Genomic DNA, 57,671 nt, shown 5'->3' on the forward strand with positions numbered 1-57,671 from the left:
GTCGCTTGACGAACCATCGCGCGCACCTCTACATGGAAGGTGTGCTTATTATTACACTATTGAATTAGAAATGGAATAACCTGCGATATTCGTCATCATCAAGATAGTGCTTTCGGTATCGGCTGAACGCGGGCAATTCGATAAAAGTCAGTTTCATTGAATATACGCAAGTTACGTATGGTGAGCAAGGCACACGCGCGAATGAGTTGGCGTGTACGGCTCAGTAAGGTAAGGCAGTGCGTTGTTCGAAAGCGCATTTGCAATGATTTTTGACCGACGGCAGCAATTAAATGGATGCGGAGTGATCGAACTGATGTCCCTCGACACATTTCGCGCTGTCGCTCGCCCACCCCGTCACCCATTTGCAACAGACGAAACGAAACCGGAGCCCGGTGCGACTTTTCCCGTTTTTGGGTTACATTCTTCGGCCAGCCTCCTAGAAAGGCCGCAACGTTCCCATCATGTCCAAACCGCCGAAAATTCCCGAGTCTGTCCTCGTTGTCATTCATACGCCCGAACTTGACGTGCTTGTCATTGAGCGCTTCGACCGGCCGGGTTTCTGGCAGTCCGTGACGGGTTCAATAGATCACATCGACGAACCGCTGGTCCTGACGGCGGCGCGCGAAGTCGCGGAGGAAACAGGGATCGTGGTCGGCAGCGCGGCCGTACCGGAGCGCTCGCTGATCGACTGGCATCACCAGATTGAATACGACATCTATCCCGAATGGCGGCATCGGTATGCCGAAGGCGTCGTGCGCAACGTCGAACACCAGTTCAGCCTGCTCGTCCCGCATTGCATGGAGGTGACGCTCGCGCCGCGCGAGCACACCGCTTTTCTCTGGCTGCCCTTTCGTGAGGCGGCGGCGAAGTGTTTTTCATCGTCGAATCGTGAGGCGATCCTGCAATTGCCCGAGCGTCTCGCGGAGCACAACCGGTGATGGGTTTCGGCACGCCCAAACGGCGGTTCGCCCGACTCAAGCAAGCCCTGTTTCGCGGACGCCGCCCGGCACGGCTGTGCTTCACCATCAACAACACGGTGCGGCTGTTCAAGTCCGGTGTGGAATTTTTCCCGGCGCTGATCGAACGCATCAACGCCGCGCAGCACGACGTCTCGCTTGAAACCTACATCTTCAGCGACGACGACGCTGGCCGTGCCATCTCCACCGCGCTGATGAACGCGGCCCGGCGGGGCGTACACGTGCGCGTGATCACCGACGGCATAGGTACCGAGAAACTTCCGCTCTTCGATGAATGGGCGCAGGCGAACGTCGAACATCGCGTGTACAACCCGCACCTGTTCGGGCAGCTTGGATTTTCGCGGACGCATCGTAAGCTGGCGGTCATCGACCGTCACATTGCGTTCTGCGGCGGCATCAATATTGTCGATGACTTCGACCAGAACGGCGTCCATCTCGAGCACGCGCGCTGGGATTTTGCGCTGGAAGCGCAAGGCCCCGTGGTCAAGGACGTGCGAGAAGCCTTCGACATCCAATGGCAACGGATTCGCCTCGGCGTGAAGCCGCTGGCGCCGCAGCCGGAGAACCAGAAATCTGCGCCGGGCGTTTCGTCGAGGACCCGTCGCAGCGCATTGCGCGCGCGCCTGCGAGCGCGGCGGGGCCTGATTCACGCGGTCGATCGGCCGTGCGTGGCGTTCGTCGCCCGTGACAACCTGCTCAACCGGCGCGCAATCGAAAAGGCGTATCTCGCGGCGATATCACACGCGAAAAAAGAAGTGATGCTCGCGAATCCCTATTTCATGCCGGGGCGCAAGCTGCGCCGCGCGCTGGCCCGCGCGGCGCAGCGTGGCGTGCGGGTCACGCTGGTGATCGGACGAAAGGAATTTGTCGCGCTCGATTACGCCACGCCGTTTTTGTATCGCAATCTTCTTAAGTACGGGGTGCGGATCGCGGAGTACGAGAAAACCATACTGCACGGCAAAGTGGCCGTGGTGGACTCGAACTGGGCTACGGTCGGATCATCGAATCTGGACGCATTGAGCCTTGTGCTGAACAATGAGGCGAACATGGTGCTGGTGAACCATGAACAGGAGATCGTGAAGCTGCGCGACGCGATCCTGGCCGCTTTCCACGACGGCCGGCCGATCACGGTTGAGCAATACGCGGCGCGCCCGGTTGGTGAGCGTCTGCTTAACTGGCTCGCCTACAACGCGTATCGCACGATGATGAAAATGCTCACCATCGGCCGCTACGATTGAGGCGTAAAAAACGCTGCGCGGTCAAACCCGGGCAGCCCCGACTGGCTGTCCGCCCACAAACCGGGACAAACTGAGACTCGTCCGATAGATGTGGTCAGAAGTTAGACCCCGGTTTCTAATAAAAAGCTTGTTTCATGAGCGGCCAGCTATAACAATAGTACGGCCGTTCGATTTTATTTCGATTCAACGAAAACGGTAAAGATCATGCGAAAAGGCGAACAGACGCGAGTCGCGATCCTCGATGCTGCGCTGGACCTGGCGAGCAGGGACGGACTTGAGGGTTTGACGATCGGCTTGCTGGCCGAACGGATGCAAATGAGCAAGAGCGGCGTGTTTGCGCATTTCGGCTCGCGCGAGGACCTTCAGGTGGAAGTGGTCAAGGAATACCACCGGCGCTTTGAAGACGAAGTGTTCTACCCGAGCCTGCGCGAAGCACGCGGTTTGCCGCGCTTGCGTTCAATGCTGGCGCGCTGGATGGAAAAGCGCATCGAGGAAGTGACAACGGGCTGTATCTACATCAGCGGCGCGGTGGAGTATGACGATCGCGCCGACAGTGCGGTCCGCGAGCAACTTGTACACAGCGTGACCACCTGGCGAGCGGCGCTCACGCGTGCGATCAGGCAGGCGCAAGACGAAGGGCATCTGCGGGCGGACACAGATCCGGGGCTGATGCTGTTCGAACTCTATAGCTTCACGCTCGGCCTGCATCATGATGCCCGTTTCCTGCACCTGCCGGACGCGGTGCAACTGACGCGGGACGCGCTGGAAAAGACGATTGTTTCGTATCAAAGCAACGGCCATTAGGCGTCGGGCGGATCAGCAGAGGGCTGCTGTACGGCAGATTCGGCGGCGACCAAGGCCCAAGCTTCCTGGACACTTGGAGAAGAAAAAATGGGACAGTACACAGCGCCGCTACGTGACATGCAGTTTGTCTTGCACGAATTGCTCAATGTGGAAGCCGAGGTCAAGGACATGCCAAAGCATGCCGACCTCGACGCGGACACCATCAATCAGGTTCTCGAAGAGGCCGGCAAGTTTTGCGCCGAGGTGCTTTTTCCGCTGAACCAGATTGGCGACCGCGAAGGGTGCACGTACGAAGGCGATGGCGTCGTGCGCACGCCGGCGGGTTTCAAGGAGGCCTACAGGCAATACGTGGAAGCGGGCTGGCCGGCACTGGGTTGCGATCCGGAATACGGCGGCCAGGGCCTGCCCGCGTTCGTGAACAACGCGCTGTTCGAAATGCTGAACTCGGCTAACCAGGCCTGGACGATGTACCCCGGCTTGTCGCACGGCGCGTATGAATGCGTTCACGCACATGGCGCACCGGAGCTGCAGAAAACCTACTTGCCGAGACTTGTCGACGGCACCTGGACCGGCACCATGTGCCTGACCGAACCGCATTGCGGCACGGACCTGGGAATGCTTCGCACGAAGGCCGAACCGGACAGCGACGGTTCCTACGCCATCAGCGGCACGAAGATCTTCATCTCCAGCGGTGAGCATGATATGGCCGAGAACATCGTGCATCTGGTGTTGGCCCGGTTGCCGGGTGCGCCGAACGGCACGAAGGGCATTTCGCTCTTCATCGTGCCGAAGTTCATTCCGACTGACGCTGGTGCTCCCGGTGAGCGCAACGGCGTGAAGTGCGGTTCCATCGAACACAAGATGGGCATTCACGGTAACTCCACGTGCGTGATCAATCTGGACAACGCGAAGGGCTGGCTTGTCGGTGAACCGAACAAGGGCTTGAACGCCATGTTCGTGATGATGAACGCGGCGCGCCTGGGCGTTGGCATGCAAGGGCTGGGGCTGACGGAAATCGCGTATCAGAACTCGCTGACGTATGCGAAGGAACGCCTGCAAATGCGTTCGCTGACCGGCCCGAAGGCGCCGGAAAAAGCGGCTGATCCGATCATCGTGCATCCGGATGTTCGCCGTATGCTGCTCACGCAAAAGGCCTATGCCGAAGCTGGTCGCGCGTTCACGTATTGGGCTGCGTTGAACATTGACAAGGAACTGTCCCACGCCGATGAATCAGCGCGCAAGGACGCAGCCGATCTCGTCGCGCTGCTCACGCCGGTCATCAAGGCGTTCCTGACGGACAACGCGTTCGAAGGCACCAACATGGGCATGCAGATCTACGGCGGCCATGGCTTTATCTCCGAATGGGGCATGGAGCAATACGTGCGCGACGCCCGCATCAACATGATCTACGAAGGCACGAATTCGATTCAGGCTTTGGACCTGCTTGGCCGCAAGATTCTCGGCGACATGGGCGCGAAGCTGAAGAAATTCGGCAAGCTCGTGACCGACTTCGTGGAACAAGAAGGCGTGAAGCCGGAGATGCAGGAGTTCATCAACCCGCTCGCGGACATTGGCGACAAGGTGCAGAAGCTGACCATGGAAATCGGCATGAAGGCGATGCAGAATCCGGACGAAGTCGGCGCCGCCTCCGTGCCATATCTGCGCACCGTCGGGCATCTGGTGTTCTCGTATTTCTGGGCACGCATGGCACGTATCGCGCTCGATAAGGAAGCCGAAGGCGATCCGTTCTACAAAGCGAAGCTCGCCACCGCGCGGTTCTACTTCGCCAAGCTGTTGCCTGAAACGGCATCGACCATTCGCGCTGCGCGCGCCGGATCGAAGACGCTGATGGACTACGACGAAGCCTTGTTCTAGGCCTCTTTTGCACTGCGCCGCGTTTTAGCCGGTTAAAAAAACGCGGCGCATCGTCTTACCGAATACCTCTCCCGGAGACACAACGTGAGCAATCTGAACATACGCAAGGTGGCCGTGCTCGGCGCCGGCGTGATGGGCGCGCAGATCGCTGCGCACCTGATCAACGCCCAGGTGCCGGTCCTTCTGTTCGACCTGCCGGCTAAAGAAGGCCCGAAGAACGGCATCGCGTTGAAAGCGATCGAGAATCTGAAGAAGCTGTCGCCCGCACCGTTCGGCGTGAAGGACGACGCGCAATACATCCAGCCAGCGAACTACGACGATGACATTGAGAAGCTGAAAGAGTGCGATCTCGTGATCGAAGCGATCGCGGAGCGCATGGACTGGAAGCACGACTTGTACAAGAATGTCTCGCCGCATATTGGCGCGAAGGCGATTTTCGCGACCAATACATCGGGGCTGTCGATCACGGAGTTGTCGAAGGGTTTCTCCGACGAACTCAAGGCGCGTTTCTGCGGCGTCCACTTCTTCAATCCGCCGCGCTACATGCATCTGGTCGAACTGATTCCGACCGATACCACCCAGCCGCAGATTCTCGATCAGCTTGAAACGTTCTTGACGAGCGTGGTGGGCAAGGGTGTCGTGCGCGCGAAGGACACGCCGAATTTCATCGCCAATCGCGTGGGTATTTTCTCGATTCTTGCGGTAGTCGCGGAAGCGGAGAAGTTCGGACTGCGTTTCGACGAAGTCGATGACCTCACGGGCGCGCGTCTCGGCCGTGCTAAATCGGCGACGTTCCGCACGGCCGATGTGGTCGGTCTCGACACCATGGCGCACGTCATCAAGACGATGCAGGACAACCTCCCCGACGATCCTTTCTTCCCGCTGTACGAAACGCCGGCGGTTCTTGGCGGCTTGGTGAAGAACGGCGCGCTGGGCCAGAAATCGGGCGCGGGGTTCTACAAGAAAGAAGGTAAAGCGATCAAGGTGCTGGACCCGAAGACGGGGACATACGTCGATGGCGGCAGCAAGGCGGATGAACTCGTCGGCCGGATCCTGAAACGCCCACCGGCTGAACGTCTGAAGCTGTTGCGCGAATCGGAACACCCGCAGGCGCAATTCCTGTGGTCCATTTTCCGCGACGTGTTCCATTACATCGGCGTGCATCTGGAATCTGTCGCAGACAATGCCCGCGATATCGATCTGGCCATCCGCTGGGGTTTCGGCTGGAACGAAGGTCCGTTCGAAAGCTGGCAAGCGGCTGGCTGGACGCAAGTCGCGAAGTGGGTGCAGGAAGATATCGATGCCGGCAAGGCGTTGTCGAAAGCACCGCTGCCCTCGTGGGTGTTCGACGGTCCTGTTGCCGAGAAGGGCGGCGTGCATACGGCCGAAGGGTCGTGGTCACCTGCTGCGGCCAAATTCATCCCGCGTTCATCGCTTGATGTCTACAAGAAGCAGGTGTTCCGCGCACCGCTGATCGGCGAAGCGGGTGTCGATCCCAAGACCTACGGCAAGACGCTGTTCGAAACCGACGCCGTGCGTGCCTGGGTCGATGATCGCGCGGGCGAAGACGATGTCGTCATCGTGTCGTTCAAAAGCAAGATGAACACGATCGGACCGTCGGTGATCGAAGGCCTGACGAAGGCTATCGAACTCGCGGAAGCCGATTACAAGGGCGTAGTGATCTGGCAAACGTCCGCGCTGAAGCTCGGCAATCCGGGCGGGGCGTTCTCGGCCGGCGCGAACCTTGAAGAAGCCATGCCCGCGTTCATGATGGGCGGCGCGAAGGGTATCGAGCCATTTGTGAAGAACTTCCAGCAAGGCATGTTGCGCGTGAAGTACGCGAGCGTGCCGGTGGTGGCGGCTTTGTCGGGCATCGCGCTCGGTGGCGGTTGCGAGCTCGCGCTGCATTCGGCCAAGCGTGTTGCACACATAGAAAGTTATATGGGGCTGGTGGAAGTGGGCGTGGGTCTCGTGCCCGCAGGCGGCGGATTGAAAGAAGCAGCGTTGCGTGCTGCGAGCGCGGCCAGCGCCGTGAATGCCACCAGCGATCTGCTGAAATTCGTGCAGAAATCGTTTGAAAACGCCGCGATGGCCAAGGTCTCCGCATCGGCATTGGAAGCACGCTCGATGGGGTATTTGAAGGCATCGGACACGATCGTGTTCAACGTGCACGAATTGCTCGATATCGCGAAGAAGGAAGCGCGGGCGCTTTCCGCCGCCGGTTATCGCGCGCCGTTGCGTGCAGGCCAAATTCCCGTGGCGGGACGCTCGGCGATCTCGACCATCAAGGCGTCGCTCGTGAACATGCGCGATGGCCGTTTCATCAGCGACCACGACTTCCTGATTGCGAGCCGTATTGCGGAAGTGGTATGCGGCGGCGATGTGGAAGCAGGCAGTCTCGTCGATGAAGAATGGCTGCTGGCGCTCGAACGTCGCGCGTTTATAGACCTGCTCGGCACCGCCAAGACGCAGGAACGGATCATGGGCATGTTGCAGACCGGCAAGCCGGTTCGTAACTAACGGGCGCGACCGCAAAAGTGCATGGGGCCAGAGTAAAGCGCTAAAGCGCCAACTCTGGCCGACCGCGAAATTGCATGGGGCCAGAGTAAGGCGCTAAAGCGCCAACTCTGGCCGACAACGGAGCCAAAAAATGAGCAAACAAGTGCAGGACGCATATATTGTCGCCGCGAGCCGGACGCCTATCGGCAAGGCGCCGCGCGGCATCTTCAAGAACACGCGGCCGGACGAACTGCTGGTCCACGCGATCCGCTCAGCGGTCGCGCAGGTACCGGGTCTGGATACGAAGCTGATTGAAGACGCGATCATTGGTTGCGCGATTCCCGAAGGCGAGCAAGGCCTGAACGTGGCGCGTATTGGCGCGTTGCTGGCCGGCCTGCCGAACTCGGTGGGCGGCGTGACAGTGAACCGGTTTTGCGCCTCGGGCGTGACGGCGCTGGCGATGGCCGCCGACCGGATTCGCGTCGGTGAATCGGACGTGATGATTGCAGGCGGCTGCGAGTCCATGAGCATGGTGCCCATGATGGGCAACAAGCCGTCGCTGTCGCCGCATATCTTCGATCGCGACGAGAACGTCGGCATTGCTTACGGCATGGGCTTGACCGCCGAACGCGTGGCCGAGCGCTGGAAGATCAGCCGCGAAGCGCAGGATGCGTTCTCGGTGGAGTCGCATCGACGCGCATTGGAAGCGCAGCGTACCGGCGAGTTCAACGATGAAATCGCAGCGTTCACGCTGAACGAACGTTTTCCGGATCTGGCGACAGGCGAGATTCGTGTCAATGCACGCGAGATCAGGAATGACGAAGGCCCGCGCCAGGACACGACGTTGGAAGGGCTCGCGAAGCTGCGTCCCGTCTTCGCTGCAAAGGGTTCGGTCACGGCGGGCAACAGCTCGCAGACCTCCGACGGCGCGGGCGCGTTGATCGTGGTCAGCGAGAAGATCCTGAAGCAATTCAACCTGACGCCGCTCGCGCGTTTCGTGAGCTTCGCGGTGCGTGGCGTGCCGCCGGAAATCATGGGTATCGGGCCGAAGGAAGCCATTCCCGCGGCGTTGAAGGCTGCAGGTCTGACGCAGGATGACATCGACTGGATCGAACTCAACGAAGCGTTTGCAGCGCAATCGCTGGCTGTGATCCAGGACCTGGGACTCGATCCGTCGAAGATCAACCCGCTCGGCGGCGCGATTGCGTTGGGTCATCCGCTGGGCGCAACCGGCGCCATTCGTGCCGCGACGGTCGTGCACGGCTTGCGCCGGCGCAACCTGAAGTACGGCATGGTGACCATGTGCGTGGGCACGGGCATGGGCGCGGCAGGCATTATCGAACGGATGTAAACGGCAAAACCCGGTTATTGCTAAAGCGTAAAACAACGGTTCGTGCACCATCCGGTTCGCGGACCGTTTCTTCATTCAGGAGACGAGAATGGACATCATCACCGAACACGTCGACGGCGTGCTGAGCATCACCATGAACCGCCCGGCTCGCAAGAACGCGCTGACGGCCGCGATGTACCAGGCCATGGCTGACGCTTTCTTCGACGCCGAAAATGATCCCGCCGTGCGTGTGGTGCTGATTCGCGCAGTGGGCGATACGTTCAGCGCAGGCAACGATATCGAAGACTTCATGAAGGCGCCGCCTGCGACGCAGGACGCGCCCGTGTTCCAGTTCCTGCGCCGCATCAGCACCGCGCAGAAGCCGGTGGTGGCGGGGGTGGCGGGCGGGGCCGTGGGCATTGGTACGACGATGCTCCTGCATTGCGACCTGGTCTACGCAGCGTCCACAGCGAAGTTCGCGTTGCCGTTCGTGCAGCTTGGGCTTTGTCCGGAGGCGGCGTCGAGTTTGCTGTTGCCGCGCATTGCGGGCTATCAGCGCGCGGCCGAGAAGCTGCTGCTGGGCGAATCGTTCGATGCCGCCGAGGCGGCGAATATGGGGATTGTGAATCAGGTTCTATCGGCGGAAGAAGTGGGTGATTTCGCATTCGCCCAGGCGAAGAAACTCGCCGCGTTGCCCCCGGCATCGCTGAAGGCTACCAAGGCGTTGATGAAGGGCGCTCAGGCTGGAGAAGTCAGCGCGCAGATGGCGACGGAGGCGGAACACTTTGCGCACATGCTGACCGCGCCGGAAGCGAAGGAAGCGTTCACGGCTTTCTTTGAGAAGCGCAAGCCGGATTTCAGCCGGTTTAATTGAGGATCGGCCAGGATTTATGCCTGGCCCGGAACGGATGAACAAGCCGGCGCTTACGCCGGCTTGTTCATCGGCTGGTTGGCGAGCGCTTAGCTCGCCTTGGCAAATGCCCAGCAGTCGTTAGCTGGAAACTCAACCCAGTGATCGCCGGCGGCGCGCGGTATTTGACCAAACGCACGGAAGCGCATTTCTCCGCGATGGAAGAGATACTCCCATCTATCGCCGAGATACATCGACGTGACCAGCTGCGCTTGTAAGCGATTTGCACCAGGGCCGTCGGCCACTTGTACGCGCTCAAGACGAATCACGGCCTGCGCGGCCTGGCCCGCATGCAGGGCTTCCTTGGCATGCGCTTGCAGTTCGAAACCTTCGCCCGATAGCGTCACGTGATCACCATTGATTGCGGTGACCTTTGCATCAATCCGATTGTTGCTGCCCATGAACTCCGCTGTGTAAAGCGAGCGCGGCGAGCCGTAGAGTTCGGCCGGCGTCCCTTCCTGTTCAATACGTCCGTTGCGCAGCAGCAGGATTCGATCGGACATGGCCATGGCTTCGGTCTGATCGTGGGTCACGCACAACGCTGATAGACCCAGCGACACAATCAACTCTCGCAGCCAGGCGCGTGCTTCTTCACGCAACTTTGCATCGAGATTGGAAAGCGGTTCGTCGAGCAGGATCACGGGCGGGTTATAGACCAGCGCTCGTGCAATGGCTACGCGTTGTTGCTGTCCTCCCGATGACTGGTGAGGGAAACGCTCCGCTAGTTGCCCGAGGCCAAGCTGGTCGAGCGCGCTCTGCATGCGGCGCTTTTGTTCTGAAGAAGAGACCTTGCGCAGCTTCAGTCCATACGCCACGTTCTCCGCCACCGTGCGATGTGGCCACAGCGCATACGACTGGAACACAAGACCAAGCGAGCGCTGTTCGACCGGGCAGTCGATGTTCCTGGTGCTATCGAAGAAGACTTTTTCATCCAGCGCGATGCGGCCATCGGACGGTTGTTCAAGTCCGGCTACCGCTCGCAGCAGCGTCGTCTTGCCGCTTCCGGACGCGCCCAGCAAGCACACGACTTCCCCTGCCTTCAATTCAAACGAAACACCCTTCAGGATCGGATTGGCTCCGTAGCTGAGGAAGAGGTGCTCGACAATGAGTTTATCCACGAAGTTTCACTCCAAAACGCAATGCCACGCCAAGACCGACGCTGACCATTGCAATGTTGATGACTGAGAGTGCTGCGACCTGATCGACTGCGCCCGCTGCCCACATGGAGACAAGCAGCGCGCCGATGACTTCGGTGCCTGGCGAAAGCAGATAAACGGCGGTTGAATATTCGCGCTCGAAAATCATGAAGATCAACAGCCATGCGCTGAGCAGACCAAAACGCACGAGCGGCAGCGTCACATCCAGGCTCACGCGGGTGCGCGTGCCTCCCGCGCTGCGCCCAGCTTCTTCAAGCTCGGGCGCTACTTGCAGCAAGGCGCTTTGAATCAACCGCATGCCGTAGGCGAGCCAGACGACCGTGTATGCGATCCAGATGCTCCACATCGAATTCTTGAGCTCCTTGACGCCCGGAACGAACAGGAAGATCCACAGGAACGCGAGACCGGCAAGCAGGCCCGGTACTGCGCGCGGCAGCAGTACGAGATAGTCGAGAAGCCTGGTGCCCCAGTCGTTATGCCGATGACCCGCGAATGCGACCATCGCATAGAAGGCCACTGCGAGCGCTCCGCCGATCACCCCGATGCCGAGCGTGTTGAAAATCGCACGGACCAGGTTGTCCTGCTCGAAGAGATCGGTGAAGTTCGCGAGCGTGAAGGCATCGACAAGACCGACACCTTCGCCCCAATTCGTGACGAACGAGCGCAGCACGATGCCCGACAGCGGCACGAATACGGTAAGAAAAAGCCACAGGACGACGATCGTCAACGCAATCCAGCGCCATGGCCCAAGCGGTAAAACGGACTGACGATCGGCTTTGCCCTTGACCGTGACGAATTTGTTAGCGTTCCTTAGCAAATGCCGCTGCAGCAATACAAGCGGAAACGTGATCCCGATGATGCACACCGCGACTGCCGCCATCAGGTGATACGACGGCACGCCAAGTTTGTTGGTCAGTTTGTAGAGGTAACTTGCGAGGACAAGATGACCTTCCGGGTCTCCGAGTACGAGCGGTAATCCAAACACCTCGAAACCCAGAAAGAACACCAGTACGCCGGCAAACAGCAGTGCGGGCATGGTCATGGGCAAACTGACGTCCCACGCGACGCGAAAGGGTTTGGCGCCCGCAACGCGCGCCGCCTCCTCGACGTCGGAGCCGAGACTGCGCAGCGCCGCCGACGAGTACAGGTAGACATGCGGCACATGGGTCAGTCCTACGATCAGCGTGATGGCGGACATTGTGTAGATCGACCAGGGTGCCTCTTCGACTCCGAACAAGGTCTTCCACCACACCGAATAAAACCCCACCGGACCCGCGGAGACGACGTAGCCGAAAGCCAGCACCATCGGCGAGATGAAGACTGGCGTGAGCAGCATGGGTTCGATCCAGCGACGGCCGGGCAAATCGGTGCGGACCATCAGGAACGCGAGCACGGCACCGAGCGGGATCGCGATAAACAGCATGCCGCCTGCAATGATCAACGAGTTTTTCAGCGCCAGCCAGAAGTCGGGATCGTTGAAAATGAATTGGAAGGCACCGATGCCGAAGCTTCGATTGGCGTCGAAGAAAGGCGTGTTCAGAAGGCTCTGGAACACGATGAACGATAGTGGCATCAGCACCACTATCGTCAGCACGGCGATCACGGCCCAGCGAAACATCGCGCTCAATCCGCGCCATCCGCCAGCGGGAAGATGAGGGACTTTGCGTTCGCCGTCGGGCATCAGAACCGGCGGCGAAACGGTTGTTCTTGAATCGAGCATGCGTTTCCCCTGCGCGTCAAAAGCGCATCAAGAAAATGGTGGCAGTGGGTATTGCCCACAATCGCCCACGCGAGCGCGCGGGCACAAAGCCGGTTCGGTTTAACGCTTGATGGCCTGCTGCCAGCGCTTCATGAATTCGAGCCGCTTCGCCTGATCCAGATAGACCAGCAATCCTGCGCCAATGGGGATGGGTTTGAGCGAGTCGCCGAGCTGTTGCTGGAGACCGACCATGGAGGTTTCACCGGTGACGTTCCCGGAGATCGAGAACAGATTGGCCTGGTTTGCGATCAAGGTCTGGCCGCGTGTTGAAAGCAGGTAATCGACCCACAATTTCGCTGCGTTGGGATGCTTCGCCTTCTTCGAAATCGTCACGATGCGACTCACCACCAGCGTGTAATCCTTCGGATAAACGTAGCCAATCGAGGGATCTTTCTTCGCCCTTGAGAATGCGTACGATCCGAGAATGTTGTATCCAATCAAATTTTCGCCCGATGAAATTCGCTCCATCATCGCGCCTGTACTCGAGAGCAGTTTGGGCCCGGTTGCGCAGATTGCATCCACAAGCTGCCAGGTCATCTGCGGATTCACGCGTGCGTCCTGCGTGAGCGCATTGAAGCCCACGCCCGCCTTCTCGATGTCGTAGGTGGTGATCTTGCCTTTGTATTTCGCGGACTGGGTCTGCAACAAATTGATCAGCGCAGCGCGCGTCTGCGGCACGTCGCCGGCGGGCACCAGACGCTTGTTGTAGACAATCGCAAGCGGCTCATAGGTCGTGCCGAAAGCCTGCTGCTGGTACTGGGCCCATTGCGGAATGCTGGACGCTTCCGGTGACGCATAGCTTGCCATCAGGCCGTCGTTCACCAGCTTCATCTGGAGATCCATGGCTGAACTCCACAGCACGTCGGCGCTCGCGCTGCTCGCCGCGTTTTCACTGATGTAGCGGTTATACAGTTCAGTGCTGTTCATGTCGTTGTATTCGATCCTGATGCCGTACATGGCCTCAAAATCCTTGAGCAATGAGCGGATCACGGAGGTGTCGGTGGCAGCGTAGATGATGAGCTTGCCTTCTTTCCTGGCGTCGTCGATAACGGTCTGATAGGTGGCCGGATATCCCGGAGGGGCTTGCGCGTGGACCGTTCCCGTGAAGCACACACCAGCGGCCGCCAGTACGCACACTCCTGTTCTCAGTAAGTTCATGTCTTCCTCCACAAATAGTTTGTAGTGTTTATGAATAAGCGGAGGCATCGTAAGTCCTGCGTACTTTCAGGTCGCTTTCATTTGTGTGAGGAATCAATTCACAATCTCCGATTCGGTCTCATGGCTTTCCCTAGTCGCGCGATGCGAGCGTTGCTCGTTCGCATCGCGCGTCGGGGCCTCCCGGCCGACGGCAAATTGCGGCGCGCACGCGGAAAAGGGCATGCAACGTGAGAGATCGATGGGGCTTAACGGCTGTGCGATCAACAAGGAAATGTTGTCGCAGGGGGCGGTGGGATCGAAGACTCCGGCGTGTGTGCATGCCGGAGCCGCGCCGAATGTGCGGCAGGTCGGGACCCGGCGTGGACAGCGGCTATTTCATGACGCCAGGGGATCGACGTCGGGTGTCAGAGAACGGCACGGCTTGGCGGTCAGTTTGCGGCGCCGCCCACGCGGCCATACTCCACAAACCCGTTCTCCCGCGCAAAACTCACCAGCCGCAAGCCGGCTTTCTCGGCGATGGAAATAGCCAGCGATGTAGGCGCGGAGATGGTGACAAGCATGGGCACACCGACCCGCGCCGACTTGCGCACGAGTTCATAGCTTGCCCGGCTTGAAAGGAAGACGAAACCTTGCGTGGTGTCCACGCGTTGCAGCACCAGATGCCCGATGAGTTTATCGAGCGCGTTATGGCGGCCCACGTCCTCGAACGCATATTTGACCGCGCCGCTTTCGTCGCACCAGGCGGCTGCGTGCAATCCGCCCGTCAGCTTCGACAACTGCTGATGCGCGGGCAATTCATGTGCGGCATGGGCGATGGCGTTGTCCGCAAGACGGCCCAGGAAGCCGGTGTCGGGCACGCGTTCAGGCTGCAGATCCAGCAAGTCGATACTCTCGATCCCGCACACCCCGCAGCCCGTGCGCCCGGCCAGCGCCCGGCGCTTCTGCTTCAGCGCGACAAACGCCTGCTGCACTACCTGCAGATGCACTTCGGCGTGCGGTAATGTGTCGCCGGCGGGGGTATCGCGGAAAAATACCTCGATGTCGTGAATGTCGCTGCCGCGCTCCACAATGCCCTCGGTCACCGAAAAGCCCACCGCGAACGCTTCCAGGTCGCGCGGCGTGCACATCATGACCGCGTGCGAAATGCCGTTGTAGACGAGCGCGACGGGCCATTCCTGGCCGACGTCGTCGTCGGCGTCGCGTGTTTCGCCTAGCCGGTGACGCCGCACCGGGCGCTGTACGTAGCCGGGTTGATCATCGGTGTCTGTGTCATTCATTGCATGCTCACTTGCTGATTGCTTTCGATGTCGCGTTTTAGCCGCTTCCCATCAGCTTTTACGAGATAAATTCGGGCATAACGCTTGCTGCTTTATGGGGCAACAGACACACTACAAGCCGTTCAAGGCCCTACGATAACCTACCGCGGCCTCACCTGCTTTCCTTGTCCATTACGCCAACGAGGCACCTGCCATGGCACTTTACGACGCTCCGCTCCTGTTCGGATTCGAACAGGAGTCGACGGAGAATCTGAGCTTCATTCCGCTCGTCGTCCGCTTTAACCTGGACCGCTTCGGCCAGCGCATTTCGCTTGAGCAGTGGAGAAGACTGCCACACGGCGACCGGGAACTGCTCGCGCGCTTTCCTGTTGAAGACGACGCTGCTATCGAACCAAATTTTGACCAGGCGCTCGCCGAGATGCTGCGAACGCATGCCGACGCAAAGCCCGAGACCTTCACGCCCGATCGCGATCCAATCTGGGCGCATACCGACGTCGTGCCGGAAACCGTGATTCGCCAGAGCAGTTTATGCGGGATCGGCTTGCCCAGTCTTGGGCGATGGTCGGAGCTGTCGCGGTTCCAACGTTATGCGCTGGCGAAGCTGTCGCGCAAGGCCGACGTGAACCACGACTTCGTTCCAGCGATGCGGGAGTTCGGTCTGGCCGACTAGGCTTTTGCTCGCGCCTGTGGACGTGGGCCGCCGGATGTTAAGAGGCGAGGGCAGCGGCTTGCCGGCAAAAACCTGGGCGCGAGCGAAACCACCCGGACGCGCATGCCGCGCTCTCTGCTCACACGAGCGAAATTCCCTCAAAAGAGCGCTTTTTAAGCGCCTGCCCTAAATTCCCCCCAGCGCCTGCCGATAAATAGCTATCGATGCACGGAAATCGATGCGAAGACGCGCGCCCCGTCTTCCCAGCCCCGCGTCCCGGACGGCGATCGAACCCATGAATTCATTCTTTTCCCGCCGTCTGCTGGTGAACCTGGCCGTGGTCCTGATCGCCATGGGGGCGAACGCGTTCGTCGCGTACCAGCAAATCGACCGCCAAAGCGATGCCGACGCCCGCACGCAGCGCTCACTCAGCCTGATGCGCGATCTCGACGCGTACCGCAGCGCTCTCGGCGAAAGTCTCCCGGAAATCAGCTGGTACAAGGCAAGCGGGGTGTTGACACCAGCCGACGTTCGCGAGGCGCGTGCAGCGCATATCGACGCGCTGGAAAGCGGCCTGCGCGCCCAGTTCGAATACGAACCCGACATGCACGGTGCGTTCTACCTGCTAGGCGAAAGCGCACGTGTCGCGAAACGCGACGCTCGATCGGCGTACGAACGCGCCGACGCAGACGCACCCGGCTCATCCCGCGACTGGGCCGAGCAAGCGGTGCGCCGGCTCGCCGAAGATCAGCAATCACTCGATGTCGAACTCACGGTGCTGCGTGCGAGGGAAGCCGATTCGCTCGCGGCTGCGCTCAACGAATCCGCGCTGGCATCCAGCCGCGCCGTTGGCCTGCTGATCCTCACGATGCTTGCCGGCGGCGGCGCGCTGATCTACACCTTCGCGCGCCACGAGAAGTCGGCGCACGACAAGTTGCGCATTGCCCGCGCGATGCAACGCAGCAACGAGCGTTTCCGCGATCTGTTCGACGCACATCCGGTGCCCATGTGGATTGTCGATGCCGCGACGTATTGCTTTGTGGCGGTCAATCCGGCGGCGCTTGCCCATTACGGCTACAACGAACTCGAATTCCTGTCGATGAGCGTGCGCGACCTGCACGCCGACGACGACTTCGAGCGCTTCGCCGCACTTCTCGCGCGCCATGCGCGCAGCCATACGGACAGTCAGCCGCGCCAGCCGGGCGCGCAGCGGCCTGCCGGCGTTTGGCGGCACAAGCGCCGTGACGGCGCGCAAGTGAGCGCCGACATCTCGTCGCACGCGCTGACTTATTCGGGGCATCCGGGCATTTTCATGCTGGCCAACGATGTCACCGACCGCATCAATGCCGAGACCGAAGCGCGGCGTTCGAAGCAGATGCTGGAATCGCTTATCGACAATATTCCGCAGCGGATCTTCTGGAAGGATCGCGACTCGCGTTATCTGGGCTGCAATCTGGCGTTTGCCCGCGATGCCGGTCTCGCGAGCAAGGACCAGGTGGTTGGCTTGACGGATGCCGACCTGCCCTGGTGGCGTTCGGCCGCGCAACTTCGTGACGACGACCACCGGGTCATTGCGACCAGCCAGCCACTGATGGACCTGGAATGCGACGTTGAGCGCGAAGGCGAGGTGCGCGCCTCGATCACCAGCAAGATGCCGCTGCTCGACGGGGAGGGGCGCATTATCGGCGTGCTGGGTTCGTATGACGATACGACCGAGCGCAAGCGCGCCGAACTGGCTCTGCGCCTGCAAAGCCGGGCGCTGGATGCCTGCGTCAACGCCGTGCTGATCACCAATGCGACCGCCACGGGCAACGTGATTGAATACGCGAATCCGGCGTTCATGCGCATTACGGGCTACGACCCGGCCGATATCGTGGGCCGCGACTGCCGGTTCCTCCAGCGCGACGACCTCGACCAGGAGGGTCTCAACGCGATCCGGGCGGGTCTTGCTGAGAACCGTGAGGTCAGCGCGCTGCTGCGCAATTATCGTAAGGATGGCGTGCTGTTCTGGAACAAGCTGTTCATCGCGCCCGTGCCGGATGCGCATGGACACACGACGCATCACGTCGGCGTGATCAACGACGTCACCGAGGTGGTCCGCTATCAGGAGCAGCTCGAATATCAGGCGAACTACGACACGCTCACGCGGCTGCCGAACCGCAACCTGCTGCGTAGCCGGCTGCAACACGCGATTGACCGGGCGCGCCAGCAGGCCACCGCGCTGGCGGTGGTTTTCGTCGATCTCGACGGTTTCAAGAACGTCAACGACAGCCTCGGCCACAGTGTCGGCGACCGTTTGCTTGCGGTGGTCGCCGAGCGGCTGGCGCGTTGCGGCCGCTCCGGCGATACGGTCGCGCGCCACGGGGGCGACGAGTTCGTCGTCGTGCTCCCCGACATGAACCGCGAACACGCGCTGATTGCCTGGATGGAGCGCGTGCGGACCGCCATTTCGGACCCGGTATGGCTCGACGGCACGGAGATGTACGTGGGCTGCAGCATGGGCGCGAGCCTGTTTCCGCAAGATGGCGACGACGCCGAAACCTTGCTCAAGAAAGCCGATCTCGCGATGTATCGGGCGAAGGACATGGGGCGCAACACCTACCAGTTCTACCAGCCCGAAATGAACGCGAGCGTCGGCGCGCGGTTGGACGTCGAGCGGCGTTTGCGGCGTGGGTTGCGCGACGACGAATTCCTGCTGCACTACCAGCCGCAGGTCGATCTGACCACAGGCGGGATTGTCGGCATGGAAGCGCTCGTGCGCTGGATGGACCCGGAGTTCGGGCTGGTCTCGCCGAGCGCGTTTATTCCGGTGGCCGAGGAATCCGGGCTGATCGGGCAATTGTCCGAGTGGGTGCTGCGCGAGGCGTGCCGGCAAAACAAGGCATGGCAGGATCGGGGCTTGCCGTTCGCGCGGATGTCGGTGAATCTGTCGGCACGGCAATTCCAGCAACGCGATATCCGCGTGCTCGTGACGTCGGTGCTGGCGGAAACGGGTCTTGCGCCGCAGTACCTCGAAATCGAGCTTACCGAAAGCGCGATCATGTGCAACGGGGAGGACACCGTCGCCACCTTGTCGGAGCTGGCGGCGCTCGGAATCAGCATTGCCATCGACGACTTCGGAACCGGGTATTCAAGCCTCAGTTACCTGAAGCGCTTTCCGGTGGACCGGTTGAAGATCGACCGCTCGTTTGTTGCGGATATTGGCTCGCCGGGAGGCAATGAAACGATTACTTCAGCGATCATCGCGCTCGCGCATTCGCTCGAGTTGCGGGTGATCGCGGAGGGTGTGGAGACGGCGGCGCAGCTCGACTTCCTCGTGGCACGCGACTGCGACGAAATGCAGGGATTTTTCTTCTCGCAGCCGCTGCCGGCCGCGGACATTCCCGCGCTGTTGCTGAACAGCCTGACCACCCTTCAGCTCGGCGCGCGCCAGAGCCCGTCCGATCAGTCGAGCGAGGGCAGTGCGCGCGGACGGCGGTCGCTGTCGGTGGCAACGTAGGTGAGCGTGGCTTCCGTCACCTTCACCACGTCTTCAGTCAGGCTCATGCGCTGCGCATAGACTTCGACCGATACCGTCACCGACGTGTTGCCCGTCTTCACGATACCCGTATAAAAGCTCAGCAAGTCGCCGACAAACACCGGCTGCTTGAACACGAACGAATTCACGGAGATGGTCGCCACGCGCCCGTTCGCGCGCCGGCTGGCCGGGATCGATCCGGCGATGTCCACCTGCGCCATGATCCAGCCGCCGAAGACGTCGCCGTGGACGTTGGCATCGGACGGTTGCGGCACCACGCGCAGCGCGACCGGTTTGTTCGGGAGTTGCAGGGATTGGGTCACGGGCGGATTTCCATGAAAGAGTGACGGGATGCCGGCGGTCAGCGCGCCGTGGCGCCTTCTGCGACAATGCAGGATTAAACGATGTTGCTTTGCGCTCGAACGAGTCAGGTGTGAGTCTGAGATAGTCCCACCCGTTCCCGCGTGTTTTTACGGCGTTTGGCGAGCGGCTTGGCTGATCAATGTCCGCGCGCTGCCCACGCCGGGAAACATCGAATTGTACGGGAAAGCCCGCATTTTGAGATGGGCGCCCGTCCCGCGATACCTCGCTCGTCCAGCACCGTTTGGCACCTTGTGCCGCTGCGGCGCGGACTTCTGCAGACCTTGAATCCATGCGCCGCAATTCTCCCTCCGAACCGGTTCCCGTTGCAAAAGGCCCGCGTAACGACTGGCAGACCATTCTCTCGCTGCTGCCGTACCTGACCACGTACAAGTGGCGCGTTGCGTTCGCGCTGACCTGCCTGATCGGGGCGAAGGTCGCAAATCTGGGCGTGCCGATCGTGATGAAAAAGGTCATCGACAGCCTGAGTTCCATCCAGCATCTGACCGCGCTCGGACGCGCGCAGGAGTCCGCCGCGATCATCCTGGTGAGTGGTGTGGGCTTGCTGGTCGTGGCGTACGCGATCGTGCGCCTGTCCACTTCGCTCTTCACCGAATTGCGCGAAATGCTGTTCGCGAAGGTCACTGAAAGCGCCGTGCGGCAACTGGCGCTGAAAGTGTTCCGGCATTTGCATTCGTTATCGCTGCGGTTTCATCTCGAGCGGCAGACCGGCGGCATGTCGCGGGATATAGAACGCGGCACGCGCGGCATTCAGCAACTCGTTTCGTATTCGCTCTACAGCATCCTGCCGACGCTCGTCGAAGTCGGTCTCGTGCTCGGATTCTTTGTCGCGAAATACGAGGCGTATTACGCGATCGTCACGTTGATCGCGCTGGTGACGTACATCGTGTTCACGATCAAGCTCACCGAATGGCGCACGCACTTCCGGCGCACGATGAACGAACTCGATTCGAAGGCGAATTCGCGTGCCATCGATTCTTTGTTGAACTACGAAACCGTGAAGTATTTCGGCAACGAGGAGTGGGAAGCGCAGCGTTACGATGAAAACCTGAAGCGTTATCGCGCGGCGGCCATTCGCTCGCAGCGTTCGCTCTCGGTGCTTAACTTCGGGCAGCAGTTCATCATTGGCACGGGGCTCGTGTTTATCCTCTGGCGCGCGACGCAAGGCGTTATTGCGGGGCATCTGACGCTCGGCGATCTCGTGCTGATCAACACGTTCATGCTGCAGTTGTATGTCCCGCTGAATTTCCTGGGCGTGGTGTATCGCGAACTCAAGCAGAGTCTCACCGATATGGACCGCATGTTCACCCTGCTCGGCGCCGGGCGTGAAGTGCCGGATGTGCCGAACGCTCCGTCGCTGGTCGTGGGCGGCGCGGAGGTCCGGTTCGAGAACGTGAGTTTTTCGTACGAGCGCACGCGGTCGATCCTGCATGGCATCGATTTCACCATTCCGGCGGGGACCACGACCGCGGTGGTCGGCCATAGCGGGTCGGGCAAGTCGACGCTCGGCCGTCTGCTGTTTCGTTTCTACGATCTCGACCGTGAACAAGGCGGGCGGATTCTGCTGGACGGCCAGGATATCCGCGATGTCGCGCAGGATTCGCTGCGCGCGGCGATCGGGATCGTGCCGCAGGATACGGTGCTCTTCAACGATTCGATCTACTACAACATTGCGTACGGCCGGCCATCGGCTTCACGCGATGAAGTGATCGCAGCGGCGCGGGCGGCGCATATTCATGAGTTCATCGAAAGTTTGCCGGCGGGGTATGAGACGCCTGTGGGTGAGCGCGGGTTGAAGTTGTCGGGCGGGGAGAAACAGCGCGTGGCGATTGCGCGGACGCTGTTGAAGAACCCGCCGCTTCTTATCTTCGATGAAGCCACGTCCGCGCTTGATTCGAAATCCGAACGCGCGATTCAGCATGAACTTGACCTGATTGCACGGGAACGGACGACGCTGATCATTGCGCATCGGTTATCGACGGTGGTTCACGCGCAGCAGATTATCGTGATGGATCACGGGCGGATTGTGGAGCGCGGGACGCATGCGGAACTGGTGCGCGCCGGTGGGCTCTTCTCGCAGATGTGGGCGCTGCAACAGCAGAAGGCAGCAGAGCCGGAAGAGGGCGCTGATGACGCGGTGGAGGTGGGGGAGTCGGCGCGGGCTTGAGTTGACCTGGCTACCGGATAACTGCAAAGGGCGTATGAGAAAGGCGCCCTTTGCACCGATCAATTCCGGCTTTTATGGAGAAATGGGTGGATTTCCGGCAGGGTCATCACTTTTACCGCTGCGAACGCTCGGACTGTCACCGAACTCGATTGATCTCACCAGTTTGAGCGCGAACGGTAACAGATCGCTTTGGCGGTAGTAGGGGCGAGCAATGTCCGGTGTACTGCCGCACAACATCACGGGCGGCCGACGCAGGCAGAACGCAAACGCTCGGGAACGTGTCTTTGGATCTCCATTGATAGCATCGTACGTGACGGCGAAGCCGTCGCTATTGACTGCTCTGACTGGAAAGTTGCGTGTGGTGAGCTTTTCCACAGGCAACAGCCCGTCGACGTCTCGTGTCCATTTCTGTTGCCGTTCGTCATATCCTGCTGACAATGTATGTTTGATTTGGTCCGTGTCGCCGGAACTGATGCATTTGAATTGTAGATACAGCTCTCCACGGTGGTTTCCGGGCTTATGGAGGTTATCGGTTACATATCTGCTGTTGGTCGCACGGCCACCGTAAGGATCTTCAAACGTTATCGGACAGGTATTACCATCCGTGCTGACAAGCATTTGTCGTCGCACCGTCACAACGTCGTCGGCAACTGCCGCTGTTGGGATGCCTCCCACAATTGGGATCCCGAAATATGCCAAGAGAAGTAGTTTGATCATTTTCAATTCACACTGAGTCCTGGTTTGGCCTCCAGTCATTTCTCTATCCTCAGGATCTCGTCGTCCGGGAAGCTCACCAGTTCACCGTTGTTTGACGGGAAGAGATGTTCTCCTGTTACAGCCAATACCACGCCGTAGGCAACGCATCGGGCCTCGAAACCGTTCAGTTGTTTTGAATACAATGTATTGATCGCTCCTGGAAGGTTCACCGACGCTGACGTTTTCCAGACTGCTTTCGCCGACGTCGTCGCGCCAGTCAATCATTCGGCAAAAGGACTGGCAACGGAATATCGAGGTCCTCAGTCCCCTCGAACCTGATCGACGCAGGCTTGCTCGTGCAGCCACCTGGACAGACGATCTCACTGATGTCATGTCTCGATACGGGTAGGCATTAATTGGTTTTCAGTGGACCATCGATGAACGATATTGACCTCACCAAGGTCAACGCAAAAGGCAACAGATCGCTCTCTTTATAGTAGGGGCGAGCGATTTGAGTCGAACTGCCGCAGAGCATCACTGGAGGGTGGCGCAGGCAAAACGCGAAGGCTCGGGAGCGCATCTTTGGGTCTCCATTGATTGCGTCATAGGTGACGGCGAAGCCTTCGCTATTGACCGCTCTCACCGGAAAATTGTGCGTCGTGCGCTGTTCCACAGGCAACAGTCCGTCGACGTCTCTTTTCCATTGCTGTCGGCGCTCGTCATATCTTGCTGACAACATATGTTTGATTTGTTCGGTGTCGTCGGAACTGATGCAACTTAACTGCAGAAACAGTTCTCCTTGATGGCTTCCGGGCTTATAGAGACTATTGGTCACATATCTGGTCGCGGTTAAACGGCCATGGTATGGATCCTTAATCGTAATGGGGCAGACGTTCCCGTCCGTGTTAATGACTATTTTTTTCAGCTCGACCACGGACTCGGCCGAAACCGCCGCTATGGGAATGGTCACTGTAGAGATAACGCTGAGCCAAGCTGCCAAAAATTGAATTCGCCTCAAGACACTTCCCGATCTTTTTCGATTAGTTTTCACGTTTCTTGCCCAAGAATATCTCCGTCAGGAGAACTCGAAAAATTGCCGTTACCTAACGGAAAGGGATGCTCTCCCGTGATTGCCAGAACCGCGGCGTAAGCAATGCAGCGGGCTTCGAAACCGTTGAGCTTTGCTGAGTACAACGTGTTAAGTGCGCCGGGCAGATTCACCGCTGCCGATGCTTTCCAGAAGCTGGGGCTACGGTAGTAGCATTTCGGTCCTTTGCTTGTACCAATACCAATCCGCTCTAACGCATGAACTTGATCGGCGTGGAGCGCCATGCGTAGGCTCGCCCAGTAAAACCCCGCTGTTTCGGTAGGGTCGGCCGCGCGAACATCACCCGCGTCTTCGCGCCATTTCAGCATATCTGGGGTTAACCGTGCCTCAACAGCGCTAAGCGCCTCATTGTTTCGAGTCTTATTCGTCTCCTCTTGCGCGGCCAATAGTCCAGCCCTTACCGCGTTCGGTATCTGTTTGCTGCGGCCCTTAAAATCCCAATAGGTCATATAGTTGCTCGGCCAAGTCAACTGCAGAAACCCACGGCCGTCCCAAGGCGCATACCGAGCATCGAGATTAGCTTCCGAAAGTTTTGTCAGCCATTGCGTCTCCTGCAAGGCGTTCCCGTAGAAACTGGCGATTCGTTCTGGCGTGTCAATGCCGAATTTTCGAGCCATGCAATTGAGCGGAATGCGCTGCGTCTTAAATATGATACCGTCGGCGAATCGAGCGCTGATTGGCTCCCAAAGCACCACGCCTGCGTGTCTGCGCGGCGCGTACCTTGGTACGAGCTGCTTAAACTCCCTCTCACTTAGCCATGGACATTTTCTGAAGTGCCGAATGAAAGCCATCGGATGGAAGAACCACAATTTTTCCCCAGCCGGTAGTCCAGTTTTATCCCAGAATTGCAACGACTCCAGCAGCTTGATGAACTTCGCATACCCTGCCTCGTTGCCGTCATAAAACTCACCTGGCTCCTTCAGCTTCCGGAATTTCGCATCGTTGTGTGAACCATCCCATTCGCTGGGCGCCTCACATACGAAACCCCTCAACGCGTCGCGAATCGGCTTGTGCGTCTTGACGTAGCGAACCAACTCGTCGTCCTTGTCGTAGTTCGCACGCGCCGCTTTTTCGGCAGCCGTTTCTCGGGCCTTCGTATCGCTGAGGATCTTCTTCAGCGCATCGATGTCGCATAGTCCGTCATCGCTATGCAATCCAACACCTTCACTGATCTTCTTCCAGCCGCTGAAGAACGGAAAGTCGGCATCCGAGAGCTTCAAAATCGAAGCCTGGCTGACATCGATATAACCTTCCTGGTCCTTAGCGAACGCTACTCGCATCCATGTGCTTCGCGCGGTTGGTGCAAGCGTGACCTGCGCGCTCAGGATCCGACCAAAGCGCAGCATCTCGTAGCCGTCGCTCGGACAGTCGGGATACAAAGCCATCGCTCGCTTGTACAGGTTGTACTCGTAATCCGCTTCGCGTACCGGCATCTCAGTGAGCGCTTCCAGCCGCCCGTGACCCGCGTCGCGCGAGACTGTCGTGTACTTGCTGCCCTTATGGAAATACGACTCCACGTACAGCGTGTCTTCGTTATTGCCGGTAAGTAATGTATCGAATGCAACGCCATGCAGATGGCCCTTTGAATCTGAGCCGGGTGGCACCGGATAGAACGGTTGTCCCGGTGGAATAACGTAGTAACTGGTGCCCCAATAATCGGTTGTCGCGGGCGTAGACATCTGTTCACGGCCCAACTGGGTGTGTCCGAAATACGCCTCGAAATCCTGCTTGGTCATGAAAATCTCGACGTGCAGGTGTGCGCGACCGTGACAGCGCCCGGGCAGCCCCAGTACATCTTTTCGACGCACTTTCTTGCCGCCACCCGATTGCGCAGGAGGAACAACCAGAGAAGCGAGACCGGCATCTGGCGAAGGCGTGCGCAGAAACTCAGGCAGAAATTTTCCATCGGCGCCAAGGCGCTGATACCCGTTCAGGTCCAGCAGATGCATATAGAGCGAATAGAACGTCAGAGTGCGACCTTCGCCGGTCTCGGTCGTATGCTTGAGCAACACGAAACCGGCGTTGCTGTCCGAGATCCCGCCACCGCCATCGTAGGCACGCTGACACACTCGGTACGCAACCACTTCGCCATCCGCAATCGCGCGAATGCGCTCGTTGTAAATCTTTGGCGCCAAATGCATACCCGGATGCCAACGCCGATCAAAGGCAATTGGATACATACCATCCGGTGCCTCATAGGTATCGACCGCGTCCATCATCGGGTCGGTCGAGCTTTCGTCATTGGATGTGTGACCTGCATCGGGCAAGTATGGTGGGCTGATGATCATGGCGTGCACCTTCGGTCGCCCAGGAGCGAAGCAAAAATCGCCTTGATACTTTCAAAGCTCCCAGCATCGGAATTGTATCTGCCCGACCGCTTCGAGTGCCTGTTATGGCCGCCTCGTTGGCGCCAAGGCGTCGTTTGGCGAACGTGTGGTAACACTTCTGAGACTACGCCATCCACCGGCGCGGAAAGCGTACAGGTGTTTAGTAACAACGAATACATGTGACTCCTCCCTTTTTGTAATGCGCAACGCTTCAACGAGTGATGCGCCGACAAAATGTATGGAAGAGGCAAAGATTGATATACGAGAAGTCTTAAAGTGACACAAATACGTACAAAACTATCTGTATCGGTCATGCAAAAAGCGTCCATGCCATTAGGTGACAAGGACGCTTCTTCGGTGAATGCAGGTGATCGATTTCTTAGGCGACTATCGAGCCGGTGAGGTCGACTGGGAACTAGACCTCATTCCGTCGCGTGAACCATCGCCGTTGCGCCGCCATGCCCGACCGCTACCACTCCCGGCGCGGCCCACCGCAGCCATTGCGAGCGCAGCGCCAGCAGGAAGCCGAAAGCGAACACCGCGAGTACGCCGAACGTCGCGAAACCCATCTGGTAGCTGCCGGTACTTTCCTTAGCCATCCCCATGATCACGGGCAGATAGAACCCGCCGATCCCGCCAGCCGCGCCCACGATCCCTGACAACAACCCCGTCTTACCTTTCCACCGCTGCGGCACGAGCTGGAACGTCGAACCGTTGCCCAGCCCGAAGCACAGGTAAAGACAAACCAGCAACGCGATACCTCCCGCTACCGGCGGCATCCAGACGGCAAATGCAAAGTCGGCAATAGCTATCACCGCCAGCAACACGAGCAGCGCACGCACGCCCGTGACGCGATCGGCGAGATAACCGCCGAACGGCCGCACGATCGCGCCGAGGAACGCGAGCATTGCCATGAAGAGACCGGCTTCAATCTTTGGCATCTGATAGAGATTGGTGAGCAGCAACGTCACATACGAAGACATGCCGACAAAGCCGCCAAACGTGATGCTGTAGATCAGCATCACAACCCACGTATCGCGCTCGCCGAGCACCGCCCGGTAATGCTTCGGCAGCACGGCAATGGCGAGCAGCGCGCCGAGTACAGGCAGCAGCAAGACACCGGTGCGCCCGCCGCCGAACACACCGCCGTGCACCGCGAGCACCATCACGATCAGCCCGACGAGCGTAATCGCGAAACTGGTCATTGCGCGCGATGTGCTGCCGCTTTTCTGACCACCATCCGACGCCCACGCGAATAGCGCAATGGCCGTGATCGCCAGCAACGGCAATGCGGCGGCGGTGGCGAGTTTCCAGCCGAAGGCATCGGCGAGATGGGGGAACAGGAAACCGTCCAGCACCGCGCCAATGTTGCCCGCTGCAGCCAGTCCCAGTACCAGGCCCTGCACCTTTGGCGGATAGTTGCTGCCGGCCATAGGCAATGCGACCGCGAAGCTCGCGCCACCCATGCCGAGGAATACGCCGAGCACCAGCAGCAACGAGTACGACGGCGTACCGGACAACAGCGGCAGGACAATGGTCGGGATGGACGAGAGCAGGACACCCATTAACGCAACGCGGCGGCCATCGGTGGATTGGTACAGGTTGCCCAGCGTCACGCGCAGGATCGCGGCCGCCAGAACCGGCACCGCCACGAGAAAGCCCTGCTGGGCGGCGGTCATCGTGATGTCCTTGCTGATGAACGGCGCAAGCGGCCCATACAGCACCCAGACGGTGAAACCGGTATCGAAATACAGGAAGCAGGCAACCAGCGAGCGCCAGTTGCCGCTCTTTAAAGAGGTGAGCAGGTTTTTCATCGGGATCCTGGGCATGGAGCGGCTGTGCCGAGGCATCGATCAACCGGTCTGAACCGCGGTCGACGCTCGGCCGACAGCAATTTGCAAGTATCATGCCAACGAAATCCATCTTTTAAGCCGATAACCGCAGACCGAACATCAATGCGGCTTTGCGCCGGATGACCACGATAGGCGCCGGCGTTTGACCCGATCGAGCTCGCCCTGACGTGACGCTGCACGCACTGCTATCGCTGCGGTGCAGCACCGCGCGTGTGCGAGCCGCGTGAGAATGGTGCGGGGCGCTGGGTTGTTAATGAAGCGACCTGCATGAAGCGGCCTGCATGAAGCCGCTGCGAGCGAACGGTAAAATGCCCGGGCGTTCAGGGAGCATCCCCAACCAGGCCGAAGGAGCTGCATGGAACTGAAATGGCTCGAAGATTTCGTCTCACTCGCGGAGACGCGGAGTTTCAGCCGTTCGGCTGAGCTGAGGCACATTACGCAGCCGGCTTTCTCGCGCCGGATCCAGGCGCTGGAAGCGTGGCTCGGCACGGATCTTATCGATCGCTCCGTCTACCCGACGCGCCTCACGCAAGCCGGTCAGGTCTTCTACGAGCAGGCGCTCGCGATGCTTTCGCAATTCCACGAAGCGCGCACGCTGTTGCGAGGGCAGACGGGCGTGCCGGATGCGACCATCGATTTCGCGGTTCCGCACACGCTCTCGCTGACCTATTTCCCGCGCTGGCTACACCATATAGAAGCGCGGCTTGGGCGCATCAATACACGTTTGCGCGCGCTGAACGTGCACGACGCGGTGTTGTCGCTGGTGGAAGGCGGCTGCGACCTGGTGATGGGTTATCACCATCCGAGCCATCCGATGGCGCTCGATCCCGCCCGCTACGACATGCTGACGCTTGGCACCGAACCCATCAGCCCGTTCTCGTCCGTGAACAAGGGCGGCCGCGCGCGCTACACGCTGCCCGCTACCGCCGACGCCCCCGTGCCGTATCTCTCATACACGCCGAACGCTTACCTTGGCCGGATGACGGAGGTGATCATCGCGACCTCGGCGGTGCGTCTTTATCTCGACAAGGTGTATGAAACCGACATGGCCGAAGGCCTCAAGGCGATGGCGCTGGCCGGTCATGGCGTGGCTTTCCTGCCGCATAGCGCCGTGGCCAAGGAGGTCGACGAAGGCAGTCTGATCCGGCTCGACCGGGGAACCCGCGGAACACCGGCGGGTCGGTTCACGCTCACGATGGAAATCCGCTTGTATCGAGACAAAATGGCATCGAAGGGCGATGATCCCCGGCAAGCGTTGATGCGTAATCTTTGGGAAGCAGTGGGCGAGGAGCTGTCGAGACCTGCGGAAACCCCCATCACGTGAGCCTCACAGGCGTTATGCTAGATAAACATAACGCAATGATGAAACGGCATTGGATTTCAATATCCGAATTTTCGACAATGAAGCCATTCCACACAACGCTGGGGTTTCGATGTCATCGCCGCAACAAGACCGCACCGCTTCTGCTGTTCCCGCTGTTCAGCACACCATTCCCTCCTATCTCGATTCCACCCATCTCGGCCCCTGGGGCAACTATCTCCAGCAGGTCGATCGCGTCGCGCCGTATCTCGGCTCGCTGTCGCGCTGGGTTGAAACCCTCAAGCGCCCGAAGCGCATCCTGATCGTCGATTGCCCTATCGAACTCGATAACGGCACGGTCACGCACTTCGAAGGTTATCGGGTCCAGCACAACATGTCGCGTGGTCCGGGCAAGGGCGGTGTGCGTTATCACCAGGACGTTACGCTTTCCGAAGTGATGGCGTTGTCGGCGTGGATGTCGGTGAAGAATGCAGCCGTGAACGTGCCGTACGGCGGTGCGAAGGGCGGTATCCGCGTTGATCCGCGCACGTTGTCGCGTGGCGAACTCGAACGCCTGACACGTCGTTATACGAGCGAAATCGGCATCATCATCGGACCGAACCAGGACATTCCCGCGCCGGACGTCAACACGAATGAACAGATCATGGCGTGGATGATGGACACGTACTCCATGAACCAGGGCCAGACGGCAACCGGTGTTGTGACCGGCAAGCCAATCTCGCTCGGTGGTTCGCTCGGCCGCAAGGAAGCAACCGGCCGCGGCGTGTTTGTCGTGGGTTCGGAAGCGGCACGCCGGATCGGCTTCGACATTGAAGGTGCGCGTGTCGCCGTGCAGGGTTTTGGTAACGTCGGCGGGATTGCTGCGCGGCTGTTCCAGGAAGCCGGCGCGAAAGTGGTGGCGGTGCAGGATCACACCGGTTCGCTGTACAAGTCCTCAGGTATCGATGCCGTCGCGTTGTTCGATCACGTCGGCAAACATGGCGGCGTGGCTGGTTTCGAAGGCGCGGACCCGGTATCGAAGGACGAGTTCTGGACCATTGAAAGCGATATCCTGATTCCGGCCGCACTCGAAGGCCAGATCACGGAAGAAAACGCGCCGAAGATCAAGACGAAGATCGTGGTGGAAGGCGCCAACGGCCCGACCACAACGGCAGCCGACGACATTCTCCACGACAAGGGCATTCTCGTGATCCCCGACGTGGTCGCGAATGCAGGCGGCGTGACGGTGTCGTACTTCGAATGGGTGCAGGACTTCTCGAGCTTCTTCTGGACTGAAGACGAAATCAACCAGCGACTCGAACGCGTGATGCGCGAAGCATTCGCGGCCGTGTGGCAAGTGGCGAGCGAGCATTCGGTGTCAGTGCGTACGGCGGCGTTTATTGTTGCCTGTACGCGAATTCTGCAAGCGCGCGAAATGCGTGGCTTATATCCGTGATTTCACGCATCAGAAGCGTTTGCGAGCGCATGCTTGCGTGAAGCGGCGCTAACTTGAAAAGCATCAAGACGCCCGGCGGCGTCCTTCGGGACGTCGACGGGCTTTTCGCGTAAAAAGCACAAGAAAATTAGGGCAGAACCAAGGTCAATTGAAAGCGCTGGAACCCGCTCAGGCGGACCTGCCAGCGGGTGTCTCAAAAATAACAACTGTGGACAACATTCATTCTTTCAAATTTATTACCCTGCTAAAATTGCGCCGTTTTCGCCAAGGAGATCAACCATTATGAAGATTAAAAAAGCCGCGCTGCTGCTCGCTGCATTGGGTCTTTTCGCATCGGGCGCGCAAGCGCAAAACAACGATACGCTCAAGAAGATCAAGGATTCAGGGAACATCTACCTGGGTTTCCGCGAGTCGTCGATTCCGTTCTCGTACTACGACGACAAGCAACAGGTCATTGGTTATTCGTATGAGTTTGCCCTGAAGGTGGTCGACGCCGTCAAGGCAAAGCTCAACATGCCGAACCTGAAGATTCAACAGAAGTCGGTTACGTCGCAAAACCGCTTGCTGCTCGTGACGGGTAACCAGATCGACCTCGAGTGCGGTTCGACCACGAACAACCTTGAACGTCAGCAACAAGTCGCGTTCTCCAACACTATCTTCGTGATCAGCACGCGCCTGATGACCAAGAAGGATTCGGGGATCAAGGACTTCGACGACCTGAAGGGCAAGACCGTTGTGACGACCGCTGGCACCACGTCCGAGCGCCTGCTTCGCAAGATGAACCAGGACAAGAACATGGGCATGAACATCATCAGCGCGAAGGATCACGGCGACTCGTTTTTGACGTTGTCGACGGGACGCGCCGTTGCGTTCATGATGGACGACGCATTGCTGGCCGGCGAACGTGCAAAGTCGAGCAACCCGGGCGATTTCGTGATTGTCGGTACGCCGCAATCGCGTGAAGCTTATGGCTGCATGCTGCGCAAGAACGATCCGGAGTTCAAGAAGGTAGTCGATGACGCCATCGCCAAGGTAGAAACCTCGGGCGAAGGCGACAAGATCTACAAGAAGTGGTTTGAAAGCCCGATTCCGCCGAAGGGTCTGAATCTGGCCTTCCCGGAAAGCGATGACATGAAGGCGCTTTTCAAGAACCCGAACGACAAGGCAATCGACTAATCTCGGTTCTGCTTGATTGATGGAAACGGAAGGAGCGCTGCTTCTTCCGTTTTCTTTTGGAGGGAGTCCATGTCCTACCACTGGAATTGGGGCGTTTTCCTAAGCCCCGTATCGACCGGCGAGCCGACAACCTATCTCGGTTGGCTTATTTCCGGTTTCTGGGTGACCGTTACCGTGTCGCTCGCGTCATGGGTCGTGGCGCTCGTGGTCGGCTCGTTGTTCGGCATTCTGCGTACCGTGCCGAACAGGAAGCTTGCCGCCATCGGCACGGGTTATGTCGCCATCTTTCGTAATATCCCGCTGCTCGTGCAATTCTTCATCTGGTATCTCGTGATACCGGAGTTGCTGCCCGTTTCCATCGGCAACTGGTTCAAGCAGTTACCGCCAAACGTGCAGTTCTATTCGTCATCCATCATCTGCCTCGGGTTGTTCACCGGCGCACGCGTGTGCGAGCAAGTGCGCTCGGGCATTGCGGCTTTACCCCGCGGACAGCGCGCCGCCGGTCTCGCCATGGGTTTCACCGAGTGGCAGACCTACCGGTACATCCTGATGCCGGTCGCGTACCGCATCATCGTGCCGCCGCTCACGTCCGAATTCCTGAACGTGTTCAAGAACTCGGCCGTGGCGTCGACCATCGGTTTGCTGGAATTGTCGGCTCAGGCGCGACAGCTCGTGGATTACACCGCGCAGTCCTATGAGTCGTTCATTGCCGTGACGCTTGCCTACATGCTGATCAATCTGGTCGTCATGCAACTGATGCGCTGGGTCGAAGCCAAGACCCGGTTGCCCGGCTACATTGGAGGCAAGTGATGCATCATTTCAATTGGAGCAGTGTGCTGAGTTCGCTGCCCACGCTGTGGACCGGCGCCATCATCACCTTCAAGATCACGGCGCTCGCGCTTGTGTTCGGGATCTTGTGGGGCACCGTGCTCGCGCTGCTGCGCCTGTCGGGCATCAAGCCGCTCGAATGGTTCGCGAAGGGTTATGTCACGCTGTTTCGTTCCATCCCGCTCGTGATGGTGCTGCTGTGGTTCTTTTTGATCGTGCCGCAATTCCTGCAAAATGTGCTGGGGTTATCGGCGGAAGTCGATATCCGGCTCGCCTCCGCCATGGTCGCGTTCTCGTTATTTGAGGCCGCGTATTATTCGGAAATCATCCGTGCGGGCATTCAGGCGGTGTCGCGCGGGCAGGTGAACGCGGCGTTCGCGCTTGGCATGACTTACATGCAGGCGATGAAGCTGATCATTCTGCCGCAGGCGTTTCGCGCAATGGTGCCGTTGCTGCTCACGCAGGCTATTGTGTTGTTCCAGGATACGTCGCTGGTGTATGTGATCAGCCTCGCGGACTTTTTCCGCACGGCAACGAATGTGGGCGATCGCGACGGTACGACCGTCGAGATGGTGCTGTTCGCCGGCGCTTGTTATTTCGTGGTGTGCCTGGTCGCATCCGGTCTCGTCAAAAGTCTTCAGAAAAAGGTCGCTCGATGATCTCACTCAAGAATGTTTCGAAATGGTATGGCCCGTTTCAAGTGCTGACCGATTGCACGACGGAAGTCAAAAAGGGCGAAGTCGTGGTGGTGTGCGGCCCTTCGGGTTCGGGTAAGTCGACGCTGATCAAGACCGTGAACGGACTCGAGCCGTTCCAGAAGGGCGAGATCACGATCAACGGTCAGTCGATCGGCGACAAGAAAACCAACCTGTCGAAGCTGCGCTCGAAAGTCGGCATGGTGTTCCAGCACTTCGAACTGTTTCCGCATCTGACGATCGTGCAGAACCTGACGCTGGCGCAGATCAAGGTGCTGGGGCGCTCGAAGGACGAAGCAACGGCAAAGGGATTGAAGCTGCTGGAACGCGTGGGCCTCTCCGCTCACGCCGATAAATTCCCCGGTCAGCTTTCCGGCGGGCAGCAGCAGCGGGTGGCGATTGCGCGGGCGTTATCGATGGATCCGATCGCCATGCTCTTCGACGAACCGACCTCCGCGCTGGACCCGGAAATGATCAACGAAGTGCTCGACGTGATGGTCGAACTCGCGCAGGAAGGCATGACCATGATGTGCGTGACGCACGAAATGGGCTTTGCCAAGAAGGTGGCGCATCGCGTGATCTTCATGGACAAGGGCTTGATCGTGGAAGACGACCAGAAGGACGCGTTCTTCCAGAACCCGAAGTCGGATCGTGCGAAGGACTTCTTGGCGAAGATCCTGCACTGATTGCTGATGCAGGTTGCCTGGCTGGCGCCGGGCAACCTGGCGCGTTGTTTGAAACATGCACAACGTGAAAATGGCCGTTCCGGCGTGAGCCGGAGCGGCCATTTTTTGTCTTCGAGGTCCGGCGCTAGTGGCTGGTCGAGGCGGCTTTCGTGTTGTCTTGTGTCACCGCATCGGGCGCGTTCTTCTTCAGCGATTCAATCCCGGCATCCCTGGCCGCCGCGCTGCTGTATGCCTCGCTCACGCCAATGATCTCGTGGTTGCCGGCCTTCAGATTGAAGTAAGGCGCGCCGCTTTTATCCGTCTTGCGCTCGTAGCGTTCGTCGATCAGCGCATTTGCCTTGACCGACGCAATGCCATGTTCTGCCGACGCACGCGTCACATACGTCTCGCTCTTGAGGATCGGTTCGCCATTGGCGGCCCGCAGGTTGAAATAGAACTGGCCGTTGCGGGCTCTGTCGATGACGAATTTTCCTGACATTGCATGAGCTCCCTGGAGAGTGGAACAAGCGTGAGTTCAGGTGATCCTTCAGCCGCGAAACTACTTCAAACTATTCCGCATTTACTCCGCATTTACTCTATCCCGAGTTCAGTCTCCACATCCGCCGTCGTCTCGATGGTCTCCGCGCGCAGCACCGATTCAACGCAAACCTTGCACAACGGTTCGCGTGCTTTCTCCGCGACGTCCGCCGGCACCGGAACGTTGACCGTCCTGAGCAGCGCGCCGTGCTGAAACAACGCGAGGTCGCCCGGCCTGAAGCGTGTCCAGATTTCGTCGTCAGTGAGCGGCGAGGTGGCGATCACCGCGACGCGATCTTCCGGCGTGGTGTACTTCGCGAAATCGATTGACATATCAGCGTCGATCAAATGCGCCGTGGAGAACGGCCAGCTGCGCACGAGGTAATACAGATGCGTGGAGCAATGCGTGAACAGCGCCTGGCCATTCGACATCAGAAAATTGAATACGCCGAATTGCGTGATCTCACGCGTCAGCTTTTCCAGCGCCGCGAACAGCTCGTCCAGCGGCGGCTGGCAACCAGGGAATTCGCGTCGCAGGCCTTGCAGCAAGGCGCAGAATGCCAGCTCGCTGTCCGTGGTGCCGACCGGCTGATATTGTCCATTCAGACAGGGCTTGAAATCTTTCAGGTCGCCGTTGTGCGCGAAAATCCAATGCCGTCCCCACAACTCGCGCATGAACGGATGGCAGTTTTCAAGCAGGATGTGACCTTGCGTGGCTTTGCGAATATGCGCGATCGTGTTTTTCGACTTGATCGGATAACGCTTTACCATCTCGGCGAGCGGTGAACTGGCCGACGACTGGTGATCGATGAAAAGACGGCACGCCTTGTCTTCAAAGAACGCAATGCCCCAGCCGTCCGCGTGATGGTCGGTAACGCCGCCACGCGCCGCGAAACCGGTGAACGAGAAAGTCACGTCCGTTGGTTCCGCGCAGTTCATTCCGAGAAGTTGGCACATTGCTGAGGCTGCAGACTGGGTGAATGGAGCTAACCGTTACAATACGGCTAGCCAAAGCATAGCACCGACGAAACCGCCAAAAAATCGCGGCTTTCGACTGCAGGGTGGCATCGTTGTGGAATTTCCACGGTATGGGCTGGCTTGCGGGAGAAAAACTGACCGAGTGGGCTGGGAGCTGCCGCTGGCAGCTTCATTCAGCGCACAGTGTCGGCACTTGATTCGCTGAACCGGCCGGCCGATATTTATAGCGAATAGGTGTTGCGCAGGTTGAAGCGCGCTTCGGCCCCGCTTATGTTTCCCGTGCGCGTTCATGCTTCTTGATTTTCACGGCCACCACTGCCCCTGCGTTTCGTCATCCGATTATTTTCATCGTTATCACGCCAATGTCCGCTTCCACGCCTGCTTCCGCATCTTCCGTTGACTCCGCTGTTGACTCCGTCACGCTCGTACGTCCCGACGACTGGCATTTGCATGTGCGCGACGGCGCTGTGCTGGCCGCTGTGCTGCCGCACACGGCGCGGCAGTTCGGCCGCGCGATCATCATGCCGAACCTGCGGCCGCCGGTGACGACGACCGAGATGGCGGCGGCGTATCGCGGGCGCATCCTGGCGGCGTTGCCCAAGGACGGCCCGGGTGCGCGTTTCGAGCCGCTGATGACGCTTTATCTCACCGACAACACGCCGCCCGATGAAATTCGCCGCGCCCGCGAAAGTGGTTTTGTTCATGGCGTGAAGCTTTATCCGGCGGGGGCGACGACCAATTCGGATGCCGGTGTCACGAGCATCGCGAAATGCGCAAAAACGCTGGAGGCCATGCAAAAGCACGACCTGCCGCTGCTCGTGCATGGCGAAGTAACGGACCAGGCCATCGACATGTTCGATCGCGAGAAGGTATTTATCGACCGCGTGATGACGCCGTTGCGCCGTGATTTCCCCGCGCTGAAGGTCGTGTTCGAGCACATCACGACGAAGGACGCCGCAGATTACGTGCGCGATGCCGACGGCCCGACCGGCGCCACGCTGACTGCGCACCATCTGCTGTACAACCGCAACGCGCTGTTTGTTGGCGGAATCCGGCCGCATTACTACTGCTTGCCGGTGCTCAAGCGGGAGACGCATCGCGTGGCGCTGCTCGCGGCGGCCACGTCGGGCAATCCGCGGTTTTTCCTCGGCACGGACAGCGCGCCGCATGCGAAGGGGTTGAAGGAGCATGCGTGCGGCTGTGCGGGTTGCTACACGGCGCTGCACGCTCTGGAGCTCTACACGCAAGCCTTCGATCAGGCCGGCGCGCTCGACCGGCTCGAGGGTTTCGCGAGTTTCCACGGCGCGGATTTCTACGGTTTGCCGCGTGCAACCGAGCGCGTGACGCTGCGCCGGGAACCTTGGACGCTGCCGGCGGAATTCATGGCAGGCGATGATGAAATCGTGCCGCTGGGCGGTGGCGAATCGATTGGCTGGCGAATGGAGTGACGATTGCCGGGGCGCGCCGGTTTTTGCTGGACGTAACCCGCGCGCCATTCTGGCGACTCGTATGTCCGACCGGGAAAATTCATTGAAGCCCGAAAACGCCGAACCAGCGTCCCTGCCATTCGATGCCTGCGCGGCGCAGCGCTTTATGGACATCGACTGGTCTTGTCCGTGGCTGGCGCCGCTTGCCGAGCGCGGTGAGCGCTGGCGCCAGGCTGCACTCGTTAGCTACTCAGCCTATCTTTCCACACTTAATGCCGACGCACACCGCGACCCGCGCACAACCGGAAGAGGTAAGCCGCTGTCGTTCATCGCGCAGGACGAGTTGCCGGCGGGCGCATCGTATGAAGGGCATATCGCCGGGACCGGCTGTGTGCCCACGCGCCACAACCTGCACGATTTCTTCAATGGCTCGATATGGTTTCAGTATCCGCGCATCAAGGCGGCGCTGAACGCCCGGCAGGCTGCGGAAATCGATGTGCTCGGTATCGGCCCGACTCGAGGCGCGGCGCGCGACGCCCTCACGCTCTTCGACGAAAACGCGATCCTCTTTGCCTGTGCAGACGCGTCGCTCGCCGCCGCGCTTCGCGCATTCGACTGGCACACGCTGCTTGTTGAGCAACGCGCATCCTGGGGTCTTCGATGCGAGGCGCGCATCTTCGGTCACGCGTTGCTCGAAAAGCTCGTTGCACCATATAAAGCGTGCACAGGGCATGCGTGGATCGTAGACGTTGAACCAGCGTATTTCTCTGCTACCGATGGCGAGCGTCGCGCGATCCTCGACCACGCAGTATCTGAACGGCTAAACAGCGAAGCCATTTCCAGCCGATATTTCACGCCGCTGCCCGTGCTGGGTGTGCCGGGCTGGTGGCCCGAAAACGAAACCCCGTCTTTCTACAATGACCCTCAGGTCTTCCGGTCCGGCCGTCGATCGCGGGCAAAACCTGCGCAATGAGCCTGACAGCGAGGCCGCGCTGACCCCATGCTAAAATCGGCGTCGCAAAGTAGGCTAGGCAGCCGCGGCTTTTCCGGTTTCGGCCGGAGAGGGCGAGGAAAGTCCGGACTCCACCAGGCAGGGTGATGGCTAACGGCCATCCGTGGCGACACGCGGAACAGGGCAACAGAAAGCAAACCGCCGATGGCCCCGGGCGGAAGTCCGGGGATCAGGTAAGGGTGAAACGGTGCGGTAAGAGCGCACCGCGGCTGCTGCAAGGCAGACCGGCAAGGTAACCTCCACCCGGAGCAATTCCAAGTAGGCAGGCGCGCATCTTCGCGATGCAGGACGGTGCCTCCGTCTCGTCTGCGGGTAGGAAGCTTGAGCGCGTCAGTAATGGCGCGACTAGAGGAATGGCTGCCACGCGCGTTACGCTTTCGGGCGTGAGGCGTGCACAGAATCCGGCTTATCGGCCTGCTTTGTGAGATTCAAAAAGAAAGCCGGCGTCAGTACTGACGCCGGCTTTTTTTCGCTTCTTGTTTCTTCTTCGATGCCCGGAATTCAGCTCGCGACGATATCGAAGGAATGCGTCAGCTCGGCCGTTTTCGCCAGCATGATCGACGCCGAGCAATATTTGTCGTGCGAGAGCGTGATCGCGCGTTCGACCGTTGCGGGATTCAGGTTCTTGCCCGTTACCGTGAAGTGAAAGTGGATCTTCGTGAACACTTTCGGGTCTTCGCTTGCGCGCTCGGCCTTGAGCGTCACCGAGCAGCCCGCAATTTCCTGGCGGCTTTTCTTCAGGATCATCACGACGTCGTACGCCGTGCAGCCGCCCGTGCCGAGCAAGACCATTTCCATAGGCCGCGGCGAGAGGTTGCGACCACCGCCTTCCGGCGCGCCGTCCATTGTGACCAGATGGCCGCTACCCGTTTCCGCGGCAAACGCCATGCCGTCCTGTCCCATCCAGCTAACTTTGCATTCCATGAGAAAACTCCGGTGCCATAAGACACTTGTCTAATCGCGTTGATTGTAGCGTTTTAGCTGATTGTAGGAATCGCAGCAGTGCGCGCGTTTGCGTTTGCAACGAAGCATTGTTGCATTGCGATATGTAAGACAAATACGAGATTTCCCTACCATGAGTGAGGAGTTTCGATCGCAATTTGCCCTGTGATGCTTTTAAATTTTATCTAAGTGATTGATTGTAAATAATAAACAATCTAATGACGGGTTGTTTCTATATTTTGCATTATGAAATTCAATCCCATAATGCAAATTTACTTGCTTTGCACAAAAGCACTTCATATACTTGCTCTTACTGGTTGTCGCAGTCCGACAAACACACAGCGTCTCCTCCACCTCCTCCTAGGTGGATTCAGCCCGAGCCCAAGGCTCGGGCTTTTTTTCGTCCGCCTTTTCGTCTGTTTTAACGTCGATTTGTGTGCCGGCAGGATGGACATTCGTTGCCGAACAGGCAAGTTTTGACTTCACATCAAAATTTCCCTTATAATTCAAAGTTCTCTATCCGCACCATGCCCGTGGACGAGAAACAGGGAGAGCCCGCACGCGCCTCGATGCGCACGAACATACAAGCGGGACAAAGCAGGGCAGAATTATTTTTTGGATCGATCATGAAGACGTTTTCCGCAAAAGCCCATGAGGTGACGCGTGAATGGTACGTGATTGACGCGACGGATAAGGTTCTCGGACGTGTCGCCAGTGAAGTGGCCGCCCGACTTCGCGGCAAGCACAAACCCGAGTTCACCCCGCACGTCGACACTGGCGATTTTATCGTCATCATCAACGCCAGCAAGTTGCGCGTCACGGGCAACAAGGGTACTGACAAGAAGTACTACCGTCACTCGGGCTATCCGGGCGGCATCTACGAAACGACGTTCAACAAGATGCAAGAACGCTTCCCGGGCCGTGCGTTCGAGAAAGCGGTCAAGGGCATGTTGCCGAAAGGTCCGCTCGGCTACGCGATGATCAAGAAGCTCAAGGTCTACGCTGGCGCAACGCATCCGCATACGGCTCAACAGCCTAAAGCGCTCGAGATCTAAAGGGAGCCCATATGATCGGTAATTGGAATTACGGTACGGGCCGCCGCAAGAGCGCCGTTGCTCGCGTGTTCATCAAGTCCGGTACGGGCGAGATCATTGTCAATGGCAAGCCCATTGCTGATTATTTCTCGCGCGAAACGTCGCTGATGATCGTGCGCCAGCCGCTCGAACTGACGAGCCACGCCACCACGTTCGACATCAAGGTCAACGTGAACGGCGGCGGTGAAACGGGTCAGGCGGGTGCAGTTCGCCACGGCATCACCCGCGCGCTGATGGACTACGACGCAACGCTGAAGCCCACGCTGTCACAAGCCGGCTTCGTTACCCGCGATGCTCGTGAAGTTGAACGTAAGAAGGTTGGCTTCCACAAGGCACGTCGCCGGAAACAATTCTCGAAGCGTTAAGCTGTCTGGCGGTTTCGTCGTTATTACGGCGAAATGGCTCGAAAAGCCGCCTGCGTGTATGCGCTGGCGGCTTTTTTCGTAGCGGATGCTCAAAGGTTGCGGTAATTTTCCGCGATGCTTCTGTGATACTCCAGGCAGCCGCGGCAAATTCGGGATAGTCTGGAGCGATAGCCTATTGATTACATGGGCTTCCAGCACGATATTGAGATCAGCCCTACAATAGGCACTAGAAGCTTTTTTGGAGAGTTCGAATGAACGCTGTCACCGACACCCCCACGACCGAAATGCCGTTGCCGTTTGTTTTCACCGACGCAGCAGCTGACAAGGTCAAGCAACTGATCGACGAAGAAGGCAATCCGGAACTGAAGCTGCGCGTGTTCGTGCAGGGCGGCGGCTGTTCGGGTTTCCAGTATGGCTTCACGTTCGACGAAGCCATCAACGAAGACGACACCGTGATGGACAAAGCTGGCGTACAGCTCCTGATCGATTCGATGAGCTATCAATACCTCGTTGGCGCTGAGATTGACTACAAAGACGATCTGAACGGCGCGCAATTCGTGATCAAGAATCCGAATGCAACCAGCACCTGCGGTTGCGGATCGTCGTTCTCGGCGTGATTCTGATTAGATTACACGGCGTAATGCAAATGCGAAACGGAGCCTTCGGGCTCCGTTTTTGTTTGGTGCGCCAGCGTTTGCCTCGGCGTGTGTTTCGGGGAGGAATTAAGTTTATGACGTAACGGGCCAGGTTCCGGCAGCACGCTTGAGCGAGCCATCATCTTCTCTTTTGCGCTGATAGCGTCTTCGCGGACAACAGGTTGCTGGCGGTGGGCTGCCCTCACCGCGGATAAATCGCTCCCAGAACCCGTTCTCCCGCGGCGCCTGTCACCGTCGAGACGTTGCCCGGCTTACGGGCCACGCAGCGCATCGCGAGCCATGCAAACGCCAACGCTTCAACCTGCTGCGGCGGCACTCCGAGCGCGTCCGTGGTCATCACCGGGACGCCGGCTACGCCGCTTTCCCCAAGCGCCTGCTCGATAGCCTGCATCAGCACCGGATTGCGCGCGCCGCCGCCGCACACATAGACCGCGCGACAGTCGGATGCGTGCCGTTCGATTTCTCGTGCGACGGTGATGGCCGTCAGCGCGACAAGCGTGGCTTGCACATCTTCGGGCGATACCTTTTCAAAACCGACGAGCTTGGCGTTCAGCCACGCGGGGTTGAATAGATCCCGGCCGGTGCTTTTAGGCGGCTGCTGTTCGAAGAATGGTTCGTTGAGTAGCGCATTCAGCAGCGGACGATGCACCTGGCCCTGTGCCGCGAAACGACCGCCTTCGTCGAAGGGGCGTTTCAGGTGCCGATACGCCCATTCGTCCAGCAAGGCGTTCGCCGGTCCGCAATCGAAGCCATGAACGCTGCCGTTGGGCGCGAGAATGGTGATATTGCTGATGCCGCCAAGGTTGCAGACCACGCGCGTCTCGTCCTTGCTGCCGAAAATGGTGGCGTGAAACGCCGGAACGAGCGGGGCGCCCTGACCGCCGGCGGCGACATCGCGGCTACGGAAGTCGGCGACGATGTCAATGTTGGTCATTTCGGCGAGCAACGCGGGATTGTTGATTTGCCGTGTGTAGCCTTTTTCCGGCCTATGCCGTACCGTCTGCCCGTGTACGCCGATCGCGCGGACTTTCGCCGAGGAGTAGCCGCTCATGCTCGCGAGTTCGTGACAACACACGGCGTAGCGCGTGGCCAGCGCGTTCGCCGCAAGGGCTTCCCGCTCCAGTTCGTTGTCGCCGGGAGCCTGGAGGGCGAACAGCGCGTCGCGCAGGCCTTGCGAGAACCCGACGTGGGCCTCGCCGAGCACAACGGGCGGTTTGCCGGCCGTGAACTGGACGGCAATACCGTCCACGCCATCCATGCTCGTACCCGACATCAGCCCAAAGTACACGCCGTCCGCCATGCCGCCTGTTTCGATCGCCTCGGTCCGTCGCGCCACGTTGCTCTCCTGTTCGATGCGGGGTCGCCAATAACCGCTGTTCGAGCGGGCATTGGTGCAATTCGTGCGGCCAAAACGCCGCGATGGACCGATTATCCACGCATCGAGGCGGCTAGTTAAGCCGCTGGCCATCTGGCTATGTTTCGCGCTGCGCTTGCGGAGCCAGGCCGTTCGAAACATGGCCAAACGGTCAACACACGGGGAAAACGGGGCGAAGGCTGGCGACATCACGTAAAATCCGTTGCCTGAACAAGCGAATGCCGCACGATTTTCCATGTTCGAACGCGACTGTGAACGAGCCTGGAAGCCGCGGCTGTTGCCTGATACGCGCCTGTTAGCGCCCCGAATAAATCACCCGAAAAAGTTGCAAGCATGACCACTGAACCGAACGACTCTCCGGCTTCGGCTGCGAAAACCTTGCCCCTCACCGACGAAGTGCAGGCTGCGCTTGCCATCGCGAAACGGGGCTGTGACGAACTGCTGATCGAAGCTGAGTTCGCGCAGAAGCTCGCTCGCAGCGCCGCGAGCGGCAAGCCGCTGCGCATCAAGCTTGGCCTCGACCCGACCGCGCCTGATATCCATATTGGCCATACCGTTGTCCTGAACAAGATGCGTCAGTTGCAGGACCTCGGCCATACGGTGATCTTCCTGATAGGCGACTTCACGTCGCTGATCGGCGATCCGTCGGGGCGTAACGCCACGCGTCCTCCGCTTACGCGCGAGCAGATCGAGTCGAACGCGAAGACCTACTTCGAGCAGGCAGCGCTTGTGCTGGATCGTGAGAAGACCGAGATTCGCTACAACAGCGAATGGTCCATGCCGCTGGGCGCCGACGGCATGATCAAGCTCGCGTCGCGCTACACGGTCGCGCGAATTCTTGAGCGCGAGGATTTCACGAAGCGCTATCAGGGCGGCATGCCCATCTCGATCCATGAGCTGCTGTATCCGCTAATGCAGGGTTACGACTCGGTTGCGCTGAACGCGGATCTCGAACTCGGCGGCACGGATCAGAAATTCAATCTGCTGGTCGGACGCGAATTGCAAAAGCAATATGGCCAGGAGCAGCAATGCATCTTGACCATGCCGCTACTGGAAGGGCTGGATGGCGTCGAGAAGATGTCGAAGTCGAAGCACAACTACATTGGCATCAGCGAGAAGCCCACCGACATGTTCGGCAAGCTGATGAGCATCTCCGACACGCTTATGTGGCGCTACTTCGAGCTGCTGTCGTTTAGAAGCATCGAAGAGATTGCGCGCTTCAAGAGCGAAGCCGAGGGCGGTCGTAATCCGCGCGATTTCAAAGTGCTGCTCGGGCAGGAAATTGTCGGGCGTTTCCATTCGCCTGCTGACGCGGAACGGGCGCTGGAAGACTTCAACCATCGTGCGAAGGGTGGGGTGCCGGACGAGATTCCGTCGGTGACGCTCAGCGGCGCACCGCTTGCCATCGGGCAGTTGCTGAAGCAAGCCGGGCTGGTGCCTTCGACTAGCGAGGCGCTCCGCAATATCGAGCAGGCTGGCGTGAAGATCGACGGCGCGACGGTGTCTGACAAGGGCTTGAAGATCGAGGCGGGCGAGTTTGTCGTGCAGGTCGGCAAACGCCGTTTCGCGCGCGTCACCCTGACGGCGTAAGCGCGTGATCGCACTCATCCAGCGTGTTTTGCGAGCCGACGTGCGCGTGGGTGAGCGAGTAACGGGTGCGATCGATGCCGGCTTGCTGGCACTGGTGTGCGCGGAGCGTGGCGACACGCCCGCGGTTGCCGACAAGCTGCTGGCAAAGATGCTCGCGTATCGCGTTTTTAGCGACGCTGCCGGCAAGATGAATCTGCCGGTGCGAGATATAGACGGCAACGGGCGCGCGGGCGGGGTGTTGCTCGTGTCGCAATTCACCCTCGCCGCCGATACCTCCAGCGGGCTACGGCCAAGCTTCACGCCGGCCGCGCCGCCCGAGGAAGGCCGCAGGCTGTTCGACTACTTCGTGGCGCAGGCGCGCGCCGCGCATCCCATTGTCGAGACGGGCGAGTTCGGCGCGGACATGCGGGTCTCGCTGGTTAACGACGGGCCGGTTACGTTCTGGCTGCAAGTACGTTCCTGAGACGTCCCCGAGACGTTCCTGAATTTTGTCACTGCACCTGTCGGCCGGGTGCTCCTTCCGGAGTTTCACGTATCCCATGACCACGCAAGTCCTCTTCATCAGGCATGGCGAAACAGACTGGAATCGCATCAAGCGCATTCAGGGGCATATTGATATTCCGCTGGCTGCGAGTGGCATGGCGCAAGCCGGGCAGCTTGCGCAGCGTCTCCTGCAGGAGTCAAGGACAGGTGCCCGGCTCGATGCGGTGTATTGCAGCGATCTGCAACGTGCCCAGCAAACGGCCAAACCGTTCGCGGATGCACTTGGTTTGCCGCTGAACCTGAGTGAAGTTCTGCGTGAACGGTTGTACGGTGACTTTCAAGCTCATAGCGGTGAAGAGATCCGCGCGAAGTATCCGGCCGAATACGCGGTTTGGCAGAGTCATGACCCGGATTTCACGCCGCCTGGCGGAGAGTCGCAACGAGCATTCTCACAACGTGTGCTGCGCGCTGTCGAACCTATCGTCGCCGCGCATCCGGACGGACGTGTCGCGGTCGTCGCGCATGGTGGCGTGCTGGACTGCATTTACCGGTTCGTGCGTGGATTGCCGCTTGAGGAGCCGCGCGATTGGCCGCTGTTGAATTCGAGCATCAACGTGGTGGAGTTTGAGAACGGTCAAGCGAAGGTCGTGTCCTGGGGCGACGTCAAGCATCTCTCTTCTCCCGGCAGCGACGACGACCTGAAGGAAGTGCCACGCTAGTCAGGCTTCATCGCGGCGCGGCGCCGGGCTCGTTTGGCTAGTGATACCGCCGGCAAGCCTGGAGCGTACGTGCTTGTGCATCCGGCCGGCTAAGCCGGATGAATCGTCACGGGGCGGACTTGCTTGATCGCACATTGCTGCGTATCGGCTATCAGGCTGTGTCGGCTATTGCAGCTGTTGACTCAGCTCTCGGTGTTGGCGTCCCACAGCTCGCGGACCGGGCCGGCGTCCGGGGCGGCAAGGCCAAAGTGGCGATAGGTAAGCAACGTGGCAACGCGTCCGCGTGGCGTGCGCTGCAAGTATCCCTGTTGGATCAAATAGGGTTCGAGCACGTCTTCAATGGTGTCGCGCTCCTCGCCGATGGCCGCGGCGAGGTTGTCGACCCCGACCGGGCCGCCATCGAACTTGTGCAGGATGGCTTCCAGCAGTTTCCGGTCCATCAGGTCGAAGCCGACCGGGTCCACGTCGAGCATTTTCAACGCGGCGTCCGCTACTTCGGCGGTGATATTGCCGTCCGCTTTTACCTCGGCGAAATCGCGCACGCGCCTGAGCAGCCGGTTCGCGATCCGCGGCGTGCCACGTGCCCGCTTGGCTATTTCCAACGCACCTTCCGGCACGATATCCGCCTTTAGCAGCGATGCCGAGCGCGTAACGATTCGCGCCAGTTCGCTCGCGGTATAGAACTCGAGCCGCGACACAATGCCGAAGCGATCCCGCAGCGGATTAGTCAGCATGCCGGCGCGCGTGGTGGCACCAACCAGCGTGAAGGGCTGGAGGTCAAGCTTCACGCTGCGCGCGGCCGGACCTTCGCCAATCATGATGTCGATCTGATAATCCTCGAGCGCCGGATACAGAATTTCTTCGACGACCGGCGACAGCCGGTGAATCTCGTCGATGAAAAGTACGTCGTTCTTTTCAAGGTTTGTCAGCAGCGCGGCGAGATCGCCGGCGCGTTCCAGTACCGGTCCCGACGTTTGCCGCAGATTCACGCCCATTTCCCGCGCGATGATGTGCGCGAGCGTGGTCTTGCCGAGACCCGGCGGCCCGAACAACAGCACGTGATCGAGCGCTTCCGAGCGACGCCGCGCCGCTTCGATGAAGATCTCGAGCTGGCTCCGGATCTTTTCCTGCCCGACGTATTCCTCGAGCTGGCGCGGCCGCAGCGCGCGCTCGAACACTTCCTCGTTCGGCGAGACGGGAGTAGCCGAAATGATGCGTTCGGCAGCGAGTTTGTCGGTTTCTATCATGTGTCGATTGTACCGCGTGGCTCGAACACCGAAAGCTGGCCGATCGGCCGACTGTTGGCCGGATCGGTCGCGTGGGAGACTGGTCTGACTAGCTCTTGGAGAGCGCCTTCAACGCCAGTTTGATGCCATCGGAGACGCCCGTGCCGGCCGGAACATTCTTGACCGACAGAAGCGCTTCTTTTTCGGAGTAACCCAGTGCCAGCAATGCATTCAGGATGTCGCTCGCGTGGTCCGGCCCGCTTACCGTGCCCGGTGCCGTGCCCAGATCCGCGCCGAGCTTGCCTTTCAGCTCGAGCAACAGGCGCTCGGCCGTCTTCTTGCCAATACCCGGCGTTCGGGTCAAACGAGCGGCGTCCTGCATCGTCACTGCCTGAGCGAGTTCCTGAACGCTCATGCCTGACAGCACGGCCAGCGCCATGCGTGCCCCGATCCCGCTGATCTTGAGCAGTTCGCGAAAGGTCGTGCGCTCCTGCTGCGTGCCGAATCCGTACAGCAAATGCGCGTCTTCACGAACGATCAACTGGGTCAGCAACACGACCTTTTCGCCGCTGTTCGGCAGGTTGTAGAAGGTGCTCATAGGTACGGCGATTTCGTAGCCTACGCCGCCGCAATCAACGAGCAAGTACGGCGGATTTTTTTCCAGCAAAACGCCTGCTATGCGACCAATCATGGTGAGGAACTTGTAGTGGAGTTAACCGACAAGGCGGCCGCGCCGTACGCGCAGGCCCTTTTTAGCCAGCGTTGGCGCGATCTCGCCGAGTGCTGTCATCGCACCGCCGGCGTGCGCGTGGCAGATGGCCATGCCGAGCGCGTCGGCGGCGTCGGTACTTGGCACCCCTGTAAGCGCGAGCAAGCGGACGACCATTTGCTGCATTTGTTCTTTCGTGGCGCGGCCATAGCCCACCACGGCCTGCTTCAACTGCAAGGCCGTGTATTCGGCGACCGGCACGCCGCTCGCGACCAGGCCACAAATTGCTGCGCCGCGCGCCTGGCCGAGCAGCAGCGTGGATTGCGGATTGACGTTGACGAACACTTTTTCGATCGCGGACTGGTCGGGCGCGTGTTGCCGGACAAGCGTCGAGATACCTTCGAAGATCGTGTGGAGACGCGACGGCAAATCCGCGTCGGCGGTCTTGATGACGCCACTGGTCACATAGGTCAGCGTTTGGCCGGTTTTGTCGATGACGCCGAAACCAGTCACACGCAGGCCCGGGTCAATACCGAGAATTCTCATGGAGTGCCGTTGGAACGTAGTGCTTGCGATACTAACAGCGCGGCGCGGAAAGTAAAAAGCCCGGTGCGCCTGCCGGCCACCGGGCTATCCGAAGGTGAAACGTACTCAGTGACGGAAGTGACGCGTTCCGGTCAGCACCATTGCAATGTTGTGCTCGTCCGCAGCAGCGATCACTTCGTCATCGCGCATGGAGCCCCCCGGCTGGATGACGCAGGTCGCGCCAGCGTTGACCACGACATCGAGGCCGTCGCGGAACGGGAAAAACGCGTCCGATGCCACTGCCGATCCGGCCAGCGACAAACCCGCGTTCTGCGCCTTGATGCTGGCAATACGCGCCGAATCCACGCGGCTCATCTGGCCCGCGCCCACGCCAATCGTCATGCCGCCGCCGCAGAACACAATGGCGTTCGACTTCACGTATTTGGCGACGCGCCACGCGAACAGCAGATCGTCCATTTCCTTCGGCGTAGGATGACGCTTCGTGACCACGCGCAATTCATGCGGCTGGACGTTTTTCGAATCCAGCGATTGGACAAGCAGGCCGCCACCCACGCGCTTCAGGTCGAATGCGTTGTGGCCGTCGCCGAGATCGAGTTGGAGCAGACGCACGTTTTGCTTCGCAGCGAAAATCTGCTTGGCCGCATCGCTGAACGAGGGGGCCATCAGCACCTCCACGAACTGCTTGGCCACAGCCTGCGCCGCCGCTTCATCCACTTCGCGATTGAACGCGATGATGCCGCCGAACGCGGATGTGGGATCGGTCTGCAGTGCCTTCGAGTACGCTTCGTGCGCATCCGCGCCGGTCGCTACGCCGCACGGATTCGCGTGCTTGACGATCACACAGGCCGGCGCGTCGAAGGTCTTCACGCATTCCCACGCAGCGTCGGAGTCCGCAATGTTGTTGTACGACAGTTCCTTGCCCTGCAACTGCTTGTAGTTCGCGAGCGCGCCGGGGAGCGTCGTCAGGTCGCGATAGAACGCAGCGCTTTGATGCGGGTTCTCGCCGTAACGCAGGTCCTGCACCTTGGTGAACGCGAGGTTGAACGTCGACGGGTAAGTGTTGCGGCTCTTGTGCTGCAGTTCGTCGGTCAGGCTCGTCAGGTAATTCGTGATCGCGCCGTCGTATTGCGCGGTGTGCGCGAACACCTTGGTGGCAAGCTTGAAGTTCGTTGTGTAGCTGACCGTGTTTTTCGCCGCGCGCATTTCCTCGAGGACCGTCGCGTAATCCGACGGATCGACGATTACCGTCACGTCGCGATGGTTCTTCGCTGCCGAACGCAGCATGGTCGGGCCGCCAATATCAATATTTTCGATCGCGTCTTCCAGCGAGCATTCTTCCTTCGATACCGTCTGCACGAACGGATACAGGTTCACCACCAGCAGGTCGATGGTCGGAATGCCGTGTTGTTCGAGTGCGGCCATGTGCTCCGAAAGATCACGGCGCGCCAGAATGCCGCCGTGAACCTTCGGGTGCAGCGTTTTCACGCGGCCGTCGAGCATCTCCGGGAACCCGGTGTAGTCGGCGACTTCGGTGACGGGCAGACCGGCATCGGCCAGGAGTTTTGCAGTGCCGCCGGTGGAGAGCAGGCTGACGCCTAGCTCCGACAGCGATTTCGCAAATTCGACGATGCCGGACTTGTCGGAAACGGAAAGGAGCGCTTGCTTGATCATGATGGGAACGGCGGAGGCCGGTAGGGGAGTCGAGGGAATCAGGAAATTCGGGTCGACCGCCGTACGCCGCGACGGTCCGGATTAAATCTAATGCTTCAGATGAGGCCGTGTTGTTGCAGCTTCTTGCGCAGCGTGTTGCGGTTGATGCCGAGAAACTCCGCCGCGAGCGACTGGTTGCCTTCGGCTTGCTTCAGCACAACTTCCAGCATGGGTTTCTCGACGCACGAAATCACCATCTCGTAGACGTCGTGCGGTTTGGAGCCGTCCAGGTCCTGGAAATAATTATCCAGGCTCTGGCGGACGCATTGTTCTATGTGATGTCTACTCATGCGGCTAGTCGGTCTGTGTGGTTCTGCCCGTCGCACGATTCTTCCGCTTCGTCGTTGCCGCCGCGGCCGCTATCTGCGTCGAGTTCTTCGACATAGACGAGACGGTCGGACAACGCCTTTTGAGCGTTGAAGAATTCGTTCACGGCGAGCAATTGTTCTCGTGTGGAATCCAGCGTGTTCATCCGATGTCTGAACGTGTTGGCGCCGGAAAGGCCGCGAGTGTACCAGCCGATGTGTTTGCGCGCTGTACGAACGCCCGTGAATTCGCCATAGAAATCATAGTGATCTTCGAGATGTTCATTCATCAGTTGCTGGATCTCGTCGATACGCGGCGCGGGCAAATGTTCGCCCGTTGCCAGAAAATGTTCGATCTCGCGAAAGAGCCACGGGCGCCCCTGCGCGGCACGTCCAATCATGATCGCGTCCGCACCGGTTACGGCCAGCACGTGACGCGCTTTTTCGGGCGTGGCAATGTCGCCGTTGGCCACCACCGGAATGCGCACGGACGCTTTGACGGCGGCAATGGTCTCGTATTCCGCGTCGCCCTTGTAGAGATCGGCGCGCGTGCGGCCGTGCACGGTCAGCATGGAAATGCCCGCGTCCTGTGCAATGCGCGCAATGTTGAGCGCGTTCTTGTTCTCGCGATTCCAGCCCGTGCGGATCTTCAGCGTGACGGGCACCGCGTCCGGGCCAACGCCGACTGCGTTCACCACGGCCTGCACGATCTGCGCGACCAGCGTTTCGTTTTGCAGCAATGCTGATCCGGCCGCCACATTGCAGACTTTCTTGGCTGGGCAGCCCATGTTGATGTCGATAATCTGCGCGCCGTTCGCGACGTTGTGACGCGCGGCTTCGGCCAGCATTTTCGGATCAGCGCCTGCGATTTGCACGGAGATGGGCTCCACCTCGCCGGTGTGATTCGCGCGGCGGAGCGTTTTCTCGCTTTTCCACAACTGCGCATTCGACGCAACCATTTCGGACACCGCGTAACCCGCGCCCATACGTTTGCACAACTGCCGGAACGGGCGGTCCGTCACCCCGGCCATGGGGGCGACAAACAAGTTGTTGCGCAAAATGTGGGGGCCGATGGCCGGTGTGGAAATGGGCATAAAACTCGCGGCGTCCCACATGCAGGGACGCAAAAGCGCTTAAGGAAACGCCTATTTTAACGCGAACGTGCCGGGTCAATTAAGTCCAATCGTCGCGCAAGTTGTTAAATCTTCTATGAATATCGCGAACGTCATAGAGGAAAAGCTCAACTATGGGCAGATGAATGCAGTGCGGAGAAAGCATGTTTGACCTGATCGGTACGCGCTGACCGCATGGATTTCCCGAGTCAGCGCCGTTGTCCGAACATCATCTGTCGCGCCAGCACGGTTTTTACCGGCGGGACCAGTTCCAACGCGCTCAACGCCAATCCGCGCATCGCGGCGAGTGGCGCGAAATCGACGGTGAAAAGACGCGCGAGCGTATCGGTTGCGCCAATCGTCATGCGCCGGTCCAATGCGCGCCGTTGAGCAAAAAGACTCAGTGCGACGGTGGCCGGGCCGTTGGTCGATAACGCGTCGCAGAGCGCGTGGGCGTCGCGCAAGCCCAGATTGAGTCCTTGCCCTGCAACGGGATGCAGCGTTTGCGCCGCGTTGCCGATAGCGACCGTGCGCCGGTCGACCAGCGCATTCAATGCATTCAGCCCGAGCGGGAACATCGCGCGGCCGGTGATGCGCGTGAAGCGGCCCATGCGCTCGCCGAAGGCTGAGCCCAGCTCCGCGAGGAATGCATCGTCGGGGAGTTGCGAGCGGCGTGCCGCTTCTTCAGGGTCACAGCACCAGACAAGCGCATAGTCCGCCTGGCGCGCGCCGCCGCATGGCAGCAGCGCGATCGGCCCTTCGGGCGTGAAGCGTTCCCACGCGACGCCGGGCTGCGGCGACGATACGCTCACGGTCCCGACAATAGCCGTCTGGCCATAATCGCGTGTGTTCTTGACCTCGGCGGAAAGCGCGGAAGAAGCGTCCGTCTCCTTGTACAACCCGCCTTCGGCGTTCACCAGAATGCGCGCGCGGATCGTGCGGTCGCCGGTTGCCGAATGAATCGGGAGCGTGACGCCATCGTGGTCGTGCAAGGGTGTGGATGCCGTGGTTTCCGTGAACCAGTGCACGCTGGTTTTGCTGACGGCTTGAGCGAGGGTTGTAACAAGCGAGCCGTAACGCACGAGGTAGCCGAGCGCAGGCAAACCGTGTTCATCGTGATCGATCAGCGTGCGGCCGAACTGGCCGCGTTGTGAAACGTGAATGCGTTTGATCGGGGTGGCATCGGCGGGAAAACCAAGCGATGACTCGAGCATCGCGCGGCTGCCATGCGACACCGCGATGGCCCGCGGATCAGCCGACGCAGCCCCAGGCTCGCGTGCGTCGATCAACGCCACAGATAAGCGCGACGTTGCGCTCCTTTTCGCCAGCCAGCCCGCGAGCGCGAGCCCGACCGGACCGGCACCGACAATGGCGATATCGAAGTGATAATCGGCTGGCGGTGCGTGGCCGATAGTTTCCGCGGTTTCAATTTGCATCTGGCGTTTGCGCATCGCGCATCAAGGCTTCGATTTCGTCGGCATCCACCGGCACTTCGCGCGTCATCAACTCGCAGCCATCGGTTGTGACGACGGCATCGTCCTCGATCCGGATACCGATGTTCGCGTACCGTTCGGGCACGTCTTCTGCGGCGCGGATGTACAAACCCGGCTCTATGGTCAGCGTCATGCCCGCGTTCAACGTGCGCCACGCGCGTGCGCCCTGGTCGTCGAGTTGCGCGTGGGCGTCGCGATAGTCGCCGGCATCGTGCACGTCCATGCCGAGCCAGTGGCTTGTCCGATGCATGTAGAAACGCTGATAAGCCCGCTCGGCGATGACATCGTCGGCAGTCGCGAATTTATTCCGGTCGATGATCCCCGTGTCCAGCAAACCCTGCGACAACACACGCACGGCGGCTTCGTGCGGCGCGTCGAAGCTGACGCCTTCGCGGGTTGCGTCGACGGCGGCATATTGCGCGGCCAGCACGATCTCGTAGATTTCCCTTTGCGCCGATGTGAACCGTCCGCTCGCCGGAAACGTGCGCGTGATGTCGGACGCATAACCGTCGAGCTCGCACGCGGCGTCGATCAGGATCAGGTCGCCCTCGCGCACGATTGTGTTGCCCGCCGGGTAGTGCAGCGTGCAGGCATTCGCGCCGGCCGCGACGATCGTGCCGTACGCGGGCGCTTGCGCGCCGCGTCGGCGGAACGTGTAGAGCAGCTCGGCTTCGATCTCGTATTCGTGCATGCCGGGGCGGCAGGTTTGCATCGCGCGCCGGTGTGCTTCGGCGGAGACCGTCCCCGCACGCCGCATGATCCCGAGTTCGTGCGCGTCCTTGATGAGGCGCATTTCGTCGAGTACCGGCAGCAGATCGATCGCTTTCGTAGGTGCTTTCACGCCGGTCCGGCTCTGCGCCCGAACCGCCGCGAGCCAGCCGCGAACCTGCTCGTCAAGCTCGGCGGAACTGCCGAGCGCGTAGTGCAGCGCGGGGTTATCGGCGAGCAGGCGGGGCATTTCCGTATCGAGTTGATCGATGGGGAACGCCGCGTCGAAACCCAACGCGAGGCGTGCGCCTTCAGGGCCGTAGCGGAAACCTTCCCAGGTTTCGCGCTCGGCGTTTTTCTCGCGGCAGAACAGGATGGCTGCAGGCTCGTCCGCCTCGGCGCCGGCGTTGAGGACAAGCGTTGCTTCCGGTTCGGTGAAGCCCGTCAGGTAATAGAAGTAGCTGTCGTGGCGGAACGGGTAGTCGGCGTCGCGGTTGCGCATGACCTCGCGCGCCGTCGGAACGATTGCCACGCCGCCGCCCGATTCCCGCAGCGCCGCGAGGACGCGGTCACGGCGGCTCCGGTAGACGTCGACGGCTAATAAGGATTGGGCTTCAGTCGATGAGTTCATTCAGCGATTGTAGCGCTGCCTCCGCGATGCTTCACTCCTTCGCGCCGGGCGCCTGATCGGCGGCGGGTTCCGCTGCTGCCGGCCGATTCCGCACGCTGCCCGCGATCAGGTCAAAGCGGAACAACCGGCATTCGAGCGCGCCGTTGAAGAGCGGTGTTTTCGTCGATTCACGCAGTCGCAGCAATCCTGGCAGTTTTCGATCCGATGTCAGTACATACGCGCGCCAACCCGGAAAGCGTTGTTTCATCGCGTTGCCGAACGAGATGAAAAACTCCTGGTCGGCGGGATCGGGTTGCGCGCGGATGAATGCGTCCTCGTCCTCGTCGTGACCACGGTTTTTTGGTTCGCGAAGCTCGCCGCGCGGGCCGCGTCCGCGCACTTCGATCCGCTCGCCGTAAGGAGGATTCGCGACGAGGATCCCGGGGGTGTCGGACGGTGGTGTCATATGGCGCGCGTCGATCTGTTTCAGCGAAAGCTCCGGCAAACCCGCGCGTTCGAGATTCGAGTACGCCTTGTCGAGCATGTCGCCGGAAATGTCGCTGCCGTAGATCTGGATGTCCGCACGCGATGACTGCGCGGCGCGTTTGGCATCGACGGCTGCGCCTTTCAGCTTTTGCCACGCGTTTACATCGTATTGCTTCAGCTTTTCGAAGCCGAAACGACGCTCGACGCCTGGCGCAATGTTCAGCGCGACTTGAGCGGCTTCGGCGAGGAAGGTGCCGCTGCCGCACATCGGGTCATAAAGCGCAGTGCCGGGCGTCCAGCCGGTCAGGCGCAGAATTCCTGCCGCGAGGTTTTCACGTAACGGAGCCGCGCCTTTGTCCAGCCGCCAGCCGCGTTTGAAGAGCGGATCGCCCGAGGTATCGAGGTAAAGCGTGCATTCGTTCAGCGTGAGGAACGCGAAGACGCGGACGTCGGGTTGGGCTGTGTCGACGCTCGGACGATTGCCCGTCAACTCGCGCAAGCGGTCGCACACGGCGTCTTTCACGCGCAAGGTCGCGAACTCGAGACTGCGTAGCGGGGACTTGATCGCGGTGATGTCGACACGAATGGTTTCGTTCGGCGAGAACCATTTTTCCCATTGCTGCTGATACGCGAGTTCGTAGATGTCGTGTTCGCTGCGATACGGGCCTTGAGCGAGTTTCAGCAACACGCGGCTCGCGATGCGCGAATGCAGGTTGGCAGCCATGCCGGCGGCCCACGAGCCGCGGAAATGCACGCCACCGGGGACTTCCTTGCCGGTGCGGAATTGCGAGCCATCTACGTGCTTTGCCCCGATTTCGCCGAGTTCGGCCGCAAGCGGGGCCTCGAGACCGCGCGGGCAGGGGACAAACCAGTCGAAAAGGAAAGTAGTGGCCATGGGGCGGTGCTTATTTGGGAATCGAAGGGGGATATTGTACGCGGGGGGAGAGAAGCGGACGGGCTATACGCAGCCGGGTACGACGGATCAACAAAAACGCCGGTGTCTCTCGCGAGCACACCGGCGTTCCGTTTTACCCGACAGCGAGTGTCAATCCACCGCCTTCACCATATCCTCAATCACTTTCTTGGCATCACCGAAAACCATCATCGTCTTGTCCATGTAGAACAACTCGTTATCCAGCCCGGCGTAACCCGCCGCCATCGACCGTTTATTCACGATAATCGTCTTCGCCCGATACGCTTCCAGAATCGGCATGCCCGCAATCACCGATTTCGGATCGGTTTTCGCCGCCGGGTTCACCACGTCATTCGCCCCGAGCACGAGCACCACGTCCGTCTGCTGGAATTCACCGTTGATGTCCTCCATCTCGTGGACCAGTTCATAGTCCACTTCGGCTTCGGCCAGCAACACGTTCATATGCCCCGGCATACGACCCGCCACCGGGTGAATCGCGTACTTCACGTCGATGCCTTTCTCGATCAGCTTGTCGGTGAGTTCCTTCAGCGCATGTTGAGCGCGTGCCACGGCCAGCCCATACCCCGGCACGATCACCACCGTTTCGGCATTACCGAGCATGAACGCGGCGTCATCGGCGGAACCGGATTTCACCGGACGTTGCTCTTGCGCACCGCCCGTTGCCGCCGCGCCGCCTTCGTTACCAAACCCGCCCAGCAGCACGTTGAAGAACGAGCGGTTCATCGCGCGGCACATGATGTACGACAGAATCGCACCCGACGAGCCCACCAGCGACCCGGCGATAATCAGCATCGGATTATTCAGCGAGAAGCCGATACCCGCCGCCGCCCAGCCCGAATACGAATTCAGCATGGACACGACTACCGGCATATCCGCACCGCCGATCGGGATGATGATCAGCACGCCGAGCGCGAACGCAATCAGCGTCATGATCACGAACGGCAACCACGACTGCGTCAGCATGAAGATGATGCCAAACCCGAGCATCGCGAGGGCGAGCAGCAGGTTGATCATGTGCTGCCCGGCATACACGACCGGCGCGCCCTTGAACAACCGGAACTGGTACTTGCCGGACAACTTCCCGAACGCAATCACCGACCCGGAGAACGTGATTGCACCCACGAACGTACCGATAAACAACTCCACGCGATTGCCCACGGGAATGGGTTCGCCTACGGCTGCGAGACCGAACGCTGAGGGTTCCGAAACAACGGCGTATGCAATACATACCGCGGCCAGACCGATCAGCGAGTGCATCGCCGCGACCAGTTCGGGCATCTTCGTCATCTCGACTTTCGCCGCGACGTACGCGCCAACCGCACCGCCAACCACGAGCGCCCCGAACAGCAGGCCAAGCCCGAGCGACAGATCCGATCCCAGCGCCGAAGCCTGCTTCACGATCAACGCGATGGTCGTGAGAATCGCGATCGCCATGCCGGCCATGCCGAACGTATTGCCAATGCGAGCCGTCTTCGGATTCGACAGCCCTTTGAGCGCCTGGATGAAACACACCGAGGCGATGAGATACAGGAGAGTGACAACGCTCATGCTCATTGCGCGGCCCCCTTCGAAGCGTTAGTAATCTGCTTCGGCGCTTTCTTCTTGAACATCTCGAGCATTCGCCGCGTCACCAGGAACCCGCCGAACACGTTGACGGCTGCCAATAAAACCGCGAGCGTGCCGAAGAACTTGCCGGCATCGCCAATCGTCAGGCCGGCCGCAAGCATCGCGCCGACAATCACGATTGCCGAAATCGCGTTGGTCACCGCCATCAACGGCGTGTGCAACGCGGGCGTAACGTTCCAGACCACGTGATAGCCGACATAGATCGCCAGCACGAAGATGATCAGATTGATGACCGTGTGATTTACCAGTTCCATGTCAGTCTCCTTTGATCCCGCGCGTGACCTGGCCGTCGCGGCACAGGAGCGTCGCGGCGACGATATCGTCGGCCATATCGATGTTCAGCGTCCCTTCCTTCGTCACAATCAGCTTGATGAAATCAAGCAGGTTGCGGGCGTAGAGGGCGGAGGCATCGGCGGCGACCATCGAGGCGAGATTGGTGTAGCCGACCAGATGCACACCATGTTTCGTCACGACCTGATCGACTTCGGTGAGCGGACAATTGCCGCCGCGACGACCTTCGTATTCGGCGCCGCGTCCCGCCGCCAGGTCGACGATCACCGAGCCCGGCTTCATCTGCTGGACGGTTTCCGCCGCAATCAAGGTAGGCGCGGGGCGGCCGGGAATCAACGCGGTCGCAATGACGATATCAGCCTGTTTCGCACGTTCGGCCACCAGCACGGATTGCCGTGCGAGCCAGCTGGCAGGCATGGGACGGGCATAACCCCCCACGCCGACCGCGGCTTCGCGTTCTTCATCGGTTTCGTAGGCGACTTCCAGAAATTTCGCGCCCAGCGATTCGATTTGTTCCTTCACGGCCGGACGGACATCGGAGGCTTCGATCACCGCACCCAGCCGCTTGGCCGTGGCGATAGCCTGCAAGCCCGCCACGCCCGCGCCGAGCACGAGCACGCGCGCCGCTTTCACGGTACCGGCGGCGGTCATCAGCATTGGCATGAAACGCTGATAGATGTTGGCGGCGACCAGCACGGCCTTGTACCCGGCGATATTCGCCTGCGACGACAGCACGTCCAGGCTCTGCGCACGCGTGGTACGCGGCGCGGCTTCCAGGGCGAACGCAGTAATCCCGGAGGCAGCCAGGCGCGCGTTGTTCTCGGCGTTGAAGGGATCGAGCATGCCGGCAATCACCGCGCCGGACTTCAGCAGCGGCAACTCGGCTTCGTTGGGCGAATGAACCTTGAGGACGAGATCGGCGGCGAACGCGGTGT

At 59.9% G+C, this 57,671-nt stretch carries 49 protein-coding genes and 1 other RNA gene (1 of these 50 running past the window's edge); 25 read left to right on the top strand and 25 right to left on the bottom strand.

Annotated elements, in window-relative coordinates; all coding sequences use genetic code 11:
- The first annotated feature begins 461 nt into the window (after window positions 1–461).
- The 7 genes from nudB to AWB69_RS29540 all read left to right on the top strand — a co-directional run bounded on the left by nudB (window position 462) and on the right by AWB69_RS29540 (window position 9,597).
- Entirely contained in the window at window positions 462–938 is a 477-nt protein-coding gene (gene nudB / locus AWB69_RS29510; RefSeq protein ID WP_062090370.1) for a dihydroneopterin triphosphate diphosphatase, read from the top strand.
- Window positions 938–2,215, top strand: coding sequence for a phospholipase D-like domain-containing protein (locus AWB69_RS29515; RefSeq protein WP_062090371.1), 1,278 nt, complete (start codon window positions 938–940; stop codon window positions 2,213–2,215). Before nudB ends, AWB69_RS29515 begins: the two co-directional genes overlap by 1 nt.
- Before the next feature lie 204 nt (window positions 2,216–2,419).
- Window positions 2,420–3,019, top strand: coding sequence for a TetR/AcrR family transcriptional regulator (locus AWB69_RS29520; RefSeq protein ID WP_062090372.1), 600 nt, complete (start codon window positions 2,420–2,422; stop codon window positions 3,017–3,019).
- 87 nt (window positions 3,020–3,106) lie between these two features.
- A complete protein-coding gene (locus AWB69_RS29525; protein ID WP_062090373.1) occupies window positions 3,107–4,894 on the top strand; it encodes an acyl-CoA dehydrogenase C-terminal domain-containing protein in 1,788 nt (595 codons plus the stop codon).
- Between the two features lie 84 nt (window positions 4,895–4,978).
- Window positions 4,979–7,414: a 3-hydroxyacyl-CoA dehydrogenase/enoyl-CoA hydratase family protein gene (locus AWB69_RS29530; RefSeq protein WP_062090374.1), complete on the top strand. Its 2,436-nt coding sequence runs from the start codon at window positions 4,979–4,981 to the stop codon at window positions 7,412–7,414.
- Window positions 7,415–7,544: 130 nt separating this feature from the next.
- On the top strand, window positions 7,545–8,744 hold the full coding sequence (locus AWB69_RS29535; protein ID WP_062090375.1) for an acetyl-CoA C-acyltransferase: 1,200 nt from the start codon (window positions 7,545–7,547) through the stop codon (window positions 8,742–8,744).
- 88 nt (window positions 8,745–8,832) lie between these two features.
- Window positions 8,833–9,597, top strand: a complete 765-nt coding sequence (locus AWB69_RS29540) for an enoyl-CoA hydratase (protein ID WP_062090376.1) — start codon at window positions 8,833–8,835, stop codon at window positions 9,595–9,597.
- 86 nt (window positions 9,598–9,683) lie between these two features.
- Here the strand turns inward: AWB69_RS29540 and AWB69_RS29545 are convergent, their stop codons facing one another.
- The 4 genes from AWB69_RS29545 to fdhD form a co-directional block, all read right to left on the bottom strand.
- Window positions 9,684–10,751: an ABC transporter ATP-binding protein gene (locus AWB69_RS29545; protein WP_062090377.1), complete on the bottom strand. Its 1,068-nt coding sequence runs from the start codon at window positions 10,749–10,751 to the stop codon at window positions 9,684–9,686.
- Window positions 10,744–12,408: an ABC transporter permease gene (locus AWB69_RS29550; RefSeq protein WP_407923063.1), complete on the bottom strand. Its 1,665-nt coding sequence runs from the start codon at window positions 12,406–12,408 to the stop codon at window positions 10,744–10,746. Before AWB69_RS29550 ends, AWB69_RS29545 begins: the two co-directional genes overlap by 8 nt.
- A 201-nt stretch (window positions 12,409–12,609) precedes the next feature.
- Window positions 12,610–13,707: an ABC transporter substrate-binding protein gene (locus AWB69_RS29555; RefSeq protein ID WP_062090379.1), complete on the bottom strand. Its 1,098-nt coding sequence runs from the start codon at window positions 13,705–13,707 to the stop codon at window positions 12,610–12,612.
- 428 nt (window positions 13,708–14,135) lie between these two features.
- Window positions 14,136–14,984, bottom strand: a complete 849-nt coding sequence (gene fdhD, locus AWB69_RS29560; RefSeq protein ID WP_062090380.1) for a formate dehydrogenase accessory sulfurtransferase FdhD — start codon at window positions 14,982–14,984, stop codon at window positions 14,136–14,138.
- Between the two features lie 193 nt (window positions 14,985–15,177).
- Here fdhD and AWB69_RS29565 point away from each other — a divergent pair, with 193 nt between their 5' ends.
- Together AWB69_RS29565 and AWB69_RS29570 are read left to right on the top strand one after the other, a co-directional pair.
- Window positions 15,178–15,654 carry a nitrate reductase associated protein gene (locus AWB69_RS29565; RefSeq protein WP_062090381.1) on the top strand — a complete coding sequence of 159 codons (477 nt, stop codon included), beginning with the start codon at window positions 15,178–15,180 and terminating at the stop codon, window positions 15,652–15,654.
- A gap of 274 nt (window positions 15,655–15,928) precedes the next feature.
- Window positions 15,929–19,132, top strand: a complete 3,204-nt coding sequence (locus AWB69_RS29570) for a sensor domain-containing protein (RefSeq protein ID WP_062090382.1) — start codon at window positions 15,929–15,931, stop codon at window positions 19,130–19,132.
- Here the strand turns inward: AWB69_RS29570 and AWB69_RS29575 are convergent.
- Window positions 19,078–19,473: an acyl-CoA thioesterase gene (locus AWB69_RS29575; protein ID WP_062090383.1), complete on the bottom strand. Its 396-nt coding sequence runs from the start codon at window positions 19,471–19,473 to the stop codon at window positions 19,078–19,080. The genes AWB69_RS29570 and AWB69_RS29575 overlap by 55 nt on opposite strands.
- Before the next feature lie 329 nt (window positions 19,474–19,802).
- Between AWB69_RS29575 and AWB69_RS29580 the strand changes: the two genes are divergently transcribed.
- On the top strand, window positions 19,803–21,698 hold the full coding sequence (locus AWB69_RS29580) for an ABCB family ABC transporter ATP-binding protein/permease (protein ID WP_062090384.1): 1,896 nt from the start codon (window positions 19,803–19,805) through the stop codon (window positions 21,696–21,698).
- Between the two features lie 72 nt (window positions 21,699–21,770).
- On the opposite strand, the gene AWB69_RS29585 is transcribed toward AWB69_RS29580, so the two are convergent.
- From AWB69_RS29585 to AWB69_RS29600, 4 genes are all read right to left on the bottom strand, one after another.
- Entirely contained in the window at window positions 21,771–22,415 is a 645-nt protein-coding gene (locus AWB69_RS29585) for a hypothetical protein (RefSeq protein ID WP_062090385.1), read from the bottom strand.
- A 391-nt stretch (window positions 22,416–22,806) separates the two neighbouring features.
- Window positions 22,807–23,445 carry a hypothetical protein gene (locus AWB69_RS29590; RefSeq protein ID WP_156529007.1) on the bottom strand — a complete coding sequence of 213 codons (639 nt, stop codon included), beginning with the start codon at window positions 23,443–23,445 and terminating at the stop codon, window positions 22,807–22,809.
- The gene (locus AWB69_RS29595) at window positions 23,442–25,790 is read right to left on the bottom strand and encodes a M23 family metallopeptidase (protein ID WP_062090387.1); all 2,349 of its coding nucleotides are present in this window, start codon (window positions 25,788–25,790) and stop codon (window positions 23,442–23,444) included. Before AWB69_RS29595 ends, AWB69_RS29590 begins: the two co-directional genes overlap by 4 nt.
- A 461-nt stretch (window positions 25,791–26,251) precedes the next feature.
- Window positions 26,252–27,643, bottom strand: a complete 1,392-nt coding sequence (locus AWB69_RS29600) for an MFS transporter (RefSeq protein WP_062090388.1) — start codon at window positions 27,641–27,643, stop codon at window positions 26,252–26,254.
- 394 nt (window positions 27,644–28,037) lie between these two features.
- Here AWB69_RS29600 and AWB69_RS29605 point away from each other — a divergent pair, with 394 nt between their 5' ends.
- From AWB69_RS29605 to AWB69_RS29630, 6 genes are all read left to right on the top strand, one after another.
- Entirely contained in the window at window positions 28,038–29,006 is a 969-nt protein-coding gene (locus AWB69_RS29605) for a LysR family transcriptional regulator (protein ID WP_062090389.1), read from the top strand.
- A gap of 109 nt (window positions 29,007–29,115) precedes the next feature.
- Window positions 29,116–30,438, top strand: a complete 1,323-nt coding sequence (locus AWB69_RS29610; RefSeq protein ID WP_062090416.1) for a Glu/Leu/Phe/Val family dehydrogenase — start codon at window positions 29,116–29,118, stop codon at window positions 30,436–30,438.
- A gap of 282 nt (window positions 30,439–30,720) precedes the next feature.
- On the top strand, window positions 30,721–31,614 hold the full coding sequence (locus AWB69_RS29615; protein ID WP_062090390.1) for a glutamate/aspartate ABC transporter substrate-binding protein: 894 nt from the start codon (window positions 30,721–30,723) through the stop codon (window positions 31,612–31,614).
- Window positions 31,615–31,683: 69 nt separating this feature from the next.
- A complete protein-coding gene (locus AWB69_RS29620; RefSeq protein WP_062090391.1) occupies window positions 31,684–32,424 on the top strand; it encodes an amino acid ABC transporter permease in 741 nt (246 codons plus the stop codon).
- On the top strand, window positions 32,424–33,101 hold the full coding sequence (gene gltK / locus AWB69_RS29625) for a glutamate/aspartate ABC transporter permease GltK (protein ID WP_062090392.1): 678 nt from the start codon (window positions 32,424–32,426) through the stop codon (window positions 33,099–33,101). Before AWB69_RS29620 ends, gltK begins: the two co-directional genes overlap by 1 nt.
- Window positions 33,098–33,823, top strand: a complete 726-nt coding sequence (locus AWB69_RS29630) for an amino acid ABC transporter ATP-binding protein (RefSeq protein ID WP_062090393.1) — start codon at window positions 33,098–33,100, stop codon at window positions 33,821–33,823. Before gltK ends, AWB69_RS29630 begins: the two co-directional genes overlap by 4 nt.
- 124 nt (window positions 33,824–33,947) lie before the next feature.
- On the opposite strand, the gene AWB69_RS29635 is transcribed toward AWB69_RS29630, so the two are convergent.
- Window positions 33,948–34,301, bottom strand: coding sequence for a YegP family protein (locus tag AWB69_RS29635; RefSeq protein WP_062090394.1), 354 nt, complete (start codon window positions 34,299–34,301; stop codon window positions 33,948–33,950).
- A gap of 92 nt (window positions 34,302–34,393) precedes the next feature.
- Window positions 34,394–35,296 carry a class II glutamine amidotransferase gene (locus AWB69_RS29640; RefSeq protein ID WP_075644013.1) on the bottom strand — a complete coding sequence of 301 codons (903 nt, stop codon included), beginning with the start codon at window positions 35,294–35,296 and terminating at the stop codon, window positions 34,394–34,396.
- 383 nt (window positions 35,297–35,679) lie between these two features.
- Between AWB69_RS29640 and pyrC the strand changes: the two genes are divergently transcribed.
- From pyrC to rnpB, 3 genes are all read left to right on the top strand, one after another.
- Window positions 35,680–36,765, top strand: coding sequence for a dihydroorotase (gene pyrC / locus AWB69_RS29645; protein WP_062090418.1), 1,086 nt, complete (start codon window positions 35,680–35,682; stop codon window positions 36,763–36,765).
- A gap of 61 nt (window positions 36,766–36,826) precedes the next feature.
- Complete coding sequence (locus AWB69_RS29650; protein WP_082913645.1) at window positions 36,827–37,717, top strand: DUF3025 domain-containing protein; 891 nt, start codon at window positions 36,827–36,829, stop codon at window positions 37,715–37,717.
- Window positions 37,718–37,763: 46 nt separating this feature from the next.
- An RNA gene (gene rnpB, locus AWB69_RS29655) (RNase P RNA component class A) lies at window positions 37,764–38,181 on the top strand.
- Window positions 38,182–38,257: 76 nt separating this feature from the next.
- Here the strand turns inward: rnpB and AWB69_RS29660 are convergent.
- A complete protein-coding gene (locus AWB69_RS29660) occupies window positions 38,258–38,680 on the bottom strand; it encodes an OsmC family protein (protein WP_062090395.1) in 423 nt (140 codons plus the stop codon).
- Window positions 38,681–39,324: 644 nt separating this feature from the next.
- Between AWB69_RS29660 and rplM the strand changes: the two genes are divergently transcribed.
- The 3 genes from rplM to erpA all read left to right on the top strand — a co-directional run bounded on the left by rplM (window position 39,325) and on the right by erpA (window position 40,774).
- Complete coding sequence (gene rplM, locus AWB69_RS29665; protein WP_031357525.1) at window positions 39,325–39,753, top strand: 50S ribosomal protein L13; 429 nt, start codon at window positions 39,325–39,327, stop codon at window positions 39,751–39,753.
- An 11-nt stretch (window positions 39,754–39,764) separates the two neighbouring features.
- Window positions 39,765–40,157: a 30S ribosomal protein S9 gene (rpsI, locus tag AWB69_RS29670; protein ID WP_056355701.1), complete on the top strand. Its 393-nt coding sequence runs from the start codon at window positions 39,765–39,767 to the stop codon at window positions 40,155–40,157.
- 251 nt (window positions 40,158–40,408) lie between these two features.
- Complete coding sequence (erpA, locus tag AWB69_RS29675; RefSeq protein WP_031357523.1) at window positions 40,409–40,774, top strand: iron-sulfur cluster insertion protein ErpA; 366 nt, start codon at window positions 40,409–40,411, stop codon at window positions 40,772–40,774.
- A 220-nt stretch (window positions 40,775–40,994) separates the two neighbouring features.
- On the opposite strand, the gene AWB69_RS29680 is transcribed toward erpA, so the two are convergent.
- A complete protein-coding gene (locus AWB69_RS29680) occupies window positions 40,995–42,128 on the bottom strand; it encodes an anhydro-N-acetylmuramic acid kinase (protein WP_269447501.1) in 1,134 nt (377 codons plus the stop codon).
- Window positions 42,129–42,521: 393 nt separating this feature from the next.
- Between AWB69_RS29680 and tyrS the strand changes: the two genes are divergently transcribed.
- From tyrS to AWB69_RS29695, 3 genes are all read left to right on the top strand, one after another.
- Window positions 42,522–43,778: a tyrosine--tRNA ligase gene (tyrS, locus tag AWB69_RS29685; protein ID WP_062090396.1), complete on the top strand. Its 1,257-nt coding sequence runs from the start codon at window positions 42,522–42,524 to the stop codon at window positions 43,776–43,778.
- A gap of 4 nt (window positions 43,779–43,782) precedes the next feature.
- The gene (dtd, locus tag AWB69_RS29690; RefSeq protein ID WP_062090397.1) at window positions 43,783–44,241 is read left to right on the top strand and encodes a D-aminoacyl-tRNA deacylase; all 459 of its coding nucleotides are present in this window, start codon (window positions 43,783–43,785) and stop codon (window positions 44,239–44,241) included.
- A 76-nt stretch (window positions 44,242–44,317) separates the two neighbouring features.
- Entirely contained in the window at window positions 44,318–44,980 is a 663-nt protein-coding gene (locus tag AWB69_RS29695) for a histidine phosphatase family protein (protein ID WP_062090398.1), read from the top strand.
- A 182-nt stretch (window positions 44,981–45,162) separates the two neighbouring features.
- Here the strand turns inward: AWB69_RS29695 and ruvB are convergent, their stop codons facing one another.
- The 12 genes from ruvB to AWB69_RS29755 all read right to left on the bottom strand — a co-directional run.
- The gene (ruvB, locus tag AWB69_RS29700; RefSeq protein WP_062090399.1) at window positions 45,163–46,227 is read right to left on the bottom strand and encodes a Holliday junction branch migration DNA helicase RuvB; all 1,065 of its coding nucleotides are present in this window, start codon (window positions 46,225–46,227) and stop codon (window positions 45,163–45,165) included.
- An 88-nt stretch (window positions 46,228–46,315) separates the two neighbouring features.
- Entirely contained in the window at window positions 46,316–46,897 is a 582-nt protein-coding gene (gene ruvA / locus AWB69_RS29705) for a Holliday junction branch migration protein RuvA (protein ID WP_062090400.1), read from the bottom strand.
- Between the two features lie 21 nt (window positions 46,898–46,918).
- On the bottom strand, window positions 46,919–47,461 hold the full coding sequence (ruvC, locus tag AWB69_RS29710; RefSeq protein WP_062090401.1) for a crossover junction endodeoxyribonuclease RuvC: 543 nt from the start codon (window positions 47,459–47,461) through the stop codon (window positions 46,919–46,921).
- A 105-nt stretch (window positions 47,462–47,566) separates the two neighbouring features.
- Window positions 47,567–49,132 carry a bifunctional phosphoribosylaminoimidazolecarboxamide formyltransferase/IMP cyclohydrolase gene (purH, locus tag AWB69_RS29715; RefSeq protein WP_062090402.1) on the bottom strand — a complete coding sequence of 522 codons (1,566 nt, stop codon included), beginning with the start codon at window positions 49,130–49,132 and terminating at the stop codon, window positions 47,567–47,569.
- A gap of 95 nt (window positions 49,133–49,227) precedes the next feature.
- The gene (locus AWB69_RS29720; protein ID WP_031357513.1) at window positions 49,228–49,461 is read right to left on the bottom strand and encodes a Fis family transcriptional regulator; all 234 of its coding nucleotides are present in this window, start codon (window positions 49,459–49,461) and stop codon (window positions 49,228–49,230) included.
- Entirely contained in the window at window positions 49,458–50,570 is a 1,113-nt protein-coding gene (gene dusB, locus AWB69_RS29725) for a tRNA dihydrouridine synthase DusB (protein WP_062090421.1), read from the bottom strand. Before dusB ends, AWB69_RS29720 begins: the two co-directional genes overlap by 4 nt.
- A gap of 227 nt (window positions 50,571–50,797) precedes the next feature.
- Window positions 50,798–52,024, bottom strand: coding sequence for a UbiH/UbiF/VisC/COQ6 family ubiquinone biosynthesis hydroxylase (locus AWB69_RS29730; protein ID WP_062090422.1), 1,227 nt, complete (start codon window positions 52,022–52,024; stop codon window positions 50,798–50,800).
- Complete coding sequence (locus tag AWB69_RS29735; RefSeq protein WP_062090403.1) at window positions 52,014–53,420, bottom strand: aminopeptidase P N-terminal domain-containing protein; 1,407 nt, start codon at window positions 53,418–53,420, stop codon at window positions 52,014–52,016. The genes AWB69_RS29730 and AWB69_RS29735 overlap by 11 nt, the downstream gene beginning before the upstream one ends.
- Before the next feature lie 31 nt (window positions 53,421–53,451).
- On the bottom strand, window positions 53,452–54,780 hold the full coding sequence (locus tag AWB69_RS29740; RefSeq protein ID WP_062090404.1) for a THUMP domain-containing class I SAM-dependent RNA methyltransferase: 1,329 nt from the start codon (window positions 54,778–54,780) through the stop codon (window positions 53,452–53,454).
- A gap of 150 nt (window positions 54,781–54,930) precedes the next feature.
- Window positions 54,931–56,373 (bottom strand): NAD(P)(+) transhydrogenase (Re/Si-specific) subunit beta, encoded by a 1,443-nt coding sequence (locus tag AWB69_RS29745; protein ID WP_062090405.1) that lies wholly within the window; start codon window positions 56,371–56,373, stop codon window positions 54,931–54,933.
- A complete protein-coding gene (locus AWB69_RS29750; protein ID WP_062090406.1) occupies window positions 56,370–56,699 on the bottom strand; it encodes an NAD(P) transhydrogenase subunit alpha in 330 nt (109 codons plus the stop codon). The genes AWB69_RS29745 and AWB69_RS29750 overlap by 4 nt, the downstream gene beginning before the upstream one ends.
- Before the next feature lies 1 nt (window position 56,700).
- Window positions 56,701–57,671: the 3' portion of a Re/Si-specific NAD(P)(+) transhydrogenase subunit alpha gene (locus AWB69_RS29755; RefSeq protein ID WP_062090407.1), read on the bottom strand. Its footprint extends 181 nt past the window's final position; only the last 971 of its 1,152 coding nucleotides appear in the window; its start codon lies beyond the right edge, outside the window; its stop codon occupies window positions 56,701–56,703.

It is taken from the genome of Caballeronia udeis, from assembly GCF_001544555.2.
Classification (GTDB): Bacteria; Pseudomonadota; Gammaproteobacteria; order Burkholderiales; family Burkholderiaceae; genus Caballeronia; species Caballeronia udeis.

Bases quoted from the DNA above. Each gene is read 5' to 3' on its own strand.
- nudB (WP_062090370.1), top strand. From the start codon at position 462: ATGTCCAAACCGCCGAAAATTCCCGAGTCTGTCCTCGTTGTCATTCAT.
- AWB69_RS29515 (WP_062090371.1), top strand. From the start codon at position 938: ATGGGTTTCGGCACGCCCAAACGGCGGTTCGCCCGACTCAAGCAAGCC.
- AWB69_RS29520 (WP_062090372.1), top strand. From the start codon at position 2,420: ATGCGAAAAGGCGAACAGACGCGAGTCGCGATCCTCGATGCTGCGCTG.
- AWB69_RS29525 (WP_062090373.1), top strand. From the start codon at position 3,107: ATGGGACAGTACACAGCGCCGCTACGTGACATGCAGTTTGTCTTGCAC.
- AWB69_RS29535 (WP_062090375.1), top strand. From the start codon at position 7,545: ATGAGCAAACAAGTGCAGGACGCATATATTGTCGCCGCGAGCCGGACG.
- AWB69_RS29540 (WP_062090376.1), top strand. From the start codon at position 8,833: ATGGACATCATCACCGAACACGTCGACGGCGTGCTGAGCATCACCATG.
- AWB69_RS29550 (WP_407923063.1), bottom strand. From the start codon at position 12,408: ATGTTTCGCTGGGCCGTGATCGCCGTGCTGACGATAGTGGTGCTGATG.
- AWB69_RS29555 (WP_062090379.1), bottom strand. From the start codon at position 13,707: ATGAACTTACTGAGAACAGGAGTGTGCGTACTGGCGGCCGCTGGTGTG.
- fdhD (WP_062090380.1), bottom strand. From the start codon at position 14,984: ATGAATGACACAGACACCGATGATCAACCCGGCTACGTACAGCGCCCG.
- AWB69_RS29565 (WP_062090381.1), top strand. From the start codon at position 15,178: ATGGCACTTTACGACGCTCCGCTCCTGTTCGGATTCGAACAGGAGTCG.
- AWB69_RS29570 (WP_062090382.1), top strand. From the start codon at position 15,929: ATGAATTCATTCTTTTCCCGCCGTCTGCTGGTGAACCTGGCCGTGGTC.
- AWB69_RS29580 (WP_062090384.1), top strand. From the start codon at position 19,803: ATGCGCCGCAATTCTCCCTCCGAACCGGTTCCCGTTGCAAAAGGCCCG.
- AWB69_RS29585 (WP_062090385.1), bottom strand. From the start codon at position 22,415: ATGATCAAACTACTTCTCTTGGCATATTTCGGGATCCCAATTGTGGGA.
- AWB69_RS29595 (WP_062090387.1), bottom strand. From the start codon at position 25,790: ATGATCATCAGCCCACCATACTTGCCCGATGCAGGTCACACATCCAAT.
- AWB69_RS29600 (WP_062090388.1), bottom strand. From the start codon at position 27,643: ATGAAAAACCTGCTCACCTCTTTAAAGAGCGGCAACTGGCGCTCGCTG.
- AWB69_RS29605 (WP_062090389.1), top strand. From the start codon at position 28,038: ATGGAACTGAAATGGCTCGAAGATTTCGTCTCACTCGCGGAGACGCGG.
- AWB69_RS29610 (WP_062090416.1), top strand. From the start codon at position 29,116: ATGTCATCGCCGCAACAAGACCGCACCGCTTCTGCTGTTCCCGCTGTT.
- AWB69_RS29615 (WP_062090390.1), top strand. From the start codon at position 30,721: ATGAAGATTAAAAAAGCCGCGCTGCTGCTCGCTGCATTGGGTCTTTTC.
- AWB69_RS29620 (WP_062090391.1), top strand. From the start codon at position 31,684: ATGTCCTACCACTGGAATTGGGGCGTTTTCCTAAGCCCCGTATCGACC.
- gltK (WP_062090392.1), top strand. From the start codon at position 32,424: ATGCATCATTTCAATTGGAGCAGTGTGCTGAGTTCGCTGCCCACGCTG.
- AWB69_RS29630 (WP_062090393.1), top strand. From the start codon at position 33,098: ATGATCTCACTCAAGAATGTTTCGAAATGGTATGGCCCGTTTCAAGTG.
- AWB69_RS29635 (WP_062090394.1), bottom strand. From the start codon at position 34,301: ATGTCAGGAAAATTCGTCATCGACAGAGCCCGCAACGGCCAGTTCTAT.
- AWB69_RS29640 (WP_075644013.1), bottom strand. From the start codon at position 35,296: ATGTGCCAACTTCTCGGAATGAACTGCGCGGAACCAACGGACGTGACT.
- pyrC (WP_062090418.1), top strand. From the start codon at position 35,680: ATGTCCGCTTCCACGCCTGCTTCCGCATCTTCCGTTGACTCCGCTGTT.
- AWB69_RS29650 (WP_082913645.1), top strand. From the start codon at position 36,827: ATGTCCGACCGGGAAAATTCATTGAAGCCCGAAAACGCCGAACCAGCG.
- AWB69_RS29660 (WP_062090395.1), bottom strand. From the start codon at position 38,680: ATGGAATGCAAAGTTAGCTGGATGGGACAGGACGGCATGGCGTTTGCC.
- rplM (WP_031357525.1), top strand. From the start codon at position 39,325: ATGAAGACGTTTTCCGCAAAAGCCCATGAGGTGACGCGTGAATGGTAC.
- rpsI (WP_056355701.1), top strand. From the start codon at position 39,765: ATGATCGGTAATTGGAATTACGGTACGGGCCGCCGCAAGAGCGCCGTT.
- erpA (WP_031357523.1), top strand. From the start codon at position 40,409: ATGAACGCTGTCACCGACACCCCCACGACCGAAATGCCGTTGCCGTTT.
- tyrS (WP_062090396.1), top strand. From the start codon at position 42,522: ATGACCACTGAACCGAACGACTCTCCGGCTTCGGCTGCGAAAACCTTG.
- AWB69_RS29695 (WP_062090398.1), top strand. From the start codon at position 44,318: ATGACCACGCAAGTCCTCTTCATCAGGCATGGCGAAACAGACTGGAAT.
- ruvB (WP_062090399.1), bottom strand. From the start codon at position 46,227: ATGATAGAAACCGACAAACTCGCTGCCGAACGCATCATTTCGGCTACT.
- ruvA (WP_062090400.1), bottom strand. From the start codon at position 46,897: ATGATTGGTCGCATAGCAGGCGTTTTGCTGGAAAAAAATCCGCCGTAC.
- ruvC (WP_062090401.1), bottom strand. From the start codon at position 47,461: ATGAGAATTCTCGGTATTGACCCGGGCCTGCGTGTGACTGGTTTCGGC.
- purH (WP_062090402.1), bottom strand. From the start codon at position 49,132: ATGATCAAGCAAGCGCTCCTTTCCGTTTCCGACAAGTCCGGCATCGTC.
- AWB69_RS29720 (WP_031357513.1), bottom strand. From the start codon at position 49,461: ATGAGTAGACATCACATAGAACAATGCGTCCGCCAGAGCCTGGATAAT.
- dusB (WP_062090421.1), bottom strand. From the start codon at position 50,570: ATGCCCATTTCCACACCGGCCATCGGCCCCCACATTTTGCGCAACAAC.
- AWB69_RS29730 (WP_062090422.1), bottom strand. From the start codon at position 52,024: ATGCAAATTGAAACCGCGGAAACTATCGGCCACGCACCGCCAGCCGAT.
- AWB69_RS29735 (WP_062090403.1), bottom strand. From the start codon at position 53,420: ATGAACTCATCGACTGAAGCCCAATCCTTATTAGCCGTCGACGTCTAC.
- AWB69_RS29740 (WP_062090404.1), bottom strand. From the start codon at position 54,780: ATGGCCACTACTTTCCTTTTCGACTGGTTTGTCCCCTGCCCGCGCGGT.
- AWB69_RS29745 (WP_062090405.1), bottom strand. From the start codon at position 56,373: ATGAGCATGAGCGTTGTCACTCTCCTGTATCTCATCGCCTCGGTGTGT.
- AWB69_RS29750 (WP_062090406.1), bottom strand. From the start codon at position 56,699: ATGGAACTGGTAAATCACACGGTCATCAATCTGATCATCTTCGTGCTG.